This window comes from Streptosporangium sp. NPDC048047 (assembly GCF_040653115.1).
GTDB lineage: Bacteria > Actinomycetota > Actinomycetes > Streptosporangiales > Streptosporangiaceae > Streptosporangium.
Map to the genome: position 1 here is coordinate 1 of NZ_JBEZNH010000066.1, position 42,041 is coordinate 42,041.

The 42,041-nt window shown below is 72.3% G+C and carries 37 protein-coding genes; 26 read left to right on the top strand and 11 right to left on the bottom strand.

What is annotated here, in order from left to right:
• Positions 1-241: 241 nt before the first annotated feature.
• Together AB0D67_RS34120 and AB0D67_RS34125 are read right to left on the bottom strand one after the other, a co-directional pair.
• A complete protein-coding gene (locus AB0D67_RS34120) occupies positions 242-1,111 on the bottom strand; it encodes a hypothetical protein (RefSeq protein WP_362945152.1) in 870 nt (289 codons plus the stop codon).
• Positions 1,112-1,559: 448 nt separating this feature from the next.
• Positions 1,560-2,315 carry a hypothetical protein gene (locus AB0D67_RS34125; protein WP_362945154.1) on the bottom strand — a complete coding sequence of 252 codons (756 nt, stop codon included), beginning with the start codon at positions 2,313-2,315 and terminating at the stop codon, positions 1,560-1,562.
• Between the two features lie 236 nt (positions 2,316-2,551).
• Between AB0D67_RS34125 and AB0D67_RS34130 the strand changes: the two genes are divergently transcribed.
• From AB0D67_RS34130 to AB0D67_RS34145, 4 genes are all read left to right on the top strand, one after another.
• Positions 2,552-2,959 carry a cobalamin B12-binding domain-containing protein gene (locus AB0D67_RS34130; RefSeq protein ID WP_362945156.1) on the top strand — a complete coding sequence of 136 codons (408 nt, stop codon included), beginning with the start codon at positions 2,552-2,554 and terminating at the stop codon, positions 2,957-2,959.
• Between the two features lie 227 nt (positions 2,960-3,186).
• Positions 3,187-4,368 carry an ADP-forming succinate--CoA ligase subunit beta gene (sucC, locus tag AB0D67_RS34135; RefSeq protein WP_362945158.1) on the top strand — a complete coding sequence of 394 codons (1,182 nt, stop codon included), beginning with the start codon at positions 3,187-3,189 and terminating at the stop codon, positions 4,366-4,368.
• Positions 4,368-5,243 carry a succinate--CoA ligase subunit alpha gene (gene sucD, locus AB0D67_RS34140; RefSeq protein ID WP_362945160.1) on the top strand — a complete coding sequence of 292 codons (876 nt, stop codon included), beginning with the start codon at positions 4,368-4,370 and terminating at the stop codon, positions 5,241-5,243. The genes sucC and sucD overlap by 1 nt, the downstream gene beginning before the upstream one ends.
• A 304-nt stretch (positions 5,244-5,547) precedes the next feature.
• Positions 5,548-7,269: a DUF6350 family protein gene (locus tag AB0D67_RS34145; protein WP_362945162.1), complete on the top strand. Its 1,722-nt coding sequence runs from the start codon at positions 5,548-5,550 to the stop codon at positions 7,267-7,269.
• Between the two features lie 148 nt (positions 7,270-7,417).
• Here the strand turns inward: AB0D67_RS34145 and AB0D67_RS34150 are convergent, their stop codons facing one another.
• From AB0D67_RS34150 to AB0D67_RS34165, 4 genes are all read right to left on the bottom strand, one after another.
• Positions 7,418-8,650, bottom strand: coding sequence for an RNA polymerase sigma factor (locus AB0D67_RS34150; protein ID WP_362945164.1), 1,233 nt, complete (start codon positions 8,648-8,650; stop codon positions 7,418-7,420).
• Positions 8,647-8,970, bottom strand: coding sequence for a YciI family protein (locus tag AB0D67_RS34155; protein WP_362945166.1), 324 nt, complete (start codon positions 8,968-8,970; stop codon positions 8,647-8,649). Before AB0D67_RS34155 ends, AB0D67_RS34150 begins: the two co-directional genes overlap by 4 nt.
• 71 nt (positions 8,971-9,041) lie before the next feature.
• The gene (locus AB0D67_RS34160; RefSeq protein ID WP_362945169.1) at positions 9,042-9,656 is read right to left on the bottom strand and encodes a dihydrofolate reductase family protein; all 615 of its coding nucleotides are present in this window, start codon (positions 9,654-9,656) and stop codon (positions 9,042-9,044) included.
• A 305-nt stretch (positions 9,657-9,961) separates the two neighbouring features.
• Complete coding sequence (locus tag AB0D67_RS34165; protein ID WP_362945171.1) at positions 9,962-10,372, bottom strand: hypothetical protein; 411 nt, start codon at positions 10,370-10,372, stop codon at positions 9,962-9,964.
• Positions 10,373-10,451: 79 nt separating this feature from the next.
• Here AB0D67_RS34165 and purN point away from each other — a divergent pair, with 79 nt between their 5' ends.
• The 4 genes from purN to AB0D67_RS34185 all read left to right on the top strand — a co-directional run bounded on the left by purN (position 10,452) and on the right by AB0D67_RS34185 (position 14,040).
• Positions 10,452-11,072 carry a phosphoribosylglycinamide formyltransferase gene (gene purN / locus AB0D67_RS34170; protein WP_362945173.1) on the top strand — a complete coding sequence of 207 codons (621 nt, stop codon included), beginning with the start codon at positions 10,452-10,454 and terminating at the stop codon, positions 11,070-11,072.
• An 82-nt stretch (positions 11,073-11,154) separates the two neighbouring features.
• Positions 11,155-12,699, top strand: a complete 1,545-nt coding sequence (purH, locus tag AB0D67_RS34175) for a bifunctional phosphoribosylaminoimidazolecarboxamide formyltransferase/IMP cyclohydrolase (protein ID WP_362945175.1) — start codon at positions 11,155-11,157, stop codon at positions 12,697-12,699.
• A 229-nt stretch (positions 12,700-12,928) separates the two neighbouring features.
• Complete coding sequence (locus AB0D67_RS34180; protein ID WP_362945177.1) at positions 12,929-13,111, top strand: hypothetical protein; 183 nt, start codon at positions 12,929-12,931, stop codon at positions 13,109-13,111.
• A gap of 71 nt (positions 13,112-13,182) precedes the next feature.
• Positions 13,183-14,040, top strand: a complete 858-nt coding sequence (locus AB0D67_RS34185) for a bifunctional methylenetetrahydrofolate dehydrogenase/methenyltetrahydrofolate cyclohydrolase (RefSeq protein ID WP_362945179.1) — start codon at positions 13,183-13,185, stop codon at positions 14,038-14,040.
• 22 nt (positions 14,041-14,062) lie between these two features.
• On the opposite strand, the gene AB0D67_RS34190 is transcribed toward AB0D67_RS34185, so the two are convergent.
• Positions 14,063-14,716, bottom strand: a complete 654-nt coding sequence (locus tag AB0D67_RS34190) for an FHA domain-containing protein (RefSeq protein WP_362945181.1) — start codon at positions 14,714-14,716, stop codon at positions 14,063-14,065.
• A 180-nt stretch (positions 14,717-14,896) separates the two neighbouring features.
• Between AB0D67_RS34190 and AB0D67_RS34195 the strand changes: the two genes are divergently transcribed.
• The 3 genes from AB0D67_RS34195 (at position 14,897) to AB0D67_RS34205 (ending at position 17,717) form a co-directional block, all read left to right on the top strand.
• Complete coding sequence (locus AB0D67_RS34195; protein ID WP_362945183.1) at positions 14,897-16,018, top strand: citrate/2-methylcitrate synthase; 1,122 nt, start codon at positions 14,897-14,899, stop codon at positions 16,016-16,018.
• 67 nt (positions 16,019-16,085) lie between these two features.
• A complete protein-coding gene (locus tag AB0D67_RS34200) occupies positions 16,086-16,370 on the top strand; it encodes a DUF3017 domain-containing protein (RefSeq protein ID WP_362945185.1) in 285 nt (94 codons plus the stop codon).
• A gap of 129 nt (positions 16,371-16,499) precedes the next feature.
• Entirely contained in the window at positions 16,500-17,717 is a 1,218-nt protein-coding gene (locus AB0D67_RS34205; protein ID WP_362945187.1) for an NADP-dependent isocitrate dehydrogenase, read from the top strand.
• A gap of 204 nt (positions 17,718-17,921) precedes the next feature.
• Here the strand turns inward: AB0D67_RS34205 and AB0D67_RS34210 are convergent, their stop codons facing one another.
• A complete protein-coding gene (locus AB0D67_RS34210; protein WP_362945189.1) occupies positions 17,922-19,475 on the bottom strand; it encodes a sigma factor-like helix-turn-helix DNA-binding protein in 1,554 nt (517 codons plus the stop codon).
• A 360-nt stretch (positions 19,476-19,835) separates the two neighbouring features.
• On the opposite strand from AB0D67_RS34210, the gene AB0D67_RS34215 reads away from it, so the two are divergent.
• The 3 genes from AB0D67_RS34215 (at position 19,836) to AB0D67_RS34225 (ending at position 24,335) form a co-directional block, all read left to right on the top strand.
• Positions 19,836-22,121: a transporter substrate-binding domain-containing protein gene (locus tag AB0D67_RS34215; RefSeq protein WP_362945191.1), complete on the top strand. Its 2,286-nt coding sequence runs from the start codon at positions 19,836-19,838 to the stop codon at positions 22,119-22,121.
• Positions 22,122-22,252: 131 nt separating this feature from the next.
• A complete protein-coding gene (locus tag AB0D67_RS34220) occupies positions 22,253-23,230 on the top strand; it encodes a malate dehydrogenase (RefSeq protein WP_362945193.1) in 978 nt (325 codons plus the stop codon).
• Between the two features lie 247 nt (positions 23,231-23,477).
• Positions 23,478-24,335, top strand: a complete 858-nt coding sequence (locus AB0D67_RS34225; protein ID WP_362945195.1) for a hypothetical protein — start codon at positions 23,478-23,480, stop codon at positions 24,333-24,335.
• A 209-nt stretch (positions 24,336-24,544) separates the two neighbouring features.
• On the opposite strand, the gene galE is transcribed toward AB0D67_RS34225, so the two are convergent.
• On the bottom strand, positions 24,545-25,504 hold the full coding sequence (gene galE / locus AB0D67_RS34230; RefSeq protein WP_362945197.1) for a UDP-glucose 4-epimerase GalE: 960 nt from the start codon (positions 25,502-25,504) through the stop codon (positions 24,545-24,547).
• A gap of 122 nt (positions 25,505-25,626) precedes the next feature.
• Between galE and AB0D67_RS34235 the strand changes: the two genes are divergently transcribed.
• The 3 genes from AB0D67_RS34235 (at position 25,627) to AB0D67_RS34245 (ending at position 29,157) form a co-directional block, all read left to right on the top strand.
• Positions 25,627-27,012 carry a hemolysin family protein gene (locus AB0D67_RS34235; protein ID WP_362945199.1) on the top strand — a complete coding sequence of 462 codons (1,386 nt, stop codon included), beginning with the start codon at positions 25,627-25,629 and terminating at the stop codon, positions 27,010-27,012.
• 14 nt (positions 27,013-27,026) lie between these two features.
• Positions 27,027-28,031: a tryptophan--tRNA ligase gene (gene trpS / locus AB0D67_RS34240; protein WP_362945201.1), complete on the top strand. Its 1,005-nt coding sequence runs from the start codon at positions 27,027-27,029 to the stop codon at positions 28,029-28,031.
• A 67-nt stretch (positions 28,032-28,098) separates the two neighbouring features.
• A complete protein-coding gene (locus AB0D67_RS34245) occupies positions 28,099-29,157 on the top strand; it encodes a YihY/virulence factor BrkB family protein (protein ID WP_362945203.1) in 1,059 nt (352 codons plus the stop codon).
• 34 nt (positions 29,158-29,191) lie between these two features.
• On the opposite strand, the gene AB0D67_RS34250 is transcribed toward AB0D67_RS34245, so the two are convergent.
• Positions 29,192-30,436, bottom strand: coding sequence for a D-alanyl-D-alanine carboxypeptidase (locus AB0D67_RS34250; RefSeq protein WP_362945205.1), 1,245 nt, complete (start codon positions 30,434-30,436; stop codon positions 29,192-29,194).
• An 87-nt stretch (positions 30,437-30,523) separates the two neighbouring features.
• Between AB0D67_RS34250 and AB0D67_RS34255 the strand changes: the two genes are divergently transcribed.
• The gene (locus AB0D67_RS34255; RefSeq protein WP_362945207.1) at positions 30,524-30,787 is read left to right on the top strand and encodes a hypothetical protein; all 264 of its coding nucleotides are present in this window, start codon (positions 30,524-30,526) and stop codon (positions 30,785-30,787) included.
• Here the strand turns inward: AB0D67_RS34255 and AB0D67_RS34260 are convergent.
• Entirely contained in the window at positions 30,746-32,092 is a 1,347-nt protein-coding gene (locus tag AB0D67_RS34260; protein WP_362945225.1) for a peptide ligase PGM1-related protein, read from the bottom strand. The genes AB0D67_RS34255 and AB0D67_RS34260 overlap by 42 nt on opposite strands.
• 675 nt (positions 32,093-32,767) lie before the next feature.
• Between AB0D67_RS34260 and AB0D67_RS34265 the strand changes: the two genes are divergently transcribed.
• The 8 genes from AB0D67_RS34265 (at position 32,768) to tnpA (ending at position 41,973) form a co-directional block, all read left to right on the top strand.
• Positions 32,768-34,009 carry an amidohydrolase gene (locus AB0D67_RS34265; protein ID WP_362945209.1) on the top strand — a complete coding sequence of 414 codons (1,242 nt, stop codon included), beginning with the start codon at positions 32,768-32,770 and terminating at the stop codon, positions 34,007-34,009.
• Between the two features lie 378 nt (positions 34,010-34,387).
• Positions 34,388-35,467, top strand: a complete 1,080-nt coding sequence (locus AB0D67_RS34270) for a BMP family ABC transporter substrate-binding protein (protein WP_362945211.1) — start codon at positions 34,388-34,390, stop codon at positions 35,465-35,467.
• A gap of 91 nt (positions 35,468-35,558) precedes the next feature.
• The gene (locus AB0D67_RS34275; protein WP_362945213.1) at positions 35,559-37,115 is read left to right on the top strand and encodes an ABC transporter ATP-binding protein; all 1,557 of its coding nucleotides are present in this window, start codon (positions 35,559-35,561) and stop codon (positions 37,113-37,115) included.
• Between the two features lie 37 nt (positions 37,116-37,152).
• Positions 37,153-38,304, top strand: coding sequence for an ABC transporter permease (locus AB0D67_RS34280; protein ID WP_362945215.1), 1,152 nt, complete (start codon positions 37,153-37,155; stop codon positions 38,302-38,304).
• On the top strand, positions 38,301-39,578 hold the full coding sequence (locus AB0D67_RS34285) for an ABC transporter permease (protein WP_362945217.1): 1,278 nt from the start codon (positions 38,301-38,303) through the stop codon (positions 39,576-39,578). Before AB0D67_RS34280 ends, AB0D67_RS34285 begins: the two co-directional genes overlap by 4 nt.
• Positions 39,579-39,601: 23 nt before the next feature.
• Complete coding sequence (locus tag AB0D67_RS34290; RefSeq protein ID WP_362945219.1) at positions 39,602-40,015, top strand: cytidine deaminase; 414 nt, start codon at positions 39,602-39,604, stop codon at positions 40,013-40,015.
• A 2-nt stretch (positions 40,016-40,017) separates the two neighbouring features.
• Entirely contained in the window at positions 40,018-41,298 is a 1,281-nt protein-coding gene (locus tag AB0D67_RS34295) for a thymidine phosphorylase (RefSeq protein WP_362945221.1), read from the top strand.
• A 252-nt stretch (positions 41,299-41,550) separates the two neighbouring features.
• The gene (gene tnpA, locus AB0D67_RS34300) at positions 41,551-41,973 is read left to right on the top strand and encodes an IS200/IS605 family transposase (protein WP_362945223.1); all 423 of its coding nucleotides are present in this window, start codon (positions 41,551-41,553) and stop codon (positions 41,971-41,973) included.
• Positions 41,974-42,041: the final 68 nt, after the last annotated feature.

A 42,041-nucleotide genomic window follows, 5' to 3' on the forward strand; every position in this document is an offset into this window, starting at 1 on the left:
CCGGGGTCTGTCGCGTACCCCCGGCTGCATTCCCTAGGTGCCCCCCACCCGCCGCGGGCCCCCCGCCCGCCGGGCGGGGGCGGGGACGCCCCCCCCCCCGGCGGCGTCCGGCCGGTCCACGGCCGGACGAGGTCCGGTTCCGGGCGCGGCGCGGAACCGGACGCGGTCCCGAACCGAAGGCGGTCCGGGACCGGATGCCTTCCGGGACCGGACGCGGCTCAGCGCCTCCGGGGAGAGACGGTCATCTGCCGATCGGGGTGGGCACTTCGGCCGTCGCGCCGTCCTGGAGGTCCTTGGCCGTCGCGACCTCCTCGGGAGCCGGAGCCTTGACCGACACCTTGGCGCCCCAGCCGGTGTAGCGGGTGTCGGTCTCCATCATCGACTTGCCATCGTCGGCCGTACTGGCCTCGCTGGTCACGAGCCGCTGGGGAAGGCGGTCGGCGCCGAGGAAGAGCTTCCAGCTCACCTTGATCCTGGCGTACCTGCCGGTGATCCTCGCGCCGCTCACCGAGGCCCGGAACCACGGCGAGATCTTGTTCAGCTCGCCGTAGGTGATCTTCCCGGAGTAGAACCCGGGACGCTTGGTGGTGGCGTGCGCCAGCAGCGCCTTGAGCGTCGCGGGCTCGGCGGCGTTGACCTTCTGGGTTATGACGCCGAGCATGCCGAGCGTCTCGGCGGGGTAGCGGAGCCAGGTCTTGCCCTCCGGCAGGAACTCGCCGAAGTATCCGCCGGAGATGTAGCTCGCCTTGCCGACGCGCACGACCCTCTCCGGCTTGGCGAACCCGGCGATGCCCTTCGTGTCCTCGTCGTCGGGGTCGATGCCGAGATCGCTCAGCTTGATCCGCATCTTGCCCGTCTGGTCGGACGCGGCGATTCCGGAGGCGCCGAATCCGAGGACGCCGTCGCGCTGGGCGAGGACGCGGCTCCCCTGGGGGCTCGTGACCTTCGTCTTGTCGACGAAGGACACGCCGCGGCCGCCGCCCATCTGGCTCCGCAGCGCGGCGAGCGGGTCCTTGGCCCGGGCGGTCTGGGCGTGCGCGGTCGTGGCGATCGCGGGGACGCCCAGCGCGGCCGTCGCGGCGCATGCCAGAACGGCGATGTGTCGCTTCAAAAGAAAGTCCTCCTGAATGTTCCCTCCACCCTGCATGGGAGGGGCGGGAGTATTTCTATCAGGAAAGATCACGAAATAAAGGGAAATAAAGGGAACAGCGGGAAGTCGAAGACCGGCGGGGCCGGTGGCCGGGGATCGCCCGCCCCGGCCACCGGCCCTTTTCCGGTTTCTTTCGCTTTCTGTGATTTCGTGCCGGCCCGTCTGCCGCCGGTTCGCCGGTCCGTACGGTTTCGGCTCATCGGCCCGCACGATTTCGGATCATTGGCCCGTACGGTTCCGGATCATCGGCCCATATGGGTTCGGTTCATCGGTCCGCATGGTTTCGGTTCACCGGCTCATCTGGTTTCGGCCCATTGGCCGTGCGGTTCCGGCTCACCGGCCCGTGTTCTTCCGGCGTGTCAGCCCGTACGGCTTCGGCCCACCGGGTTTCCGCCGGTCGCTCCGGATGTCAGCTCGTCGGCTCTCCGGAGGCGGGGGCCGGGGTGGGCGCGGTGAGGGTGACGGGGGTGCCCCAGGAGGTGAAGCGCACGTCGCTGACGCGGGTCACGTGCATGCCGCGCGGCGGCACGGTCCAGGAGGTGACCAGCCGGGCGGGGAGCCGGTCGCGGCCGAGCCACAGGCGCCAGCTCACCTTCGTGGCCGCCATGGCGGCGATGGGCCGCTTCCCGCCGAGGGAGGCGCGGTAGGACGGCGAGACGCGGTAGAGCTCGCCGAGGGTGGTGGTCCCCTTGAGCGTGGACGGACCGGCCTTCTTCCCGGCCGAACCGCCCTTCCCCGAGGCCGGCAGCAGCGACTTCAGCGTGTCAGGCTCCAGGAGCATGACCGGGGTGAAGAAGGGGGAGGCGGCGCGGGAGGACTTGACCCATCTCCTGCCGACCATCCCGCCGCTGAGATAGGTGTCCCCGCCGGCGGTGAGGGTGCGCAGCGGCGCGGTGTCGTCCCCGGGGAGGGCGGACTTCGACCGGATGTCGTGACCCGTGACGCCGGAGGGGCCGAACTCCACGGTGCCCCGGCGTATCTGGGCGGAGAGGAGTTCGCGCCCGGAGTAGGTCCGGCCGCTTTCGGTGATCCGTACGCCGTGGCCCGCGACGAACCGCGCCTGCAGCGCGGCCGCCGGGTCGGCGGGCGCGGCCTGGGCCGTGGCGGGGACGGCGGCGGTGGGCACCGCCAGCGCGGTGGCCGCCACGATGATCCATCGCTTCATGGGGGAGCTTCCTCCTGAGGCTAGAAGATCAGAAACCCTATGGCATGTCCTATGGAATGTGGGCATTCATAACAATAAAAGTGGTGAAAAGCACTGATGGTGGGAAAGACCCACCGGAAAGCGCGGCCCCGGAGGAGCGTGACGGGCACGCGGTCCGGAGCGCTCCGGGCGCGGCCGTTAGGCTGCCGTCAGCTCAGCTCCCACGTCACGCGTGGGACACGGACAAGGAGGTCTGGATGGACGCCGAGCCGAGGATCCGCGTTGTCATCGCCAAGCCCGGCCTGGACGGGCACGACCGGGGTGTGAAGATCGTCGCGAGGGCGCTGCGGGACGCCGGGATGGAGGTCGTCTACACCGGCCTGCACCAGACGCCCGAGCAGATCGTGCGCACCGCGATCCAGGAGGACGCCGCGGCGATCGGGCTGTCCATCCTCTCCGGCGCGCACATGACGCTCTTCGCCAAGGTGATCGAGCTGCTCGCGGAGAGCGACGCGAGCGACATCGTCGTCTTCGGCGGCGGGATCATCCCGGAGGCGGACCTGCCCGAGCTGGAGCGGATGGGCGTGGCCCGGGTCTTCACGCCCGGGGCGACCACCCAGGAGATCGTCGAGTGGGTGCGGGGCGCGATCCCCGCGCGGGTCTGACCCGCGGGACGCGGACGCTTCCCCGCCGCGTCCCGATATGATCCCCAGGACGTTCGCCACCCTCGCCTCATTGGCCTCGCCCGTAGCCGTTCGCGGACCCGGTGACCTGGTCATGCGCGCGGGGGGCTAGGCTTCATTGGCGCAAAACCGCCGGGCTCCCCTCACACCACGGAGCCGGCCCGCCGACATTTTCAGTACACCAGCCGGACAAGCAAGGACGGACCCTCGTGGACCTGTTCGAACATCAGGCGAAGGAGCTCTTCGCGGAGTACGGCATCCCGGTGCCGCGCGGTATCGTCGCGCACACCGTGGAGGAGGCGCGCGCGGCAGCCGAGCAGCTGACCGGCCGTGTCGTCGTCAAGGCACAGGTCAAGACCGGTGGTCGCGGCAAGGCGGGCGGCGTCAAGGTCGCCGACGACGCCGCCGACGCCGAGCAGAAGGCCACCCAGATCCTCGGCATGGACATCAAGGGCCACACGGTCCACAAGGTCCTGATCGAGGAGGCCAGCGCGATCGCGGAGGAGTACTACTTCTCCTTCCTGCTCGACCGCGCCAACCGCACCTTCATCGCCATCTGCTCCGCCGCCGGCGGCATGGACATCGAAGAGGTCGCGCACACCGCCCCCGAGAAGGTCGCGAAGGTCCCCGTGTCCCCGCTGGACGGCGTGACCCGCGACAAGGCCCGCGAGATCGCCGTGGCCGGCGGCCTGCCGGAGAAGGCGCTGGACGGCGCCGCCGAGATCATCGAGAAGCTCTGGGCCGTCTTCGTCGACGAGGACGCCTCCCTGGTCGAGGTCAACCCGATGATCCTGTCCGCCGACGGCCAGGTGAAGGCCCTCGACGGCAAGGTCACCCTCGACGACAACGCCGTCTTCCGCCAGGCCGAGCACGAGGCCTACGCGGACAAGGCGGCCGAGGACCCGCTGGAGGCCGCGGCCAAGGCCAAGGACCTCAACTACGTCAAGCTCGACGGCAGCGTCGGCATCATCGGCAACGGCGCCGGCCTGGTCATGTCGACCCTCGACGTCGTCGCCTACGCCGGCGAGGCGTTCCCCGGGCAGCCCAAGCCCGCCAACTTCCTCGACATCGGCGGCGGCGCCTCCGCCGAGGTCATGGCGGCCGGCCTGGAGATCATCCTCTCCGACCCGTCGGTGAAGTCGATCTTCGTGAACGTCTTCGGCGGCATCACCGCCTGCGACGCGGTCGCCAACGGCGTCGTCTCGGCCTTCCAGCTCCTGGAGAGCCGCGGCGAGACCGTCAGCCGCCCCCTGGTCGTCCGGCTGGACGGCAACAATGCCGAGCTCGGACGCAAGATCCTGGCCGACGCCGCCCTGTCCGGCGTCGAGCTGGTCGACACGATGGACGATGCGGCCAAGCGTGCCGCCGAGCTCGCAGCGGTAGGTGCGTAATGGCCATCTGGCTCAACGAGAACAGCAAGATCATCGTCCAGGGCATGACCGGCGGTGAGGGTACCAAGCACACCCGCCGCATGCTCGCCTCCGGCGCCAGGGTCGTCGGCGGCGTGAACGCCCGCAAGGCCGGCATCACCCACGAGGGCCTGCCCGTCTTCGGCACCGTCGCCGAGGCCATGCAGCAGACCGGCGCCGACGTGTCGGTCGTCTTCGTGCCGCCGGCGGCCACCAAGGCCGCGGTCAAGGAGGCCATCGACGCCGAGATCCCGCTCTGCGTGGTCATCACCGAGGGCGTCCCGGTCCACGACACCACCGAGTTCTGGGCCTACGCCGTCGCCAAGGGCAACAAGACCCGCATCATCGGCCCGAACTGCCCCGGCATCGCCTCGCCCGGCGCCTCCAACGCCGGCATCATCCCGGCCGACATCACCACCGCCGGCCGCATCGGCCTGGTCTCGAAGTCGGGCACGCTGACCTACCAGCTCATGTACGAGCTGCGTGACTTCGGCTTCTCCACCGCCGTCGGCATCGGCGGCGACCCGGTCATCGGTACCACGCACATCGATGCTCTCCAGGCGTTCCAGGACGACCCGGACACCGACGCGATCGTCATGATCGGTGAGATCGGCGGTGACGCCGAGGAGCGGGCCGCCGCCTACATCGAGCAGCACGTGACCAAGCCGGTCGTCGCCTACGTCGCGGGCTTCACCGCCCCCGAGGGCAAGACCATGGGTCACGCCGGTGCGATCGTGTCCGGCTCGGCCGGCACCGCGCAGGCGAAGAAGGAGGCCCTGGAGAAGGTCGGCGTCCGCGTCGGCAAGACCCCGAGCGAGACCGCCCGCCTGATGCGCGAGATCATGCAGAACCGTTAGCCGGCCCTCGGGCCGTGCCGCGGCCCGGCCCGGCCCGGCCGATCCGGTCGGATCCGGTCCGACGGTCCATCCGGCTCACCGGTGAGAGGCGCCCGCCGTCCGCGGGCGCCTCTCCCGTCTCCCGGCCCGCTCCGCCGTACTCCCGGCCCGCTCCGCCGTACGCCCGCGGTGCGCCTCTCCGCCGTCCCGCACGCCCCGCGGTCCCGATTCTCCGTACGGCCCGCCGTCCCGTTTTCGGTACGGCCCGCGACACGCGGGACGATGAGTCTCGTCCGCGCGGAAGATCCTGAGACCATCGGTTATCGTGACGGCCCTTCTAGATCAGCTCCGGACGGCTCCCCGCAACGTCCTCAGCCGCCTCCCCCTGCCCGGCGTCACGGGTGACGACGACGACGTCCGCCGCCCGCTTCCCGTCTCCGGGATGCTCGCCGCCGCGTGGACCCTGGGCGTGGGACTGGCGGTGCTCACCACGCTCACCCTGGTCGGCTGGATCGCCTCCCCCCGCGGCTCGCTCGGCCCGGGGCTGCCCGGGGTGTTCCGCGCCGCGGCGCAGCTCTGGCTGGCGGCCCACCACGCCGGGTTCGCGATCCCCGGGGGCTCGATCGGTCTGCTCCCGCTCGGCCTGACGGTCCTGCCGGCCTTCCTGCTGTACCGTGCCGGGATCTGGATGGCCCGCGACGCCGACCTGCGGCTGCGCCTGCCCGCCCGGTTGCCGAGGAACAGCCCCAAGGAGCAGGCCGACGCCCGCCGCCGGGCGCAACTGGCCCTGATCGCACAGGCGGGCGTCTCGCTGGCCGCGCCGTACGCGCTGCTGGCCGGGGCGATCGCGCTGGTCACCCGGAACGAGATCACCCAGCCCTATCTCGGCGACACCCTGGTCAGCCACCTGGTGCTGGCCTTCCTCGCGGGCTCGGCGGCCGTCGCCCGGACGATCGGGCCGTGGCGGTCGATGCTGCGCCTGCTGCCCGAGCGGGTGCGCTCGCTCGTGGTGAGCTCCGCCGCGGCGCTGGGGATCATGCTGGTCGCGGGCGCCGCCCTGGTGCTCGGCGCCGTCGCGGCCGGTTTCGACCAGGTCCAGAGGCTGTCGGAGGTCCTCGCCCCCGGGTTCGTCGGCGGACTGCTGCTCCTGCTGCTGCAGGGCCTCTACCTGCTCAACGCCTTCGTATGGGGCATGGCCTACATCGCGGGACCGGGCTTCAGCCTCGGCGCCGGCACGCTGGTCGCGCCCACCGGCGTCCAGCTCGGCACGGTGCCGAGCCTGCCGATCCTGGGCGCGCTGCCCGAGGCGGGCCCCACCCCGGCGTGGGTGATGGCGGTGATCGCGCTGCCGTTCGCGGCGGGGACGGTGGCCGGCGTGCTGGGGGCGCGGATCGCCCCCTCGCCCTCCTACGAGGGCGCGCCGCTGTGGGGCTTCGTCTGCGGGGTGGTGACCGGCGCGGCGGCCGGGGCGCTGGCCGCGCTGTCCGGCGGCTCGCTCGGCGGGGCGCGTCTCTCCGCGGTCGGACCCGCGGGCTGGGAGGTGATGCTGTCGGTGACGCTGGAGGTGGGCGTCGCGGCCGGCATCTCGGCGGGCCTGACCAACTGGTGGCTGATCTTCCGGGGGCACAACGCGGCCGTGGTCCGGGCCGCCGCCAGGGTCGGCACGGCCACCGCACCGGTCCGCCGGGCCGGGACCAGGCTGTTCCGGGCGGCGGGGGCGGTCGCCGGCCGGGTCGGGCTGGCCGAGCCGGACGAGCACCGCGCGCTGCCCGGTCACTGGCTGGACGCCACCGAGTGCGACACCCAGCCGATCCCGGTGATCAGGGACGACTGGGAGGACGAGCACGCCTCGGCGGCGGACCCGCAGGAACCCGCGACGGCCCCGAAGGCTCCGAAGGCCCCGGAGGCCGGGAAACCGGCGGAGACCGGCCCCAGGGTGCCGCGCCCCGCGCCGCCGCGACCGCCCCGGCGCGACATCGTGGACGAGTCGGACGACCGGGGCGGCCACGTGATCTACGTGGACCCCTACGCCTGGGACCGCGACTGACGACGCTCCGCCCGGTCCGCCGGGGGCGGGCCGGGTCCCGGTCCGCCCGGGTGACCGTCGCCGGGTGCGGCGAAGCGGGAAGCCTCAGAGATGCCGCGTGAACGCGCGGCACGGGCCGGATCCCCGGCTCCCAGGCCCGGGGAGCGCGTCAGCCCAGCTGGTCGCGGCGGCGTCTCAGGTAGGCGATCTCGGCGGTGTTGCCCGCGAGCCCGATGGCTTCGCCGTACGCCGCGTGCGCCTGCCTGCCGAGGCCCAGCCGGCGCAGCAGGTCGGCGCGGGTCGCGTGGTAGGCGTGGTAGCCGGCCAGCCTGTCCCCGAGCCGGTCGACGGACGCCAGCGCCACCTCCGGGCCGTCGAGCTCGGCGACCGCGATGGCCCGGTTGAGCGCGACGATCGGCGAGGGATCCAGGTGGGCGAGCCGGTCGTAGAGGGCGACGACCTGCGACCAGTCGGTGTCGCGTACGTCGCGGGCGGAGGTGTGCACGGCGTTGATCGCCGCGAGGATCTGGTAGCGGCCCGGGGCATCCCCGGAGGCCAGGCGCTCGCGCACCAGCCGGTGGCCCTCGGCGATCAGCGCCGCGTCCCAGGACCCGCGGTCCTGCTCACCGAGGGCGACCAGCTCGCCGCCGCCCGAGACCCGGGCGGGGCGGCGGGCCTCGGTGAGGAGCATCAGGGCCAGCAGCCCGGTCGCCTCGCCGTCCTCGGGCATGAGGGCACGGATCAGGCGGGTGAGCCGGATCGCCTCGGCGGTCATGTCGTGACGCACGGGGTCGGTGCCGGGGCCGGTCGCCAGGTAGCCCTCGTTGAAGACGAGGAAGAGGACGGCGAGCACGCCGGCGACGCGGCCCGGGAGATCCTCCGCGGACGGCACCCGGTAGGGGATGCGGGCCGCCTTGATCTTGGCCTTCGCGCGGGTGATCCGCTGTCCCATGGCGCTCTCCTGCACCAGGAAGGCGCGGGCGATCTCGGGCACGGTCAGACCGGCGACCATGCGCAGCGTCAGCGCCACGCGGCTCTCCATCGCCAGCGCCGGGTGACAGCAGGTGAAGATCAGCCGGAGTCGCTCGTCACCGATGGCGCCGGCAGGCTCGGGCGGGTCGTCGTCGTACAACAACTGAGCCTCTTTCTGCTTGTCGTCGCGCCTGTTCTCACGCCGGATCCGGTCGATGGCCTTGCGGGAGGCGGTGGTGGTCAGCCAGGCGCCCGGGCCGGGGGGCACGCCGTCGGCCGGCCACCGCTGGACGGCGGTCGCGAACGCCTCGGCCGTCGCCTCCTCGGCGATGTCGAGGTCACCGAAGCGCCTGGTCAGGACGGCGACCACCCGCGCCCACTCCGCGCGGTGCGCCTGGGTGATCGCCGCCCGGACGTCGGTCCCGTTCACAGGAACGGTCGCACCTCGACCTTCCGGTTGCAGGCCTTCGAACCCTCGGCGGCGAGCTTGAGCGCCACGTCGAGGTCCGCGGCCTCGATGATCCAGAAGCCGATGAGGAACTCCTTCGACTCCACGAAGGGCCCGTCGGTGAACATCACCTCCCCGCTCCGGTTGTCGACCACGGTGGCCGCGACGGGCGCCCCGAGGCCACCGGCGAAGACCCAGTGGCCCTCGGCCACCAGCCGGTCGTTGAACACGTCGATCGCCGCGTCCTCCTCCGGGGTGGCGCGGTCGTCCCTGTCGTGGATCACGGAAAGCAGGTATCGCATCTGCGGATCATCTCCTGTGGTCTTCTCGTCCCGGTGCGGTCTTCGGCCCTGCGGCCGGCGTGTCACCCGTGTCACCGGGTCTGCGCGTACTGCGGACGCCCGCCGGGCCGGAAGACCTGGATCGTCACGCCCTTGGAGTCGACACGAGAGTCGACCAGGTCGAGCGCGATGTCGGGGCCTGCGCCGGGGAACAGCCGCGCCCCCTGGCCGAGGACCACGGGAACGGTGAGAAGGGTCATCTCGTCGATCAGCCCCTTGCGGAGCAGCCAGCGGAACAGGGATCCGCTGCCGTGCACCTGTAGTTCGCCGCCCGGCCTGGCCTTCAGCTCGCCGACGGCGGCGGCGAGGTCGCCGGAGAGGACGGTCGTGTCCGCCCACCGCGGGCCGGTGAGCCAGGTCGACGCGACGTACTTGGGCTTCTCGTTCAACGCCACGCCGATGGGGTGGGCGCGCCCTTCCTCGGTCGCCCCCCAGTAGCCGGCGAACAGCTCGTAGGTCCGCCGGCCGAACAGGAAGGCGTCGGCGCGCCGGTAGGTCTCGGAGATGAGCGCCCTGGTCTCGTCGTCGCCCGCTCCCAGGGCCCACCCGCCGCGATCGAATCCGTCCGCGCGGTCCTCGCCCGTCACCCCGCCGTTCCCCTGCATCACTCCGTCGATGGTGATCTGCGTCATGGTCGTCAGTCTCATGGTCGTGGCTCCCACTACTGGGGGCGCGCCCCTCGCGGGCGGCCGTTCACCATCACCACGAACGCCTCCGCCCGGATCCGACACCGCATCCCGGAATTCCTTCGGAGAATTTCCGGCGGGACCCGACCGGGGATCGCGTACGTCTCCGCCGGGCGGGCCCGGGAGCGGCCGGGTCGCGCCCACGGACGTGGCGTACGGGTCCGTCCGGCCGGACGGAGGCGGCGTCGTGGATCGGCGAACCGGTGGGACGGCGCGTGGCCCGCCGGACGACCCGCGAGGCCGTACCGGCGGGACCGGCGGCGGGGTCAGGGGGCGATCGGCAGGTGGAGCTCGCCGGGCTGGACGAACGGCAGCTTCTTCTCCATCGCCCGCTCCAGGCGCTGCTGGCACTCGTCCTGCGCGGCGACGGTGCCCGCGCCCGTGCGGCAGTCGGTGTAGGCGGCCAGCTCGTCGCGGAAGTAGAACTGCGTGGCCGCCAGCGCCATCGCCAGCACCAGCGCCAGGGCCGACACGACCACCGCGGCCACGCCGGAGCCCGTGGGCCTGGTCGCCGACCGGAGGGTCCGGATCGCCCGGACCGAGACCACGAGGGCGACGGCCGACATGACGATTCCCGCGGGGGGGAGCAGAACCGTCAGGACCGCCGCGGCGACCGCGAGCCAGAGCGCCCGCCGTCCCGCCCCCTCCTCAGGACGCGCCTTGACCGGTGTCGTCACCTGACCTCCTTGTGTAGCGGTTGCGGACAGGCAGATACCCTTGCAGCGGCGTGAATCCCCGTCCGAATGGAGTTTGTCGGTGTCATCCCAGGCCGTTCGGCTCGTGGTTCTCGTGTCCGGTTCTGGAACCAACCTACAGTCCCTTCTGGACGCCGCGGCCGATCCGGCGTACGGTGCCGAAATCGTCGCGGTGGGAGCCGACCGCGACGGGATCGAGGGTCTGGCCCGCGCGGAGCGGGCGGGCGTCCCGGTCTTCGTCGAGAGACTGGCCGACCACCCCGCGCGCGACGACTGGGACCGCGCCCTCGCCGCCCGGATCGCCGCGCACCGTCCGGACCTCGTGGTCTGCGCGGGGTTCATGAAGATCCTCGGCGCGCCGACGCTCTCCGCCTTCCCCGTGCTCAACACCCACCCCGCCCTGCTGCCGGCGTTCCCGGGCGCGCACGGCGTCCGCGACGCCCTGGCGTACGGCGTGCGGGTCACCGGCTGCACCGTGATGCTCGCCGACGCCGGCGTCGACACCGGGCCGATCATCGCCCAGGAGGCCGTGCCCGTGCTGGACGGCGACGACGAGGCGGCCCTGCACGAGCGCATCAAGACCGTCGAGCGCGGCCTGCTCGTCGGCGTCGTCGGCCGGATGGCCCGCGAGGGCTGGACCGTCACCGGCAGGACCTTTCGCTTCGGACGCTCCGGCCGGTGAGCCGGGCGCACCGTAGGAGGACGACCCGGCACATGAGCCGGGCGCCCCGGACATGACCGGAACCGATCAGGAGGACCAGGAAGTGAGCCGCATCGCCATCCGGCGCGCGTTGATCGCCGTGTACGACAAGAGCGGGCTGGAGGAGCTGACCCGGGGCCTCGACGCCGCGGGGGTGGAGATCGTCTCCACCGGCGGCACCGCCGCGAGGATCGCCTCGTTCGGCGTTCCCGTCACCCCGGTCGAGACGCTGACCGGTTTCCCCGAGTGTCTCGACGGCCGCGTCAAGACCCTCCACCCGCGCGTGCACGCGGGCCTGCTGGCCGACGGCGGCAATCCGGCGCACGTCAAGCAGCTGGAGGAGCTGGAGATCGAGCCGTTCCAGCTGGTGGTGGTCAACCTCTACCCGTTCCAGGAGACGGTGGCCTCCGGCGCGTCCGACGCCGAGTGCGTGGAGCAGATCGACATCGGCGGCCCCGCGATGATCCGCGCCGCGGCCAAGAACCACGGCACCGTCGCGGTCGTGGTCGATCCGGACGCCTACGGCGACGTGCTCGCCGCGGTGGCCGAGGGGGGCTTCACCGTGACCGAGCGCCGCCGCCTCGCCGCGGCGGCCTACGCCCACACGGCCTCCTACGACACCGCGGTCGCCTCCTGGTTCTCCGGCGTCTACGCGGCGGAGGAGGGCGCCTGGCCGCGCTATCTGGGCGCCGCCTGGAAGCTCCGGACGCCGCTGCGCTACGGCGAGAACCCGCACCAGGGCGCGGCCCTCTACTCCGGCGAGCGGGACGGCCTGGCAGGTGCCGAGCAGCTGCACGGCAAGGAGATGTCCTACAACAACTACCTCGACGCCGACGCCGCCTGGCGGGCCGTCTGGGACTTCGCCGAGCCCGCCGTGGCGATCATCAAGCACCAGAACCCCTGCGGCATCGCGGTCGGCGCCGACGTCGCCGAGGCGCACCGCAGGGCCAACGCCTGCGACCCGGTCTCCGCCTACGGCGGCGTGATCGCGGTCAACGGCGAGGTCACCGAGGAGCTGGCCGGGCAGATCGCCGAGGTGTTCACCGAGGTCGTGGTCGCGCCGTCGTTCAGCGCCGGGGCGCTGGAGACGCTCACCCGCAAGAAGAACATCCGGCTGCTCGCCTGCCCGAAGGGGCCGGGCAACCGTACGGAGTTCCGGCGGATCGACGGCGGCCTGCTGGTGCAGACCGCCGACCGGGTGGACGCCCCCGGCGACGACCCCGCCGCCTGGGAGCTGAAGGCCGGTCCCGCGGCCTCCCCGGAGGTCCTCGCCGACCTGGCCTTCGCCTGGAAGGCGTGCCGCGCGGTGAAGTCCAACGCGATCCTGCTCGCCGCAGGCGGCGCCAGCGTCGGCGTGGGCATGGGCCAGGTCAACCGGGTGGACTCGGCGCGGCTCGCCGTCACCCGGGCCGGCGACCGGGCCCGCGGTTCGGTGGCGGCCTCCGACGCGTTCTTCCCGTTCGCGGACGGCCTCGAGGTGCTCACCGGGGCCGGGGTGCGGGCGGTCGTGGAGCCCGGCGGATCGGTCAGGGACGACGAGGTGATCGCCGCGGCCGAGGCCGCCGGGATCACCCTCTACTTCACCGGGACCCGGCACTTCTTCCACTGACGCCTCCGCCCGCCGTACGGCCCGCGCCCGAGGGCCGTACGGCGGGTGCACAAGTGCTCATGCGGTGCTCACAGGGTGATTCAGTGCTCTCCCTGGCGGGCGTCGCGTCTGGGACGGCCGTGTACGGGAGACAATGAAGTGGCCAACAGGACAGAAATCTTTGGCCAAAACAGGTTTAGAGCGCGGATAGTGTGAAGCGATTCGTGTCGTCTGCGCGTGGAGATCGCTCATGTCGCTGCTTGCCGTCGTCCTGAACGTTTTCGTGATCATGAGTGGACTCTGGCAGAGCCCCTGGCTCCTGCTGATCGTCGCCGTCGGCGCCGCCTACCTGGGGGCGAAGATCGTGGAGATCATCCCCTTCACCCGCCGGATCATCGAGCGCCGGGAGCGCGCGGCCGACGACCTCACCTGAGGCGGGAGCGCGCGGCCCGCGGTCCCATGGCGGGAGCGGGCCGTTGGCGGCCCCGTGGAAGGATGGGGCCCATGAGCGCGCGGATTATGGACGGCAAGGCCACGGCGGCGAAGATCAAGGCGGACCTCGCGCGGCGGGTGGCCGCGCTGCGGGAGCGGGGCGTCGTCCCCGGTCTCGGCACGGTCCTCGTCGGCGACGACCCGGGCAGCCAGATCTACGTCGCGGGCAAACACCGCGACTGCGCCGAGGTCGGCATCGCCTCCATCCGCCGGGACCTGCCGGCGACCGCCGCGCAGGCCGAGGTCGAGGCCGTCGTCGACGAGCTCAACGCCTCCCCCGAGTGCACCGGTTACATCGTCCAGCTCCCGCTGCCGCGCCACCTCGACACCATGGCGCTGATCGAGCGGATGGACCCGGCGAAGGACGCCGACGGCCTGCACCCGATCAACCTCGGCCGGCTGGTCCACACGGTGGACGCGCCGCTGCCGTGCACCCCGCACGGCATCGTCCTGCTCCTGCAGGAGTACGGCGTGCCGACCAAGGGCGCCGAGGTCGTGGTGGTCGGCCGCGGCATCACCGTGGGCCGCTCGCTCGGCCTGCTGCTGACCCGCCGTACGGAGAACGCCACCGTCACCCTCTGCCACACCGGCACCCAGGACCTGGCGGCGCACACCCGGCGCGCCGACATCGTCGTCGCCGCGGCGGGCGTACCGCACCTGATCACCGCCGACATGGTCAAGCCCGGCGCCGCCGTGCTCGACGTCGGCGTCTCCCGCGTCGAGGGGAAGATCGCCGGTGACGTCGACCCCGGCGTCGCCGACGTCGCGGGCTTCCTCACCCCCAACCCCGGCGGGGTGGGGCCGATGACCCGGGCCCTGCTGCTCAGCAATGTGGTCGAGGCGGCCGAGAAGCAGGCCGCCGCGGGCTGAGCCGGATCGCCCCGGGCCGGGCTCAGGACGCCCGGCGCCCGCCGGACGTGCCCGCCGCCTGCGTCTCCGCCGCGCCGCCCGAGCGCTGGGGCGGCACCACGGGGGTGGGCCTGACCAGCCCCAGGGCGACGACCTCGTTGGCCAGCCTGGTGCGCCGGTTGGTCCCCTCCGGGATGCGGAACTTCTGGTAGAGGCGCAGGAGGTGCTGCTTGACCGCCGCCTCCGTCACCACCAGGTCGTCGGCGATCTCCCGCGCGGTGGCCGGCGCGACGAACGCCTCGTCGGAGAGCGCCGGGCGGCACAGCGACGTCAGCACGTCGACCTCCCGCCTGGTCAGCTCCGGCGCCGCGGCCCTGCGGAGCTCGACCTCCGGGACGAAGTCCTCACGCGGGACCCCGCCGATCCGCCCTCGCGCGGCGCCGAACGAGACGACGTCGCCGTCGTCCAGGACCCTCCGGGCGATCGGCCTGCCGTTCACCCGCGTGCCGTTGCGGGACAGGCCCAGATCAACGACGTACAGATAGGGTCCGCGCCGGACGAATTCCGCGTGCAGCCGAGAAACACTCGGATCGGTGAGCCGGATGTCGACTCCCCGGCCACGACCGATGGTCGTGATCTCGGGGCGCAACGGGACCACCTCGCCTGTGTCCTCGATGCGTATGAACGGCCCCTCCACGGCAGTTCCTCCCCAGGTAGCCCGCCGTAACTATTCCTACAGCGTCGGCTTACCCAGACGAGGTGATGGGGAATCTCCTTTGCCAGAAGGAGAATCGGTTCTGAAATTAGTTTTACCCGGCGGGGAGGGTTTCCCCTGCTCACAGGTAGACTCCGTACAAGATAAGCGGAGGAAACACTTATGGCGGACAAGCCCACCAAAGGCCTCGCCGATGTCGTGGCCGCCTCCACGGCGATCAGTGACATCGACGGTCAGGCCGGTCGCCTCTTCTACCGGGGCTACGACATCCACGACCTGGCCGGCCGGGCCACCTTCGAAGAGACCGCCCATCTGCTGCAGTACGGCGGGCTCCCCGACGCCGGGGGGCTCGCGGCCTACGGGGCGGAGCTCGCCGGAGGGCGGGGCTTGGGCGAGCTGGCCGAGTCGTGCCTCCCGCGGGTCGCCGGGAGCCAGTCGCCGATGGAGGCGCTGCGCACGCTGGTCTCGCTGACCGGCGCGGACGACCCCGACAAGGACTCCAACGCCGCCGAGGCCGACCTGCGCAAGGCGGCCCGGCTGACCGCCCGGCAGCCGGTGCTGGTGGCCCGCTACCACGCGGCGAGGACGGGCGCCGACCTCCCCGGGCCCGACCCCGAGCTCGGGATCGCGGCCAACTTCCTGCTGCAGATCACCGGACGCGTCCCCGACCGGCGCGCGGTGGAGATCTTCGACGCCTGCCTGGTGCTGCACGCCGACCACACGATGAACGCCTCGACGTTCGCCGCCCGCGTCTGCGCCGCGACCCTGTCGGACATGCACTCGGCCATCGTCGCGGCCATCGGCACCCTCAAGGGCCCGCTGCACGGCGGCGCCAACGAGCAGGTCATGCGCACCCTCCAGGCCATGGACCCGTCCGGGGTCGCGCGGGCCGTACGGGAGAAGCTGGCCGCGGGCGAGAAGATCATGGGATTCGGGCACCGGGTCTACAAGACCGAGGACCCCCGAGCCACGCACCTGCGCCGGATGTCGCGGGAACTGGCGGAGGCCTCCGGCGACGACACCCTCCACCGCATGTCGAAGGAGATGGAGGAGGTCGTCTTCGAGACGAAGGGCCTCTACCCCAACGTCGATTTCTACGCCGCGACCGTCTACCACTACCTTGGCATACCGACCGACCTGTTCACCCCGGTCTTCTCGATCAGCCGCATGTCGGGATGGACGGCGCACGTCATCGAGCAGCACTCCGACAACCGCCTCATCCGCCCCGACAGCGAGTACATCGGCGAGCGCGACCGGAAGTGGAAGCCGATAGGCGAGCGATGAGCCGGACGGACGTGACGAAGAACGAACCGGCCGCCCCCGGACGGGGCTGCGGCCACGGGGGCGAGCGATGAGCCGGAGCAGACCGCGGCAGGAGCGATGGGGGGCCTACCCGCTCGTCCTGCTGGGCGCCGTCCTGGCCGTGGCGTCCACGGCCGTGGTCGGCGACCCCCGGTGGGGCGGGTTCGCCCTCGGCATGATCATGGTGCTGGCCGCCCTCATCCGGCTCTCGGGCGGCGGCGGCATCCTGGCCGTACGCCGCAGGGCGACCGACACCCTGACCCTCGCCGTCTTCGGCGCCGCCCTGATGGGCGGCGCCGTCGCACTCGCCTGGACGGAGCTCACCTCGCGATGAGCACGAAAGCGGCGATGCCGGAGCGACGGGCGGAGCGCGGGACGTTCCCGCCCGTCCGATAGCCTCAACGGCCAGTGAGCCTCAAAAGGACTTCTGGCCCGTGATCAGTTCAGAAGGGGAACCACACGCATGCCCAAGATCAAGGTAGAGGGTCCCGTCGTCGAGCTTGACGGCGACGAGATGACCCGGATCATCTGGCAGTTCATCAAGGACCAGTTGATCCTTCCCTACCTCGACGTCGACCTGAAGTACTACGACCTCGGGATCGAGCACCGCGACGCCACCGACGACCAGGTGACGATCGACGCGGCGAACGCGATCAAGCAGTACGGCGTCGGCGTCAAGTGCGCCACCATCACGCCGGACGAGGCCCGGGTCGAGGAGTTCGGCCTGAAGAAGATGTGGAAGTCCCCGAACGGGACCATCCGCAACATCCTCGGCGGCGTCATCTTCCGCGAGCCCATCATCATGTCCAACGTGCCGAGGCTCGTCCCCGGCTGGACCAAGCCGATCGTCGTCGGCCGTCACGCGTTCGGCGACCAGTACCGCGCCACCGACCTGAAGATCCCGGGCGAGGGCACGCTGACCCTCACCTACACGCCGAAGGACGGCTCGGAGCCGATCGAGATCGACGTCTACGACTTCCCCGGCCCCGGCGTCGCGATGGCGATGTACAACCTGGACGAGTCGATCCGCGACTTCGCCCGCGCCTCCATGCGGTACGGCCTGACCCGCAACTACCCGGTCTACCTGTCGACGAAGAACACCATCATGAAGGCCTACGACGGCCGCTTCAAGGACATCTTCGCCGAGGTCTTCGAGAGCGAGTTCAAGGCCGACTTCGAGGCCGCCGGCCTGACCTACGAGCACCGCCTGATCGACGACATGGTCGCGTCGGCGCTCAAGTGGGAGGGCGGCTACGTCTGGGCCTGCAAGAACTACGACGGCGACGTCCAGTCCGACACCGTCGCGCAGGGCTTCGGCTCGCTGGGCCTGATGACGTCGGTGCTGATGACCCCCGACGGCCGCACCGTCGAGGCCGAGGCGGCCCACGGCACCGTGACCCGTCACTACCGCCAGCACCAGCAGGGCAAGCCCACCTCCACGAACCCGATCGCCTCGATCTTCGCGTGGACCCGGGGCCTGGCCCACCGCGGCAAGCTCGACAACACCCCCGCGGTCATCGAGTTCGCCGAGAAGCTGGAGCAGGTCTGCGTCGAGACCGTCGAGGGCGGCCAGATGACCAAGGACCTCGCCCTCCTCGTCGGCGGCGACGCCCAGTGGCTGACCACCCAGGACTTCCTGGCGGCCCTGGACGAGAACCTCAAGAAGAAGATGGCCGTCTGAAGCCGTCCGAAGGACCCGCGTGACCCGTCCCGGTCCCTTCCCGGACGCGGAGGGGCGCGGAACGACACGGAGAGGGCCGTCCCCGCGGGGGCGGCCCTTCTCGCGTCTCCGGGCCCTTCTCGCGTCTCCCGGGTCCGTCTGCGGCTTCCGGCCCTTCTCGCGTCCCCCCGGCCCTTCTGTGTCTCCCGGCCCGTGCGGAGGGGCTCAGGGGGCCGCCAGGGCGCCGAACACGATGGGCTCCCCGTCGGGGAGGCCCTCCACCGGCCGGGCCTGACCGGTGACGGCGTCCATCCGGTAGAAGGCCGTCCGGCCGCCGTCCTTCTCCTTCAGCCTGACGACGACCTCCCGGGTGCCCAGCCAGCCGACGACCCCGGGCTCGGACGGACGCTTCGCGACGGGCAGCGGAAGGCGCCTGACCACCTGCCGCGACCCGGCGTCGATGATGTGCAGGTCCCCGGCGCCCGCCCGCTCCCCGGCGGTCCTGACCGCCGCCGAGTGCCGGCCGTCGGGGGAGTCGCACCAGGCGCGGTAGTTCTGCCGGAGCCACCCGGCGGTCTGGACGGAGGCCGCCCGCCGCCCGTCCGGCCGGGACGTGGTCCTCCCGGTCGCGAAGTCGGTCCGCAGCCGCCGCCCGCCCAGCTCCACGGTGAACCGGCGGCCGTCCGCCGAGACGCTCACCCGGGTGCCCGCCGCGACGTCGGAGGGCGCCAGCACCGGGGACAGGTACCGCCTGACCCCGGTCCGCAGGTCATGGGCGACGTACCTGCGCTCGGCGGCGCTGAGGTAGGCCACGCGGTGGCCGTCCGGGCTCACGGCCGGCTCCACCCGCAGGCCCTTCTCGCCGCCTCCCGCCAGCCGCTGCGCCGCGTCCCCGACGCGCAGCGTGGACTCGCAGCGGCCGGGTCGCGCGCACGAGGCGGACGCGAGCGTCGAGCGGCCCGCGTCGCCGGACAGCTTGAGCGTCCAGCCGGCGCAGGTGACCTCGCCCGCGCCGCCCGCCGGCACGGCGTCGCCGGGGCACTTCGCGGGGACGGCGTAGCGGATCGCGAGGGGTGTGCGCGGCGGCTTCCACGGCTCCGGGCCCGGCTGCGGGGTGGCGGGGGCCGCCCGCATGGTGCGCGGAGTGGGTGTGGCCGCCGCGCTCTGCCCGGTCTCCGGGACGGGGCGGTCGCGCAGCGAGGAGGTCCACGCCATCCCCGGCGGTAGCAGGACGAAGGCGGCGATCATGCAGAGCGGGACCAGGACCGCGGCCGCAGCCAGGAGGACGCCGCGGTTGCGGCGGCGCCGCAGGGTGCGCAGGGCCCGCGTGCTGAGGTCGGGGACCGACGCCTCACCCGCCTGCGTGGCCAGCCGCTTGGTGAGGCGCGGCACGTCACCCTTGGTCAGGGTGTCCACCGCCTCGTCGAGCTCCTTCTCCACGGTCTCCACGGGCAGGCCGAGGAGGTCCGCCATCTCGGCGTGGGAGCGGCCGTCGTGCAGGCAGGCGACGACCAGGACGCGCTGCCGGGGCGGGAGCCGTACCAGGGCGGTGTTGCCCGCCGCGCTCGGCTTGCGGAGGAAGCGGCGGTAGAGGGTGACGTGGGCGTGCGTGGCGGGGTTCTCCCACGGCGTGGGCGGCCAGGCCAGGCCCACGGTGCGGAAGGACCACAGGGCCAGGCGGATGGCCTGCTCGTGACTGCCGGTCAGGAGGAGTGCCGTGCCGACCAGGGAACGCTGGGCACGCTCGACGAAGTCACGATAACCGATATATCGGCGCATGGGGTTTTCTGCTCCGGCCTTGCCTGAGGGGACGGTCAACGGTAGCGATCTAAGCGGTTTCTGCGCCATCTCGGGGCGATATGGCGATCAACGGACGAGTGGTCATGCCCACACCCCCGTCCGGAACCCGCGCGGGGAGGGGCGGCGGGGCCCGTGAGGGGCGGGGTCGCGCGAGAAGGGGCGGGGGTCCGCCTCCGGCGGGACGGCGGGGTCCGTGAGGGGCGGGACGGCGGGGTCCGCGCCGGGAAGGCGGCGGGGTCCGCGCCCGGCGGGACGGCGGGAAGTCAAGGTCACTTCGGGAGAGGCCCGGGACACCGTAAAGTTCAGCGGGTCGGGCATTCACGAAATCATGGGGACGGCATGCCGGAGATCGCGCCACTGGAGGCCTGGGAGCCTCGACGGCTCGGTCGGTTCCGTGTCGTCGGCCGCGTCGGCGAGGGCGGCCAGGGGATCGTCTACCTCTGCGAGAGCGAGTCGGGGGAACGGGCGGCGATCAAGCTCCTGCACGTGAAGTTCTCCGGCGACGCGATCGCGCGGTCCCGGTTCGCCCGGGAGGCGCGCGCCGCGCGGCGGGTCTCCTCGTTCTGCACGGCCGCCGTGATCGAGGTCGACGTCGAGGGCGACACCCCCTACATCGCGAGCGAGTACATCGAGGGCAGGTCGCTGCGGGAGACCGTGGAGAACGACGGCCCGCTGCGCGGCACCGCGCTGCAGCGGCTGGCGGTCGGGACGGCCACCGCGCTCACCGCGATCCACCAGGCGTCGATCGTGCACCGCGACTTCAAGCCGGACAACGTGCTGCTGGCCGCCGACGGGCCGCGCGTGGTCGACTTCGGCATCGCCCGCATCCTCGACTCCACCGGCACGATCACCAGCCGGGCCATCGGCACCCCCGCCTACATGGCGCCCGAGCAGATCTCCGGCGACGACGTCGGCCCGCACAGCGACGTGTTCTCCTGGGGGGCGACGATCGCGTTCGCCGCGACCGGCGAGACGGCCTTCGCCGGGAAGTCGCTCGCCATGGTGCTCAACCGCATCCTGAACCACGAGGTGGACGTCACCGCCATGCCGGAGCCGCTGCGCGGGGTGGTCCGCTCGGCGCTGGCCAAGTCGCCGTCCGAGCGCCCCTCTGCGGACCAGATCCTGCTGCGTCTCCTCGGCCGCCCGGAGTCCGCGGACGTCTCCCCGGCCCTGCTCAGCAGCGGCGTACGGGCCGCCGACCCGGTCTCCGGCCCGATCCCGGTCCCGGGCACGGGGACCGGTCCGTCCCTCGCCACGGGCACGGACGGCGGCCCGGCCTCCGGCTCGCCCGGCGGCCCGGTCTCCGGACCGGGCGCGGCGGGCGGGCCGGGTACGGCGAGCGGCCCGGCCTCCGGCTCCGACGAGTCCACCAGGCCCATGCGGATGCCCACGCCGGGGGTCACACCCATACCGTCCGCCGTGCCCAGGGGGTCCACGCCCGTGCCGCCGGGCCGGCGGGCCACCCTCCCGTCCGGCCCCGCCACGGGCCCGTCCTCCGCGCCCGGCCCCGGCCCCGCCGGTCCCGGTGCGGGCACGTCTCCCGAGCCCGGCCCGGGGCTCGCCGGTCCCGGCCGCGGCGCCGTACCGGCCCCAGGCCCGGTCCCTGGTCCTGGAACCGGTCCTGGAACCGGTCCTGGAACCGGTCCTGGAACCGGTCCTGGTTCAGGCTCCGGCCTCGGCGCCCGTCCCGGAGCCGGTGCCGCGGTTCCGGGTTCCGGGGCGCCGGGGCGGCCGTCCGGGCGGCGCAGAGCCGTCGTCGCCGTCCTCGTCCTGGTCGTCCTGCTGGGCGGCGGCGCGGCCGCCGCGACCGCCGCGGGCTGGCGTCCCTGGGCCGCCTTCTGGACCGGGCACTCGCCCCCGTCGTCCCCGTCGCCGGCGAAGTTCGCCTCGGTGGCCGACAAGGCGGCCCGGACCCACCGGCTCTCCGTGGGGCTGCGCGACTACCTGCCGGGCATCGCGCTGAACAGCGGCGGCAGGTGGAGCGGTTTCGAGGTGGATCTCGCCGTCGAGATCGCCAGGGCGCTCGGGGTGCCCCGGGAGAACGTCGCGTTCCGGGCCACGAGCCGGCAGGAACGGCCGGCCCTGCTGGCCTCCGGCGACCTCGACCTCGTCATCTCGACCTACCCGATCACCCCGGGCGCCGGCGTCACGTTCGCCGGGCCCTACTACGTCGCCCACACGGACGTCCTGGTCAAGGACTCCTCCCCGATCACCTCCGCGGCCGGTCTGGAGGACGGGCGGCTGTGCGGGCCCGACGGCGCCGCGGCCGACCGGGTGCGGAAGGAGGCGGGCCGGCTCACGGTCGTCCCCGCCCAGAACTACACCGAGTGCGTGAACATGCTCGCCGCCGGAAAGGTCGACGGGATCGCGGGCGACGACCTGGTGCTGGCCGGGTTCGCCGCCCGGGAGAGCGTCCGCTACCGGGTGCTCGGCCTGCGGCTCACCGACGAGCGCTACGCCGTGGCCCTCCGCAAGGGCGACGAGCGCACCTGCGAGGCCGTACGGGGAGTGGTCGCCGACCTGTACGGCAACGGCACGATCCGCAAGCTGCTGGACCGGCACCTCTCCCGGGTGAGGTTCCCCACCCGGGAGCACCGCGTCCCCGCCATGGCCGACTGCCGCTGACCCCCGTCCGGGCCGTTCCCCGGCGGGTCGTCCACCGGCCGGGAACCGTATCCGGACGGGTGCCTCAGGGCCGGGAACACCCGACGGGTAACATCCGAGCGTCACAGTTCATCCTCGAGTGGGGGAAGGTCATGGCCCAGACTCCCGTAAAGGTCACCGTCACCGGCGCCGCCGGTCAGATCGGCTACGCGCTGCTTTTCCGCATCGCGTCGGGCCAGTTGCTGGGCGCAGACGTCCCGGTGAAGCTGAGCCTGCTGGAGATCCCGCAGGCGGTCAAGGCAGCCGAGGGCACCGCGATGGAGCTCGACGACTGCGCGTTCCCGCTGCTGAGCGGCATCGAGATCACCGACGACCCGAACGTCGCGTTCGACGGCGCCAACGTCGCGCTGCTGGTCGGCGCCATGCCGCGCAAGGCGGGCATGGAGCGCGGCGACCTGCTGGAGGCCAACGGCGGCATCTTCGGCCCGCAGGGCAAGGCGATCAACGACCACGCCGCCGGCGACATCCGGGTGCTGGTGGTGGGCAACCCGGCCAACACCAACGCGCTCATCGCCCAGCAGCACGCCCCGGACGTCCCGGCGGAGCGCTTCACCGCGATGACCCGCCTCGACCACAACCGCGCGCTGTCGCAGCTCGCCGCCAAGCTCGGGGTCCCGGTCGCCGACATCAAGAAGATGACCATCTGGGGCAACCACTCCGCCACCCAGTACCCCGACCTGTTCCACACCGAGGTCGGCGGCAAGATCGCCGCCGAGCAGGTGGACGAGTCGTGGCTGCGCGACACGTTCATCCCGACCGTCGCCAAGCGCGGTGCGGCGATCATCGAGGCCCGGGGCGCCTCCTCCGCCGCCTCGGCCGCCAACGCGGCGATCGACCACGTGTACGACTGGGTCAACGGCACCGAGTGGACCTCCGCCGCGATCGTCTCCGACGGCTCGTACGGCGTGCCCGAGGGCCTCATCTCCTCCTTCCCGGTCGCCTCGCGCGGCGGCCGGTGGGAGATCATCCAGGGCCTGGAGATCGACGCCTTCTCCCGCGAGCGCATCGACGCCTCGGTGCGCGAGCTGGAGGAGGAGCGCGACGCCGTCCGCAAGCTCGGCCTCATCTGAGAGCCGCGCGACCGCCTCGCCGGGTGAGTGCCCGGCGGAACCCGTGAAAGGGGCCCCGGCCACCCGGGGTCCCTTTCGCGTTCCCGGGCCTTTCCGGCGTTCCCGGTCTCCCCGATGCCTTGGGCCTTCCCGTGGCCACGGCGGCACGGCGGTTCCGTGCCGGATCAGGCCCATGACGTGCCGAAATCCGTCCCGGCGGCGTGTCATTCCCGCGGGATGAGGGCACACCGGCGTTAAATGATCATTGATGTTCGGGGGATCGGTGGTCATGGCGCGTGGTACGGCGGGGGTCGTCGCGGGATTCGTCGGTCTTGCCCTGCTGGGGGCGTGGGGAATGGCGCCGTCGCTGTCCCGTCAGGAGCCGTCCCGCCAGGAGGGGAAGACGATCGGGGCGGACCTGTCCGTCCGGCTGGTGTCGTCGCCCAAGCCGGCGCAGCCCGGCCAGATCCTGGTCTACCGGGCCGAGGTGCGCAACAACGGCCCCGAGGACGCGGTGCTGCCCCTGCTGACCGTGCGCCTGCCCCGGGGGGTGGACGTCCTGCGCGTCGACGTGGCCGAGTGCCGGCCCGGGATCACGGCCCGGGAGGTGGTCTGCCCCTCCCAGCGCGACGTCCTGGTCGGCGAGACCGGCGGCGTGACCGTCAGCGGACTGGTCCGGCCCGGCGCCGGCGGCCCGCTGACGGCCACCGCGACGCTCTCCTCGGAGGTCGTGGACGCCAACGAGGCCGACAACGTCGCCCGGGCGGTCACCCCGGTGGACGAGGGGGCCGACCTCGCGGTGCGGTTGTCGGGTGAGCGGCGGGCCGGGCGGCGGGTCGCGGTGGGAGCCGTGGTCCGCAACCTGGGACCCGGGACGGTCCGCGACGCCACGGTCTTCTTCGACACCGGCGCGGCCCGCCTGCTGTCGGTGCGGGGCGCGCGCTGCCACCCCTCCGAGGGGCACGTCGGCTGCCGGCTGGGTGCGGTCGGCTCGGGCGGCCGGGTGGGGCTGAGGCTCGCCCTGCGCGCCGCCGGACACGCGTCGCGGGCCAGGGCGACGGTCTACTCGCCGCACGTGGGCGACCGCCGTCCCGGCAACAACATCGCCCGCATCGACCTCCGCTAGATCCCGTGCCGGGGAGCGCCGGACGGCCCGCGGCGCCGGCCGCCCACCGGACGCGCACCGTCGGCCGGACGCTCGCCGCTCACCGTCCGTGCGCCGCTCACCGTCCGTGCGCCGCCCGCCGCACGGGGCCGACGTCCGTACGGCGGGCGCGCCCGGCCCGCCGTACGGATCGCTCCGCGAGGCCGGAGGCCGCCCGCCGTACGGGGTCGTCAGCGGGGCAGGGCGGCCCAGGCGTCGGCGACGATCTCGCGGAGGGTGGTGCGCTCCGGCTTCCAGCCCAGTTCGTGCCGGATCCTCGCGGAGGAGGCGACCAGCACCGCGGGGTCCCCGGCCCGGCGTTCGCGGACGACCGCCGGGATCGCGTGCCCGGTGACCTCGCGGCAGACCTCGACGACCTCCCGCACCGAGAAGCCGGAGCCGCTGCCCAGGTTGTAGACCTTGTGCTCGCCCGGCGCGCAGGCGTCCAGCGCCAGCAGGTGCGCCCGCGCGAGGTCGGCCACGTGGATGTAGTCGCGCACGCATGTCCCGTCGGCGGTGGGGTAGTCCGTGCCGAACACGTCGACCGACTCGCGTCCGCCGAGCGCGACGGCGAGAACGTTAGGGATCAGGTGGGTCTCCACGGTGTGCCGCTCGCGGTAGGAGCGACCGTCGCGGGCGGTGTGGGCGCCGCCCACGTTGAAGTAACGCAGGCTGACCGCGGCCAGGCCGTACATCCGGGCGAACGCGGTCAGCGCGGTGTCCACCGCGAGCTTGGAGGCGCCGTAGGGGTTCGTGGGCCGGGTCGGGTCGCCCTCCTCGATCGGGGAGCGCTCGGGCTCGCCGTACACGGCGGCGGTGGAGGAGAAGACGATCCGGCCGACCCCGGCGGCGCGCATCGCGTCCAGCAGGGCCAGGGTGCCGCCGAGGTTGTGGTTCCAGTAGAGGGCGGGCTCGCGCACCGACTCGCCCACCAGGGACCTGGCCGCGAAGTGCAGCACGCCGTCCATTCCCGCCAGCGCGTCCGCCGCGTCGGTGATCGAACCCTCGACGAAGCGCGCGCCCGCGGGCACCGCGTCGGCGTGACCCGTGGAGAGGTCGTCGAGAACGGTGACCTGGTGGCCCGCCTCGACGAGCTGAGCAGCCACGACGCTCCCGATGTACCCGGCCCCCCCGGTGACCAGCAGCTTCACAGACCCTCCTGTTTGGTGGTGTTTACACTTGTTTACTTTTGTACACCTGATGCCAGCATATGCTGGCACATCAAATATCGGGCACAGTCGGAACGGGCGACGGCCATGACGGAGACGTACTCGTGAACGGCGTCGTGGCGAACATCGCCCTGGTGCTGCTCTTCATACTGATCGGCGGCTTCTTCGCGGCCGCCGAGATGGCCATGGTCTCCCTCCGGGAGAGCCAGGTGCGCAGGCTCGACTCCCGGGGGCGCAGGGGGGCGCGGGCGGCCAGGCTGGCCCGCGACCCCAACCGCTTCCTGTCGGCCGTGCAGATCGGCGTGACCGTGGCGACCATGCTGTCGGCGGCCTTCGGCGCCGACACCCTCGCCCGGGACCTGGTCCCGGCCGTGGCCGGTTGGGGGGTGCCCTCGACCCTCGCCGCCCCGTTGGCCCTGGTGCTGGTCACGCTCGCCATCTCCTACGTCTCCCTGGTGCTGGGCGAACTCGCGCCCAAACGGATCGCCCTGCAGCGCGCCGAGGGCATCTCGCTGCTGGTCGCGCCGTTCCTGGACCGGATGGCCGCGCTGTCGCGGCCGGTCATCTGGGCGCTGTCGAAGTCCAGCGACGGCGTGGTCAAGCTGCTCGGCGGCAACCCCGAGGAGGACCGGGAGGCGATCACCACCGAGGAACTGCGCGACATGGTGGTCGGCCACCAGGAGCTCACCGCCGACGAGCGCCACCTGATCGCGGAGGTCTTCGCCGCCGGGAAGAGGCAGCTCCGCGAGGTGATGCTGCCCCGCACCGAGGTGGAGTTCATGTCGGCCGACACCCGGCTGGCCGAGGCCGCCGTCCTGGCCGCCGCCATGCCGCACTCCCGCTTCCCCGTCTACCGCGACTCCTACGACGACGTCGTGGGGTTCGTGCACATCCGCGACCTGCTCGACCCGGTGCTGACCGGGTCGATCGAGCCGATCAGCGAGCTGGTGCCGATCCGCCCGGTCAAGCTGGTGCCCACCACCAAGCGGCTGATGGCCACCCTGTCGGAGATGCGCCGCGAGGGCCACCACCTGGCCATCGTGGTCGACGAGTACGGCGGGACCGCCGGCATCGTCACGATGGAGGACCTGGTCGAGGAGCTCATCGGCGACATCCGCGACGAGCACGACCTGGAGGACAAGCCGGTCGTGCTGCCTGCCGGGGAGGTCGAGCTGGACGGCCTGGCCAACCTCGACGTGGTGGCCTCCGAGACCGGGATCCGCCTGCCGGACGGCCCCTACGAGACCCTCGGCGGGTTCGTCATGGCGACCCTGGGCCACCTGCCGGCGATGGGGGAGCGGGTGGAGATCCCCGGGTTCGAGCTGTCGGTCACCGGCATGGACGGCCGCAGGGTCTCGCGGGTCCGCGTCAAGCGCCGCCTCGTGCCCGCGGAGCCGTCGGACCCCGCCGACCCTATGGAGCCCGGGGAACCGGCGGGGGCCGCCGGGCGGGCGGGGGCCGCGGAGGCACCGACCACTCCTGACAGCTGACAGAATTGCATGCTATGGCCAGTCCTCGTGTCCTGTCCGGTATCCAGCCCACCGCCGACTCCTTCCACCTGGGCAACTACCTGGGTGCGGTGCGGCAGTACGTCGCCATGCAGGAGGGCTACGACGCCTTCTACTGCGTCGTCGACCTGCACGCGATCACGGTGGAGCACCAGCCGGAGGTCCTGCGCAGGCGCTCCCGCGTCGCCGCCGCCCAGCTCTTCGCCGCCGGCCTGGACCCCGAGCGCTCGACCGTCTTCGTCCAGAGCCACGTCCGCGAGCACACCGAGCTGGCCTGGGTGCTGATCTGCCTCACCGGCATGGGCGAGGCCGCCCGGATGACCCAGTTCAAGGACAAGTCGGCCCGGCACGGCGAGAGCTCGGCAGGGGTCGGCCTGTTCACCTACCCGATCCTGCAGGCCGCCGACATCCTGCTCTACCAGGCCGACCAGGTCCCGGTCGGGGCCGACCAGAAGCAGCACCTGGAGCTCACCCGCGACCTCGCGCAGCGCTTCAACCACCGCTTCGGCGAGACGTTCACGATGCCCGCGGCGCACATCGTCAAGGGCGTCGAGAAGATCACGGACCTCCAGGACCCCACGGCCAAGATGTCCAAGTCGTCCTCCTCGCCCGCCGGCATCCTCGACCTGCTGGAGCAGCCCTCCGCACTCCGCAAGAAGATCATGCGGGCGGTCACCGACACCGGCTCGGAGGTCGTCGCCGACGAGGAGAACAAGCCGGGCGTCACCAACCTGCTGCGGATCCAGTCCGCGCTGACCGGCACGCCGATCCCCGAGCTGGAGGCCCGGTACGCCGGGCAGGGCTACGGCACGTTCAAGAAGGACGTCGCCGAGGCCGTCGCGGAGACCTTCACGCCGATCCGGGAGCGGACCGAGAAGCTGCTCGCCGACGAGGCCGAGCTCGACCGGATGCTCGCCGCCGGCGCCGCGCGCGCCCGCGCGGTGGCCGCCGAGACGATGGCGAAGGTCCGCGACCGCATCGGCTTCCTGCCCACCCTCTGACCCGCCCGGCCGCCGTACGGCGCGCGTCCCGCGCGCTGCACGGCGGTGATCGGGGTAGGAGGACCGCGTGACGAGCGTGCAGGAGCGGATCCGGAAGGCCCGCGAGCGGGGCCGGGACGCCATCGAGGACAACCGGATCAGGTGGCCGTGGTTCGACCACCTCATCCGGAGCGTGCAGCGGTACCAGGTGCAGTCCGGCGACCGGCTGGCCGGGGCGGTGACCTACTTCGCGTTCCTGTCGTTCTTCCCGATCATCGCGCTGGCCTTCGCGGTCTTCGGCTACTTCCTGACGGTGGACGTCAACGCCACGGAGGCCCTGGAGAAGGCCATCAACGCCTACCTCCCCGGCCTGTCGTCGAGACTCCCGATCAAGCAGATCGCCGACTCGCGGGCCAGCGCCGGGATCATCGGCCTCGTCGGCCTGCTCTACGCCGGGCTCGGCGCGATCGACGCGCTGCGCGGCGCGCTCCGCGAGGTCTTCATGACCACCGAGCCGCCGCTGAACTTCCTGCTGGCCAAGCTCCGGGACCTGGCCGCCTTCGCGCTGATCGGCGTCACCGCGATCACCTCGGTGCTGGTCGGCGGCTTCGCCACCCAGGCGGGCGGCACGGTGGCCGGGTGGCTGGGGCTGGGAGACTCGCCGGTCGGCTGGACGGCGATCCGGCTCGCGGGCCTGGCGGTAAGCCTGGGGGCCGACGTCGTCCTCTTCCTGATCATCCTGCGCTGGGTGGGCCGTTCCCGGCAGCCGGGGAAGGCGTTGCTGCGCGGCGCGCTGCTGGGCGCGATCGGTTTCGGCCTGCTCAAGCAGCTCGCCACGTTCATCCTGTCCCGCACGCTGGAGAATCCCATCTACGGGGTGTTCGCGGTGATGGTGGGGCTGCTGGTGTGGATCAACCTGTCGTCCAGGGTGATCCTCTTCGCGGCGGCATGGACGGAGACCGCCACGTTCGGCCCGCCGCCCGAGCCCACGCCCGTCCCGCCCGGCGTGCTCCCGCCCGGCGCACTGCCCGGCGGGAGCACACCGGGGGACGACCGGCGGGACGTCGCGGAGCCGGGCGACGATCGGCCCGACGACGACCGGCCCGACGGCGACCGGCCCGGCGAGGGTCCGCGGGACCGGTCCTGACGGGCCGGGGGTCCGCCCGGCCCGTGAACGGGCCTCAGTCCGCCCGGCGCCGCCGGCGCAGGCCGTACACCAGCCAGGTCGTGCCGCCGAGCAGGACGGCGCCCAGCGCGTACCAGACGACGGGGGAGGGGCCGCCCGCGGGCTCGCGGGCGGCGGCGGCCGGGGTGGCGCTCGCGCGCACCTGCGGCGCGGCCGGGAGGACCGGGGTCGGGGCGGCCTCGGGGACGGGGTCCACGAGCCGCCCGACGGGCGTGACCCTACCGCGGGCGGAGAAGCCCCAGTCGAGCAGCTTGGCGACGTCGTCCCAGAAGTAGCCCTCGTGCCGCATGATCGACACGATGATCGTGTGGCCGTCGCGGCGGGCCGCGCCGACGAAGCTGCCCAGGGCCTTGGTCGTCCAGCCGTTCTTGACGCCGATCATGCCCGGGTAGCGTCCGAGCAGCCTGTTGTGGTTGCCGATCTCGTAGTAGCCCTTGGGCGCGGGGAACTTGTCGGTCCTCAGGCTGACGTAGCGCCGGAAGTCCCGGTCGGCCAGCCCGGCGCGGGCGATCAGCGCCAGGTCGTAGGCCGAGCTGCTCTGGCCCGGCTTGTCCAGCCCGCTGGGCGTCTTGGCCACCGTGTCGTACGCCTGCAGGCGCCGGGCCTCGGCGTTCATCTCCCGGAGGGTCTTGTCCAGTCCGCCGTTCGCCTCGGCCAGCGCCATCGCGCAGTCGTTGCCCGAGACCAGCATCAGCGCCTTGAACAGGTCCTCGGCGGTGTAGAGCGGCTTCGTGACCAGGCCGACGGCACTGCCCTCCTGGTCCACCGCGTTCCGGCTCGGCTTGATCTTCAGCTTCTTGTCGATCTTCGGGATGAGGGTGAGCGCGGTCAGGGTCTTGAGCGTGCTCGCCGGGAGGAACCGGCCGTGGGGGTCCTTGGCCGCGAGCACCTCGCCGGTGTCGGCGTCGGCGATCACGTAGGACCGGGCGGCCGTCTTGGGCGGGGCCTTCGTCCCGAGGGGCGCGATGACGCCGTGCCTGCCGAGCTCGGCGCCGCCGACCGGCCCGTTCTCCGCGCGGGCGGGCGCGCCGGACGCGTTTCCCGCGCCGGGGGCCGTGGCCGGCGCGTCGCCCGTGCGTGCGGGCGCGACCGGTCCGCTGCTCGCGTGGGCGGCCGCGACGGGCCCGTCGCCGGCGTGGGCGGGCGCGGGCGGCGCGGCGGCCTCCGCGTGGGCGGGAACGCCGAGGAGGGCGGTCGCTGCGATCAGCGCCCCCGCGGGCGCGGCATGTCTCATCCCCATAGTGATCTCAGGGTAGCTTCGCCCGGTTTCGGAGAAGCCGCCCCACGCCCTGACCAGGGGGGAATGTCGCACCGCGATACTGAAGCCATGCAAATGTCGCGAAAGATCGCCGGATTCCTGGTCGGTGTCGCCGCTTTCATGATCTTCGAGTGGATCAATCTTGGCTTCAACCTCGCCGACGGGCACCCGACGTCCTTCTACGTGGTGCACGGCGTGCTGGCGGCCTTCAACGTCCTCCTCGCGCTCGTCATCGGCACGATCGGCGTGCGGGGCCTGCGGGGGGCGCGCGGCTCCTCGGGCCCGCGGGGGCTACACGGCCCGGCGGAGGGCCTCCAGCGTCCGCAGGTGTAGCTCGGCGGCCTCCTCCGCCGAGTCGGCGACGCTGGTGAAGCCGAGCTTGCCGTACCGAGGGATCGCTCCCATGAGGTGCAGCACGTTGCCGGTGCGCCGCTCGCGGTCGAACCCCAGCCCGAAGTCCTGCACCAGCTTGATGACCTCCCTGGGGGTACGGCCCCGGAGGCTCTCGGCGTCGCAGTTGTCGGTCGCCACGTAGTGCTTGGCGCGGTCCCCGCACCGCAGCGTGCCGGAGGCCGGGTCGTAGACGGCGCCGGTGCTGAGCATCGCCGCGCCCAGGGGGTGCGTGGTGCCGCCGATGCGCAGGTTGACCTCGCACAGCAGCGTGCGGTAGCCGCCGTCGGTCTTGACGGCGAAGAAGTCGACGCCGAACAGTCCGACCACGCCGCGGGCGGCGAGGACCCCGGCGATCCGCTCGGCGCAGGCGGCGACCTCGGCGCGGTACTCCGGCCGGGCCGGGAAGACGCAGCCCTTGTAGACGTCGCCGTTCGGGCCGCCGAGGATCTGCTCGTGCGTGGCGATGACGCCGTGGCCGCCGTCCGGCGTGACCATGGCCAGGGCGCTGGGGGAGCGCAGCGGCCGGCCCTGGACGAACTCCTCGATCACCGCGCCCCGTTCGGCGATCTTCTCGGCGAACGTGGTCCAGGTCTCGTCCGCCGCCGAGAAGCTCGTGGGGCAGGCGGTGAGCGGCCGGTCGTCCTTGATGACGATCGCGTTCCCCAGCCCGGAGTAGCTGTTGTTGAGCTTGACCATCAGCTTGGCGGCGGGGGCCATCGCGCGGGCCGCGTGCTCGACCTCGGTCAGCGACCGCAGGTCGGAGAAGCCCCGGGGGGTGGGCACCCCCGCCTCCTCGGCCAGCGTCCGCCCGCCGCTCTTGGAGCCCAGGTGGGCCAGTGAGGTGGCCGGGCCGTAGACGGGCAGGCCGAGCAGCCCGGCGAGCCGTTCCTCGTGCTCGCTGACCACGAACGGCACCAGGCACGCGCCGCCGGGCCGGCCGGCGGTCCGGTCGAGGATCCGGTCGAGGAGGTCGGGGCGGTCCAGCAGCGCCGCGCTGAGCGGCGCGGTGTCCGGATCGTCGAGGCTGATCATCTGCAGGCGCGTGCGGGCCTCGTCCGGGTCGTCGAGGAAGCCGAGGTAGTAGTCCACGATCGCGCTGTCCACGGGCGTCGAGGTGACGTAGACGATCTCGACGGAGGGCCGCCCGAGTGTCAGCAGCAGGAACAGCAGCCGCTCCTCGTAGCACAGGGCGCCGGTGATCCTGCGGAGCTCGTCCTGGGGCAGGGACAGCGATGGGATGACCACCAAGGTCCCCTCATCCGGTTCGAAGATGCTCAATCTGGAGTGATTCTCCCCAAACGGGATGTGAGCGATCATATGCGGAGTGAAGCACGCGTTTCTCCCGGTGACATCACTCCGCCGGGTTCGATCACTGGCACCTGAGGTGACGTAAATTGCCAGTTCGTTGATGTTTCAAGGGAGCCGATCCGGGCCACCCCCCCGCCCCGGACGTCCCCGGCGCCGGGCGCCGTGTCCTCATCGTCCCCACCCCGCTTCCCCGGATCGCCCCCCTGTCACCTCCGGGATCGCCTCCGGACCGCCCCCGGCGCCCGCGCACCCTCCCCGCCACCCCCCGGTACGGCTACCGGCATGGCCAATACGGGTCATCACTCGTGGTTCGAACGGGTCAGAAGGTGCCTGAGAAGGCCAGGGGGCGTCAAAACATTTGGTCCAGATGGCGGCGAGGTGCCGCGTGGGAGGGATAAAGTCGATGTCATCGTCGGTACGCCGGTCGCCTCACACTGGCTCGTTCCTCCGTGTCGGCGTTCTTCGGTTCGCGCCGGCGCGGCCCACGCATCCACTCCGGCCCATCGGCGCGACGGCCGTTTTCAGGTTGCCGGTTGGATCACTTGATTCCGGGGCAGTCGTTCATGATTGCCGCGACGTTCGAAGCCGCTGACGCGGATGGGAAGGTGCACAATGCGGGGGCGTAATCTCCGGGGAGAGCTCGATACGTTTCTCGCCGGGTCCGAGCAGGAGCTCATCGACTTCCGCCGCGACCTGCACATGCACCCGGAGCTCGCCTTCGCCGAGTACCGCACCACGCAGCGGATCGCCGACCGCCTGACCGCGGCCGGCCTCGTCCCCTCGGTGCTGCCGCGCGGCACGGGCGTGATCTGCGAGGTCGGCAGCGGCGACGGCCCCACCGTGGGGCTGCGGGCCGACATCGACGCGCTGCCCGTTCCCGACGAGAAGGACGTGCCCTACAGCTCGACGGTCCCCGGCGTGTGCCACGCCTGCGGCCACGACGTGCACACCACCGTCCTGCTCGGCACCTCGCTCTTCCTGGCCCAGCAGGCCGAGGCCGGGCTGCTGCCCGGCCGGGTGCGGCTGATCTTCCAGCCCGCCGAGGAGCTCCCCGGCGGGGCGCTGGAGGTCATGGCCTCCGGCGGCATCAGCGGCGTCGACCGCATCTTCGGCCTGCACTGCGACCCGCGCCTGGACGTCGGCAAGGTCGGCCTCAAGTCCGGGCCGATCACCTCCGCCTGCGACCGGGTCTCCATCCGGGTCAGCGGCCCCGGCGGCCACACCGCCCGCCCGCACCTCACCGCCGACCTCGTCTTCGCGCTCGCCAAGATCCTCACCGAGCTGCCGGCCGCGCTGTCGCGCCGGGTCGACCCGCGCTCGTCGCTGAGCCTGGTCTGGGGCCGGGTCGAGGCGGGCTCGGTGGCCAACGCGATCCCCGACGACGGCGTGGCCGAGGGCACCGTGCGCTGCCTGGACGAGGACGCCTGGCACGCCGCCCCCGACCTGATCAAGGGGCTGCTCGACTCGGTCGCCGGCGCCTACGGCGTCGAGGCGCACATGGACTACATCCGGGGCGTCCCGCCGGTGGTCAACGACCCGGTCAGCGTGCAGATGCTCACCGAGGCCGCCCAGGGCGTCCTCGGCGACGCGGCTCCCGCGCCGACCCAGCAGAGCCTGGGCGGCGAGGACTTCGGCTGGTACCTCGAGTCGATCCCCGGCGCCTACGCGCGGCTCGGCACCCGCACCCCGGGCTCGCCGCACCTGGCCGACATCCACCAGGGCACCTTCGACGTGGACGAGAGCTGCGTCGGCGCCGGGGTGCGCTTCCTCGCGGCGACCGCGCTCACCGCCCTGTGGGAGGGGCAGCGGCCCAGCAGCGGCGAGCCGCTCGTGGCGCTGAACGCCGACAACTGACGGTCCCGCCGGCGGTCTTCCCCCCGGTCACGCCCTACTCCGTACGGTCCCCCGGGCGCCTCCCGGAGCGGCCCGCCGGAAAGATCTACGGTCTGTCCACGATGTGAGATGCGCTACACCGGGGGCGGCGGCCGGGACCGTCCGGGGGAGGGCTCCCGTACGGGAAACCGCCGGGCGACGGGCGGTTCGGTGCGCCGGCCGACATTACCGGTAGGTAGATGGGGCCGCCGCCGTGTGTCACAGGGCGGCCTGAGCTGCATAACGGACCTATTGCGGACTCGTGTGCTGGTTTGGTCAATGCTGGTCAAGCAACTATCTTCCGTGCAGGGTTGCCGTGCGTCTCTTCGCGCGTGCACGAATTCGCGAAGGGAGTCCGTCTTGCTTCAGAACCGATACGGCAGGCTGGCCGCCGCCGTACTGGCGGGCAGCATGCTCATGGGAGCTGCCGCATGTGGTGGAAGCGAGGAGCCGTCGTCGGCCAAGCCCGCTGACGGTGGGAGCAGCAGCGCCGCCGCCGGAGGCAAGGGCGCCAAGGTCGGTCTGGCCTACGACATCGGCGGCCGCGGCGACCAGTCGTTCAACGACGCCGCCGCCGCGGGCCTGGACAAGGCCAAGGGCGAGCTGGGCCTCGCCGAGACCAAGGAGCTGGAGGCCGGCAACGGCGAGACCGAGGCGGCCAAGGAGGAGCGGCTGCGCCTGCTCGCCGACGGCGGCTACAACCCGATCATCGCCATCGGCTTCGCCTACTCCGGCCCGCTGAAGAAGGTCGCCGCCGAGTTCCCGGACACCAAGTTCGCGATCGTCGACGACGCCGACGCCACCGGCCCGAACATCTCCAACCTGATGTTCGCCGAGCACGAGGGCTCCTTCCTGGTCGGCGCCGCCGCGGCGATGAAGAGCAAGAAGGACCACGTGGGCTTCGTCGGCGGCGTCCGGGTGCCGCTGATCGCGAAGTTCGAGGCGGGCTTCATGGCCGGCGCCAAGGCGGTCAAGCCCGACATCAAGATCGACAGCAAGTACATCAGCGAGCCGCCGGACTTCGGCGGCTTCAACGACCCGGCCAAGGGCAAGACGGCCGCCCAGGGCATGTTCGACGCGGGCGCCGACGTGGTCTACCACGCCGCGGGCGGCTCCGGCGGTGGCGTGTTCGAGGCGGCCAAGGCGGCCAAGGGCCTGGCCATCGGCGTCGACTCCGACCAGGCGAAGACCGCCGCCCCCGAGCTGCAGAGCGTCATCATGACCTCGATGGTGAAGAAGGTCGACGTCGCGGTCTTCGACTTCCTGAAGAGCTACGCCGACGGCGCGGTCAAGAGCGGCCCGGCCACCTACGACCTCAAGGCCGGCGGCGTCGACTACTCCACCACCGGTGGTCAGATCGACGACATCAAGTCCAAGCTCGACGAGTACAAGCAGAAGATCATCTCCGGCGAGATCACGGTTCCCGACAAGAACTCCTGAACCGGATCTCGTTTCCTGAGCTGGTAGTGACGAAGGGCCCGGCGGACGACCCCCGGGCCCTTCGGTCCGTTCCCACCCTCACTCACCTTCCGTGACCCGCGCAGTCCGTGCGGAGGAGGCCGTCATCAGCACCTCGACCCCGGCCGTCGAGCTCGAGGGAATCACCAAGAGATTCCCCGGGGTCGTGGCCAACCGCGACATCTCCCTGTCCGTGCGGCAGGGACACGTCCACGCCATCGTCGGTGAGAACGGCGCGGGCAAGTCCACCCTCATGAAGATCCTGTACGGCATGCAGCGCCCCGACGAGGGAGAGATCCGCGTCAACGGCAGGCCGGTGGGCTTCCGCTCCCCGGCGGACGCCATCGAGGTCGGCGTCGGCATGGTCCACCAGCACTTCATGCTCGCCGACAACCTCACCGTCCTGGAGAACGTGGTCCTGGGCAGCGAGCCCCGCAAGGGCGGACTCGGCCTCGACTTCGGCGCGGCCCGCGAGAGGATCCGGGAGATCTCCCGCTCCTACAGCCTCGGCGTCGACCCCGACGCCCTGGTCGAGGACCTCGGCGTCGGCGCCCGGCAGCGGGTGGAGATCCTCAAGGTCCTCTACCGCGGCGCCCGGATCCTCATCCTGGACGAGCCGACCGCCGTGCTCGTGCCCCACGAGGTGGACGAGCTGTTCGCCAACCTGCGCGAGCTGGTACGTGAGGGTCTCACGATCATCTTCATCTCCCACAAGCTCGACGAGGTGCTGTCGGTCGCCGACGCCATCACCGTCATCCGGCGCGGCACGACCGTGGCGAGCGTCGATCCCAAGGACGTCACCGCCCGGCAGCTCGCCGAGCTGATGGTCGGCAGCGAGCTGCCCAGCCCCGAGACCCGCGAGTCCACCGTCACCGACACGGTCGAGTTGTCGGTGCGGGGCCTGACGGTCCGCTCCGCCGACGGCCGCCCCGTCGTCGACGACGTGAGCTTCGACATCCGCAAGGGCGAGGTCCTCGGCATCGCCGGCGTCGAGGGCAACGGCCAGGCCGAGCTCGTCGAGGCGATCATGGGCATGCGGGCCGCCGAGGGCGAGATCCGGCTCGACGGGCAGGACGTCTCCGCCTGGCCGACGCTGCGCCGCCGCGAGGCCGGCATCGGCTACATCCCCGAGGACCGCCACCGGCACGGGCTGCTGCTGGAGGCCCCGCTGTGGGAGAACCGCATCCTCGGCCACCAGACGCGCCGGCCCAACGTCAAGGGCCCCTGGATCGACCGGTCCGGCGCCCGCGCCGACACCCGGCGCATCGTCGAGGAGTACGACGTCCGTACGCCCGGCATCGACGTGGACGCCGCGGCGCTGTCCGGCGGCAACCAGCAGAAGCTGATCGTCGGCCGGGAGATGAGCGGCGACCCGGTGTTCCTCATCGCGTCCCACCCGACGCGCGGCGTCGACGTCGGAGCCCAGGCCGCGATCTGGGACCACCTGCGCGCGGCGCGCGCCGCGGGCCTGGCCGTACTGCTGATCTCGGCCGACCTGGACGAGCTCATCGGCCTGTCCGACACGCTGAAGGTGATCCTGCGCGGCCGGATCGTCGCGGACGTCGATCCGCGCGACGTGACCCCCGAGCGGCTGGGATCGGCCATGACCGGTGCTGGAGAGGCGGCATGAACATCTTCGCAACGCGAGGCACGGCCGGGGTGGTCGCATGAGCACCGCCGGGTCGAGCTTCACCGACCGGCTGCTCGGCCGGGCCAGGCTCGGCGGCCTGCTCTCGCTCGCCGCGCCCGTCCTGGCCATCGTCTTCGCCGGCCTGATCACCTCGATCGTCCTGCTGGCCACCGGTGACCCGCCGCTGGAGACGCTCGGCGTCATGATCGACTACGGCGTGCAGCCGCGGACGATGGTGCTCACCCTGAACTACGCGACGACGTACTACCTGTCGGCGCTGGCGGTGGCGATCGGGTTCCGGATGAACCTGTTCAACATCGGCGTGGACGGCCAGTACCGCCTCGCGGCGCTCATCGCCGCGGCCGTGGGCGGCGCCGCCGTCCTGCCGGGCCCGCTGAACACCGTGCTCGTCGTCGTCGTCGCCATGCTGGTCGGCGCCGGCTGGGCGTCGATCGCCGGCCTGCTGAAGGTGCGGCGCGGCGTCAGCGAGGTCATCTCGACGATCATGCTGAACGCCATCGCCACCGCCCTCGGCGCCTGGCTGCTCAACACCGACCGCCTCGCGGTCGAGGTCGCGGGCAGCAACAACATCGGCACGAAGCCGATCCCGGAGGCCGCCCGGGTACCCGGGCTGGCGCTCATCCCCGGGACCGGGACGAAGGTGTTCGGGCTGATCATCCTGGCGGTCGCCATGGGCGTGCTGTACCACGTCCTGCTCAACCGCACCCGCTTCGGCTTCGACCTGCGCGCCACCGGCCGCTCGGAGTCGGCCGCGGTGGCCAGCGGCGTCAACGTGAAGAAGATGGTCCTCATCGCGATGATCATGTCCGGCGCGACGGCGGGACTGATCGGCATGCCGCAGCTGCTGGGCGCGTCCTACAGCTACAGCCTGGACTTCCCCACCGGCCTCGGCTTCACCGGCATCGCGATCGCGCTGCTGGGCCGCAACCACCCCGTCGGCATCGCGCTCGGCGCCCTGCTGTGGGGCTTCCTGGACGCCTCGTCGAACATCCTGCAGCTGCACGACATCTCCCCGGAGATCGTCGCCATCATGCAGGGCACGATCGTCCTGTCGGTCATCGTCGCCTACGAGCTGGTCCACCGGTACCAGATCTCCGCCGGGCAGCGCCGGGTGAGCAAGGAACTGGCCGGCAAGACCCCGGCTCGGCCTGAAGGAGCGTCGGCATGAGCGAAGGTGCCCTCACCGCCGAGAAGGCGCGGGTCCAGGAGCCGGGCGGGACCGGCAGGCTCCGGCTGACCTGGCGGCTCCTGCTGCTCGGCCTCGCCGCCCTGATCGTCCTGCTGTCGGTCGTCCGTGCCCTCACCGGCGCCGTCGACCTGACCTCGGCCGGAGCGGTCAACGCGGCGGTCGCGCTGGCCGTGCCGATCGGCCTGGCGGGCCTCGGCGGCCTGTGGTCCGAACGGGCCGGCGTGGTCAACATCGGCCTCGAAGGCATGATGATCCTGGGCACCTGGTGCGGCGCCTGGGGCGCGATCCACTTCGCCAACCCCTGGGCGGGCGTGGTGGCCGGCGCGATCGGCGGCGCCCTGGGCGGCCTGCTGCACGCGATCGCGACCGTGACGTTCGGCGTCGACCACATCATCTCCGGTGTGGCGATCACCATCCTGGGCGGCGGCGTCACCCAGTTCCTCTCCAAGATCACCTTCGCGGAGATGCCCGGCGGCGGCGACACCCAGTCGCCGCCCGTTCCCAAACCGGGCACCGTCAGCCTGCCCGGGGTCTCCGACGCGCTGACCTCGCTGGAGTCCAGGCAGTGGTTCCTGCTGTCGGACCTGGCGGGCATCCTGCGCGGCCTGACCACGAACGTCTCGCTGTTCACCATCCTGGCGATCCTGCTCGTCCCGCTGACGTTCTACCTCCTGTGGCGGACGGCCTTCGGCCTGCGGCTGCGCTCCTGCGGCGAGCGCCCGGTGGCGGCGGAGTCGCTGGGCGTCAACGTGTACTACTACAAGTACGTCGCGGTGGTCGTCTCCGGCGCCCTCGCCGGTCTCGGCGGGGCGTTCCTGTCCCTGGTGGCCGCCAGCGCCTACCGTGAGGGGCAGACCGGCGGGCGCGGCTTCATCGGCCTCGCCGCGATGATCTTCGGTAACTGGCGTCCGGGCGGCCTGGCGGCCGGCGCGGCGCTGTTCGGCTACACCGACGCGCTTCAGCTCCGCCGGGGCGGCGAGTCGGTGCACGCGCTGCTGCTGCTCGTCGCGATCCTGATCGCGGGCGTCGCGGTCTACCAGCTCGTCCGGCAGCGCCGCACCCGGGCGGCGCTGATCGCCGCCGTCGCCGCGGTCGCGGTGTTCGCCGTGTTCGCGCTGACCGACACCATCGCGGCGCAGTTCACCTCGGTCGCTCCGCACATCACCACGCTGCTGGTGCTGTCGCTGGCCGCGCAGCGCCTGCGCCCGCCGGCCGCGGACGGCGTGCCGTACCGCAGGGGACAGGCGAAGTGACCACGACATCTGGGGGACCCTCCATGGGTGAGGACGACGAGACCGGCATCGACTGGGCGGCGCTCAGGACCGCGGCGGTGCAGGCCATGACCAACGCGTACGCGCCCTACTCCAAGTTCCCGGTCGGCGCCGCCGCCCTGGTGGACGGCGGGCGCATCGTGTCCGGCTGCAACGTCGAGAACGCCTCCTACGGCGTCGGGCTGTGCGCCGAGTGCGGGCTGGTGTCGGCGCTCCAGGCGGGCGGCGGCGGGCGGCTCGTCGCCTTCACCTGCGTCGACGGGCACGAGGAGCTGCTCATGCCGTGCGGCCGGTGCCGCCAGCTGCTGTACGAGTTCGGCGGCGACGAACTGCTCGTGGAGACCGTGGACGGCCCGAAGCCGATGGCGGAGATCCTGCCGTACGCCTTCGGGCCCGACAACCTCAGCCGGGGGGACTGACCATGGACGCGATCGACGTCATCGTCACCAAGCGGGACGGCCGCGAGCTGTCCACCGCGCAGATCGACTGGGTGATCGACGCCTACACCCGGGGCGTCGTCGCCGACGAGCAGATGTCCGCCCTGGCGATGGCGATCCTGCTCAACGGCATGAACCGGCGGGAGATCGCCGAGTGGACCGCCGCCATGATCCGTTCGGGTGACCGGATGGACTGGTCGGCGCTGCCCGGCCGTACCACCGACAAGCACTCCACCGGCGGCGTGGGCGACAAGATCACGCTGCCGCTGGCCCCGCTGGTCGCCGCGTGCGGCGGATACGTCCCCCAGCTGTCCGGCCGCGGCCTCGGCCACACCGGCGGCACGCTGGACAAGCTGGAGTCCATCCCGGGCTGGCGGGCCTCGCTGTCCAACGCCGAGATGCTCGACGTGCTCCGTGAGTCCGGCGCGGTCATCTGCGCGGCGGGCGACGGGCTGGCCCCGGCCGACAAGAAGCTCTACGCGCTGCGCGACGTCACCGGCACCGTCGAGGCGATCCCGCTGATCGCCTCCTCGATCATGTCGAAGAAGATCGCCGAAGGCACCGGCGCGCTGGTGCTGGACGTCAAGGTCGGCTCCGGGGCGTTCATGAAGACCCCCGAGCGGGCCCGCGAGCTGGCGACCACCATGGTCGAGCTGGGCACCGACGCCGGGGTCACCACGGTCGCGCTGCTCACCGCGATGGACCGCCCGCTGGGCCTGGCCGTGGGCAACGCGCTGGAGGTCGCCGAGTCGGTCGATGTCCTCGCCGGCGGCGGCCCCGCCGACGTGGTCGAGCTGACCGTACGGCTGGCCCGCGAGATGCTCGACGCCGCGGGCCTGACCGGCGGCAAAGACCCCGCGGACGCGCTGAAGGACGGCTCGGCCATGGACGTCTGGCGGCGGATGATCAGCGCCCAGGGCGGCGACCCCAACGCCCCACTGCCCGTCGCCGCCGAGACCACGCGGGTCCTCGCCCCCGCCTCCGGCGTGCTCGCCACGCTGGACGCCTACGGCGTGGGCCTGGCCGCCTGGCGGCTCGGCGCGGGCCGGGAGCGCAAGGAGGACCCCGTGTCCTTCGGCGCGGGGATCACGCTGCACGCCAAGCCGGGCGACGAGGTCCGCGAGGGGCAGCCGCTGATGACCCTGCACGCCGACGACGCCTCACGCTTCGATCGGGCGCTGGAGGCGCTGGAGGGCGCCTACACGGTCGGCGAGGCCGCCGACCCGGGCCTGCTCCCGCTGGTCATCGACCGCGTCACCGCCTGACGCCGCCCCCGGAGACCGTCCCGAAAGGCTACGCTGACGACCTCCGGCCAGCGCGGCCGGGGATCGTCGGCGTCGGTCAGGCCGCCCGAGCCCTCCATCAGATCCTCCCGAGGGGGCCGTCGCCTTCAGACGGCGGGGGAATCGGGAGCGGGAGGGCCGCCAAGGCCCGAGCGTGCCCTGACCGACCGGGTCTGCGCATCGGGGTTCTCCAATCATCGCGTGTCAGATGGATGGCGCTGTCATAGTGATCGTGTGGCTCGTCGAGTGCGCACCTCCCCTGGCGCGGCGTACGACCTCGGATACCACGTCGTGTGGTGCCCGAAATACCGCCGCCCCGTTCTGGGTGGCCGGGTCGAAGACCGCCTGGAGGAGTTGATCTGCGCCAAGGCCGCCGAGCACGGCTGGGAGATCGTGACGCTGGAGGTCATGCCCGACCACGTGCACCTGTTCATCAAGCCGCACCCGAAGAACTCTCCGTCGTACGTGGCCGACCGGTTCAAGGGCTTCACCTCCCACCACCTACGCGGCGAGTTTCCGCACCTGCGATCCCGGCTGCCCACCTTGTGGTCACGGTCGTACTTCGTGGCCACGACCGGCGCGGTGTCCGCCGAGACGGTGCAGCGCCACATCGAAACCCAGCACGAGCGCGCCCCCAAGGGGGAGCGCCGTGCGTAGGTCGTACAAGTTTCTGATCCGCCCGACCAGCAAGCAGGTGGCCGCGTTGACGGCGTGCCTGGAGGATC

Excerpts from the sequence above, each read along its gene's own strand:
- AB0D67_RS34125 (WP_362945154.1), bottom strand. The coding sequence starts at position 2,315 with ATGAAGCGATGGATCATCGTGGCGGCCACCGCGCTGGCGGTGCCCACC.
- AB0D67_RS34130 (WP_362945156.1), top strand. The coding sequence starts at position 2,552 with ATGGACGCCGAGCCGAGGATCCGCGTTGTCATCGCCAAGCCCGGCCTG.
- sucD (WP_362945160.1), top strand. The coding sequence starts at position 4,368 with ATGGCCATCTGGCTCAACGAGAACAGCAAGATCATCGTCCAGGGCATG.
- AB0D67_RS34155 (WP_362945166.1), bottom strand. The coding sequence starts at position 8,970 with ATGCGATACCTGCTTTCCGTGATCCACGACAGGGACGACCGCGCCACC.
- AB0D67_RS34160 (WP_362945169.1), bottom strand. The coding sequence starts at position 9,656 with ATGAGACTGACGACCATGACGCAGATCACCATCGACGGAGTGATGCAG.
- AB0D67_RS34180 (WP_362945177.1), top strand. The coding sequence starts at position 12,929 with ATGTCGCTGCTTGCCGTCGTCCTGAACGTTTTCGTGATCATGAGTGGA.
- AB0D67_RS34185 (WP_362945179.1), top strand. The coding sequence starts at position 13,183 with ATGAGCGCGCGGATTATGGACGGCAAGGCCACGGCGGCGAAGATCAAG.
- AB0D67_RS34195 (WP_362945183.1), top strand. The coding sequence starts at position 14,897 with ATGGCGGACAAGCCCACCAAAGGCCTCGCCGATGTCGTGGCCGCCTCC.
- AB0D67_RS34200 (WP_362945185.1), top strand. The coding sequence starts at position 16,086 with ATGAGCCGGAGCAGACCGCGGCAGGAGCGATGGGGGGCCTACCCGCTC.
- AB0D67_RS34205 (WP_362945187.1), top strand. The coding sequence starts at position 16,500 with ATGCCCAAGATCAAGGTAGAGGGTCCCGTCGTCGAGCTTGACGGCGAC.
- AB0D67_RS34210 (WP_362945189.1), bottom strand. The coding sequence starts at position 19,475 with ATGCGCCGATATATCGGTTATCGTGACTTCGTCGAGCGTGCCCAGCGT.
- AB0D67_RS34215 (WP_362945191.1), top strand. The coding sequence starts at position 19,836 with ATGCCGGAGATCGCGCCACTGGAGGCCTGGGAGCCTCGACGGCTCGGT.
- AB0D67_RS34220 (WP_362945193.1), top strand. The coding sequence starts at position 22,253 with ATGGCCCAGACTCCCGTAAAGGTCACCGTCACCGGCGCCGCCGGTCAG.
- AB0D67_RS34225 (WP_362945195.1), top strand. The coding sequence starts at position 23,478 with ATGTTCGGGGGATCGGTGGTCATGGCGCGTGGTACGGCGGGGGTCGTC.
- trpS (WP_362945201.1), top strand. The coding sequence starts at position 27,027 with ATGGCCAGTCCTCGTGTCCTGTCCGGTATCCAGCCCACCGCCGACTCC.
- AB0D67_RS34250 (WP_362945205.1), bottom strand. The coding sequence starts at position 30,436 with ATGGGGATGAGACATGCCGCGCCCGCGGGGGCGCTGATCGCAGCGACC.
- AB0D67_RS34255 (WP_362945207.1), top strand. The coding sequence starts at position 30,524 with ATGCAAATGTCGCGAAAGATCGCCGGATTCCTGGTCGGTGTCGCCGCT.
- AB0D67_RS34265 (WP_362945209.1), top strand. The coding sequence starts at position 32,768 with ATGCGGGGGCGTAATCTCCGGGGAGAGCTCGATACGTTTCTCGCCGGG.
- AB0D67_RS34280 (WP_362945215.1), top strand. The coding sequence starts at position 37,153 with ATGAGCACCGCCGGGTCGAGCTTCACCGACCGGCTGCTCGGCCGGGCC.
- AB0D67_RS34285 (WP_362945217.1), top strand. The coding sequence starts at position 38,301 with ATGAGCGAAGGTGCCCTCACCGCCGAGAAGGCGCGGGTCCAGGAGCCG.
- AB0D67_RS34290 (WP_362945219.1), top strand. The coding sequence starts at position 39,602 with ATGGGTGAGGACGACGAGACCGGCATCGACTGGGCGGCGCTCAGGACC.
- AB0D67_RS34295 (WP_362945221.1), top strand. The coding sequence starts at position 40,018 with ATGGACGCGATCGACGTCATCGTCACCAAGCGGGACGGCCGCGAGCTG.